General features: G+C 66.2%; 55 protein-coding genes and 1 tRNA gene (2 of these 56 running past the window's edge). 41 read left to right on the top strand and 15 right to left on the bottom strand.

The genetic code is table 11. The features are described from left to right. From pqsA to phnB, 7 genes are all read left to right on the top strand, one after another. On the top strand, positions 1–36 hold the 3' end of the coding sequence (pqsA, locus tag HMPREF2581_RS04650) for an anthranilate--CoA ligase (RefSeq protein WP_003140754.1). 1,518 nt of this gene lie to the left of the window's left edge; only the last 36 of its 1,554 coding nucleotides appear in the window; its start codon lies off the left edge, out of view; its stop codon occupies positions 34–36. Continuing rightward, the gene (gene pqsB, locus HMPREF2581_RS04645) at positions 30–881 is read left to right on the top strand and encodes a 2-heptyl-4(1H)-quinolone synthase subunit PqsB (RefSeq protein WP_003140753.1); all 852 of its coding nucleotides are present in this window, start codon (positions 30–32) and stop codon (positions 879–881) included. Before pqsA ends, pqsB begins: the two co-directional genes overlap by 7 nt. Next, complete coding sequence (pqsC, locus tag HMPREF2581_RS04640) at positions 874–1,920, top strand: 2-heptyl-4(1H)-quinolone synthase subunit PqsC (RefSeq protein WP_003108612.1); 1,047 nt, start codon at positions 874–876, stop codon at positions 1,918–1,920. Before pqsB ends, pqsC begins: the two co-directional genes overlap by 8 nt. Before the next feature lie 42 nt (positions 1,921–1,962). Further along, positions 1,963–2,976 carry an anthraniloyl-CoA anthraniloyltransferase gene (pqsD, locus tag HMPREF2581_RS04635; RefSeq protein ID WP_003086245.1) on the top strand — a complete coding sequence of 338 codons (1,014 nt, stop codon included), beginning with the start codon at positions 1,963–1,965 and terminating at the stop codon, positions 2,974–2,976. Further along, entirely contained in the window at positions 2,970–3,875 is a 906-nt protein-coding gene (gene pqsE, locus HMPREF2581_RS04630) for a 2-aminobenzoylacetyl-CoA thioesterase PqsE (RefSeq protein ID WP_003086247.1), read from the top strand. The genes pqsD and pqsE overlap by 7 nt, the downstream gene beginning before the upstream one ends. A 116-nt stretch (positions 3,876–3,991) precedes the next feature. After that, positions 3,992–5,584, top strand: a complete 1,593-nt coding sequence (locus HMPREF2581_RS04625; protein ID WP_003140752.1) for an anthranilate synthase component 1 — start codon at positions 3,992–3,994, stop codon at positions 5,582–5,584. Continuing rightward, positions 5,562–6,164, top strand: coding sequence for an anthranilate synthase component II (phnB, locus tag HMPREF2581_RS04620; RefSeq protein ID WP_003086250.1), 603 nt, complete (start codon positions 5,562–5,564; stop codon positions 6,162–6,164). Before HMPREF2581_RS04625 ends, phnB begins: the two co-directional genes overlap by 23 nt. Here the strand turns inward: phnB and mvfR are convergent. Then, positions 6,117–7,115, bottom strand: a complete 999-nt coding sequence (mvfR, locus tag HMPREF2581_RS04615; RefSeq protein WP_003086252.1) for a multiple virulence factor transcriptional regulator MvfR — start codon at positions 7,113–7,115, stop codon at positions 6,117–6,119. The genes phnB and mvfR overlap by 48 nt on opposite strands. Before the next feature lie 748 nt (positions 7,116–7,863). Between mvfR and nadA the strand changes: the two genes are divergently transcribed. Beyond that, the gene (gene nadA / locus HMPREF2581_RS04610) at positions 7,864–8,922 is read left to right on the top strand and encodes a quinolinate synthase NadA (protein ID WP_003112547.1); all 1,059 of its coding nucleotides are present in this window, start codon (positions 7,864–7,866) and stop codon (positions 8,920–8,922) included. A 108-nt stretch (positions 8,923–9,030) separates the two neighbouring features. On the opposite strand, the gene HMPREF2581_RS04605 is transcribed toward nadA, so the two are convergent. Continuing rightward, a complete protein-coding gene (locus HMPREF2581_RS04605) occupies positions 9,031–10,464 on the bottom strand; it encodes a tetratricopeptide repeat protein (RefSeq protein WP_003086256.1) in 1,434 nt (477 codons plus the stop codon). Between the two features lie 162 nt (positions 10,465–10,626). On the opposite strand from HMPREF2581_RS04605, the gene HMPREF2581_RS04600 reads away from it, so the two are divergent. After that, positions 10,627–10,878: a sulfurtransferase TusA family protein gene (locus HMPREF2581_RS04600; protein WP_003086258.1), complete on the top strand. Its 252-nt coding sequence runs from the start codon at positions 10,627–10,629 to the stop codon at positions 10,876–10,878. 33 nt (positions 10,879–10,911) lie between these two features. Beyond that, positions 10,912–11,985, top strand: a complete 1,074-nt coding sequence (locus HMPREF2581_RS04595; RefSeq protein ID WP_003108615.1) for an AI-2E family transporter — start codon at positions 10,912–10,914, stop codon at positions 11,983–11,985. 60 nt (positions 11,986–12,045) lie between these two features. Here the strand turns inward: HMPREF2581_RS04595 and HMPREF2581_RS04590 are convergent, their stop codons facing one another. Together HMPREF2581_RS04590 and HMPREF2581_RS04585 are read right to left on the bottom strand one after the other, a co-directional pair. Then, on the bottom strand, positions 12,046–12,519 hold the full coding sequence (locus tag HMPREF2581_RS04590; RefSeq protein WP_003086262.1) for a peroxiredoxin: 474 nt from the start codon (positions 12,517–12,519) through the stop codon (positions 12,046–12,048). Positions 12,520–12,530: 11 nt separating this feature from the next. Continuing rightward, positions 12,531–13,088: a glycine cleavage system transcriptional repressor gene (locus HMPREF2581_RS04585; protein ID WP_003086267.1), complete on the bottom strand. Its 558-nt coding sequence runs from the start codon at positions 13,086–13,088 to the stop codon at positions 12,531–12,533. Positions 13,089–13,271: 183 nt separating this feature from the next. Here HMPREF2581_RS04585 and dapA point away from each other — a divergent pair, with 183 nt between their 5' ends. The 6 genes from dapA to wapB all read left to right on the top strand — a co-directional run bounded on the left by dapA (position 13,272) and on the right by wapB (position 18,309). Continuing rightward, the gene (gene dapA, locus HMPREF2581_RS04580; protein WP_003086270.1) at positions 13,272–14,150 is read left to right on the top strand and encodes a 4-hydroxy-tetrahydrodipicolinate synthase; all 879 of its coding nucleotides are present in this window, start codon (positions 13,272–13,274) and stop codon (positions 14,148–14,150) included. A gap of 17 nt (positions 14,151–14,167) precedes the next feature. Beyond that, positions 14,168–15,358 carry an outer membrane protein assembly factor BamC gene (gene bamC, locus HMPREF2581_RS04575; RefSeq protein WP_003086271.1) on the top strand — a complete coding sequence of 397 codons (1,191 nt, stop codon included), beginning with the start codon at positions 14,168–14,170 and terminating at the stop codon, positions 15,356–15,358. Then, positions 15,297–16,055 carry an MBL fold metallo-hydrolase gene (locus HMPREF2581_RS04570; protein ID WP_003112544.1) on the top strand — a complete coding sequence of 253 codons (759 nt, stop codon included), beginning with the start codon at positions 15,297–15,299 and terminating at the stop codon, positions 16,053–16,055. The genes bamC and HMPREF2581_RS04570 overlap by 62 nt, the downstream gene beginning before the upstream one ends. A 28-nt stretch (positions 16,056–16,083) precedes the next feature. Further along, positions 16,084–16,794, top strand: a complete 711-nt coding sequence (gene purC, locus HMPREF2581_RS04565) for a phosphoribosylaminoimidazolesuccinocarboxamide synthase (protein ID WP_003108622.1) — start codon at positions 16,084–16,086, stop codon at positions 16,792–16,794. Positions 16,795–16,887: 93 nt separating this feature from the next. After that, positions 16,888–16,977, top strand: a tRNA-Ser gene (locus HMPREF2581_RS04560). Positions 16,978–17,316: 339 nt separating this feature from the next. Beyond that, on the top strand, positions 17,317–18,309 hold the full coding sequence (gene wapB / locus HMPREF2581_RS04555) for a 1,2-glucosyltransferase WapB (RefSeq protein WP_003140646.1): 993 nt from the start codon (positions 17,317–17,319) through the stop codon (positions 18,307–18,309). A 39-nt stretch (positions 18,310–18,348) separates the two neighbouring features. Here wapB and HMPREF2581_RS04550 read toward each other — a convergent pair whose 3' ends face one another. After that, positions 18,349–19,149, bottom strand: coding sequence for an IclR family transcriptional regulator (locus tag HMPREF2581_RS04550; RefSeq protein ID WP_003112543.1), 801 nt, complete (start codon positions 19,147–19,149; stop codon positions 18,349–18,351). Positions 19,150–19,306: 157 nt separating this feature from the next. On the opposite strand from HMPREF2581_RS04550, the gene HMPREF2581_RS04545 reads away from it, so the two are divergent. From HMPREF2581_RS04545 to HMPREF2581_RS33280, 13 genes are all read left to right on the top strand, one after another. After that, on the top strand, positions 19,307–19,693 hold the full coding sequence (locus tag HMPREF2581_RS04545) for a Zn-ribbon domain-containing OB-fold protein (protein ID WP_011666727.1): 387 nt from the start codon (positions 19,307–19,309) through the stop codon (positions 19,691–19,693). Then, entirely contained in the window at positions 19,690–20,841 is a 1,152-nt protein-coding gene (locus HMPREF2581_RS04540; RefSeq protein ID WP_003112542.1) for a thiolase, read from the top strand. The genes HMPREF2581_RS04545 and HMPREF2581_RS04540 overlap by 4 nt, the downstream gene beginning before the upstream one ends. Before the next feature lie 109 nt (positions 20,842–20,950). Beyond that, entirely contained in the window at positions 20,951–23,098 is a 2,148-nt protein-coding gene (locus tag HMPREF2581_RS04535; protein ID WP_003140644.1) for an acetate--CoA ligase family protein, read from the top strand. Next, a complete protein-coding gene (locus HMPREF2581_RS04530; RefSeq protein ID WP_003140643.1) occupies positions 23,082–23,948 on the top strand; it encodes a MaoC/PaaZ C-terminal domain-containing protein in 867 nt (288 codons plus the stop codon). Before HMPREF2581_RS04535 ends, HMPREF2581_RS04530 begins: the two co-directional genes overlap by 17 nt. Before the next feature lie 81 nt (positions 23,949–24,029). After that, positions 24,030–25,385 carry an MFS transporter gene (locus HMPREF2581_RS04525; RefSeq protein ID WP_003112539.1) on the top strand — a complete coding sequence of 452 codons (1,356 nt, stop codon included), beginning with the start codon at positions 24,030–24,032 and terminating at the stop codon, positions 25,383–25,385. A gap of 23 nt (positions 25,386–25,408) precedes the next feature. Then, positions 25,409–25,816 carry a PaaI family thioesterase gene (locus HMPREF2581_RS04520; protein ID WP_003108633.1) on the top strand — a complete coding sequence of 136 codons (408 nt, stop codon included), beginning with the start codon at positions 25,409–25,411 and terminating at the stop codon, positions 25,814–25,816. A gap of 140 nt (positions 25,817–25,956) precedes the next feature. Continuing rightward, on the top strand, positions 25,957–27,021 hold the full coding sequence (locus HMPREF2581_RS04515; protein WP_070867300.1) for an acyl-CoA dehydrogenase family protein: 1,065 nt from the start codon (positions 25,957–25,959) through the stop codon (positions 27,019–27,021). After that, positions 27,021–27,782 (top strand): enoyl-CoA hydratase/isomerase family protein, encoded by a 762-nt coding sequence (locus tag HMPREF2581_RS04510; protein ID WP_003086299.1) that lies wholly within the window; start codon positions 27,021–27,023, stop codon positions 27,780–27,782. The genes HMPREF2581_RS04515 and HMPREF2581_RS04510 overlap by 1 nt, the downstream gene beginning before the upstream one ends. A 1-nt stretch (position 27,783) precedes the next feature. Then, on the top strand, positions 27,784–28,929 hold the full coding sequence (locus tag HMPREF2581_RS04505) for an acyl-CoA dehydrogenase family protein (RefSeq protein WP_003140641.1): 1,146 nt from the start codon (positions 27,784–27,786) through the stop codon (positions 28,927–28,929). Between the two features lie 40 nt (positions 28,930–28,969). Beyond that, positions 28,970–29,887 (top strand): SDR family NAD(P)-dependent oxidoreductase, encoded by a 918-nt coding sequence (locus HMPREF2581_RS04500; protein ID WP_003116998.1) that lies wholly within the window; start codon positions 28,970–28,972, stop codon positions 29,885–29,887. Between the two features lie 15 nt (positions 29,888–29,902). Continuing rightward, the gene (locus tag HMPREF2581_RS04495) at positions 29,903–30,889 is read left to right on the top strand and encodes an NADH:ubiquinone reductase (RefSeq protein ID WP_003140640.1); all 987 of its coding nucleotides are present in this window, start codon (positions 29,903–29,905) and stop codon (positions 30,887–30,889) included. A 78-nt stretch (positions 30,890–30,967) separates the two neighbouring features. Beyond that, positions 30,968–32,218, top strand: a complete 1,251-nt coding sequence (locus HMPREF2581_RS04490; protein WP_003140639.1) for an OprD family porin — start codon at positions 30,968–30,970, stop codon at positions 32,216–32,218. 98 nt (positions 32,219–32,316) lie between these two features. Continuing rightward, positions 32,317–32,592, top strand: coding sequence for a zinc ribbon domain-containing protein (locus HMPREF2581_RS33280; protein WP_023098713.1), 276 nt, complete (start codon positions 32,317–32,319; stop codon positions 32,590–32,592). 2 nt (positions 32,593–32,594) lie between these two features. Here the strand turns inward: HMPREF2581_RS33280 and HMPREF2581_RS04485 are convergent, their stop codons facing one another. Further along, positions 32,595–33,071: a GreA/GreB family elongation factor gene (locus HMPREF2581_RS04485; RefSeq protein ID WP_003140638.1), complete on the bottom strand. Its 477-nt coding sequence runs from the start codon at positions 33,069–33,071 to the stop codon at positions 32,595–32,597. 174 nt (positions 33,072–33,245) lie between these two features. Here HMPREF2581_RS04485 and HMPREF2581_RS04480 point away from each other — a divergent pair, with 174 nt between their 5' ends. The 5 genes from HMPREF2581_RS04480 (at position 33,246) to rmuC (ending at position 39,543) form a co-directional block, all read left to right on the top strand. Continuing rightward, complete coding sequence (locus tag HMPREF2581_RS04480; RefSeq protein ID WP_016254122.1) at positions 33,246–34,739, top strand: L-piperidine-6-carboxylate dehydrogenase; 1,494 nt, start codon at positions 33,246–33,248, stop codon at positions 34,737–34,739. A gap of 55 nt (positions 34,740–34,794) precedes the next feature. Next, the gene (locus tag HMPREF2581_RS04475) at positions 34,795–36,081 is read left to right on the top strand and encodes an L-pipecolate oxidase (RefSeq protein WP_003086327.1); all 1,287 of its coding nucleotides are present in this window, start codon (positions 34,795–34,797) and stop codon (positions 36,079–36,081) included. Positions 36,082–36,153: 72 nt separating this feature from the next. Next, complete coding sequence (locus tag HMPREF2581_RS04470) at positions 36,154–36,522, top strand: antitoxin Xre/MbcA/ParS toxin-binding domain-containing protein (RefSeq protein ID WP_003086329.1); 369 nt, start codon at positions 36,154–36,156, stop codon at positions 36,520–36,522. A gap of 134 nt (positions 36,523–36,656) precedes the next feature. Further along, positions 36,657–37,412, top strand: a complete 756-nt coding sequence (locus HMPREF2581_RS04465) for an RES family NAD+ phosphorylase (protein WP_003140635.1) — start codon at positions 36,657–36,659, stop codon at positions 37,410–37,412. 769 nt (positions 37,413–38,181) lie between these two features. Further along, positions 38,182–39,543 carry a DNA recombination protein RmuC gene (gene rmuC, locus HMPREF2581_RS04460; protein WP_003081943.1) on the top strand — a complete coding sequence of 454 codons (1,362 nt, stop codon included), beginning with the start codon at positions 38,182–38,184 and terminating at the stop codon, positions 39,541–39,543. Between the two features lie 154 nt (positions 39,544–39,697). On the opposite strand, the gene quiP is transcribed toward rmuC, so the two are convergent. The 4 genes from quiP to HMPREF2581_RS04440 all read right to left on the bottom strand — a co-directional run bounded on the left by quiP (position 39,698) and on the right by HMPREF2581_RS04440 (position 43,874). Then, positions 39,698–42,241: an acyl-homoserine-lactone acylase QuiP gene (gene quiP, locus HMPREF2581_RS04455; RefSeq protein ID WP_003140632.1), complete on the bottom strand. Its 2,544-nt coding sequence runs from the start codon at positions 42,239–42,241 to the stop codon at positions 39,698–39,700. A gap of 122 nt (positions 42,242–42,363) precedes the next feature. Beyond that, entirely contained in the window at positions 42,364–43,005 is a 642-nt protein-coding gene (locus tag HMPREF2581_RS04450) for a glutathione binding-like protein (RefSeq protein ID WP_003081964.1), read from the bottom strand. 166 nt (positions 43,006–43,171) lie between these two features. Further along, the gene (locus HMPREF2581_RS04445; RefSeq protein WP_003081984.1) at positions 43,172–43,372 is read right to left on the bottom strand and encodes an SEC-C metal-binding domain-containing protein; all 201 of its coding nucleotides are present in this window, start codon (positions 43,370–43,372) and stop codon (positions 43,172–43,174) included. A 7-nt stretch (positions 43,373–43,379) separates the two neighbouring features. Beyond that, on the bottom strand, positions 43,380–43,874 hold the full coding sequence (locus HMPREF2581_RS04440; RefSeq protein ID WP_003123186.1) for an LEA/WHy family protein: 495 nt from the start codon (positions 43,872–43,874) through the stop codon (positions 43,380–43,382). A 314-nt stretch (positions 43,875–44,188) separates the two neighbouring features. Between HMPREF2581_RS04440 and HMPREF2581_RS04435 the strand changes: the two genes are divergently transcribed. Continuing rightward, entirely contained in the window at positions 44,189–44,749 is a 561-nt protein-coding gene (locus tag HMPREF2581_RS04435; RefSeq protein ID WP_003123185.1) for a hypothetical protein, read from the top strand. A 117-nt stretch (positions 44,750–44,866) separates the two neighbouring features. Here the strand turns inward: HMPREF2581_RS04435 and HMPREF2581_RS04430 are convergent, their stop codons facing one another. The 4 genes from HMPREF2581_RS04430 to HMPREF2581_RS04415 all read right to left on the bottom strand — a co-directional run bounded on the left by HMPREF2581_RS04430 (position 44,867) and on the right by HMPREF2581_RS04415 (position 46,860). Beyond that, complete coding sequence (locus HMPREF2581_RS04430) at positions 44,867–45,487, bottom strand: trimeric intracellular cation channel family protein (protein WP_003081997.1); 621 nt, start codon at positions 45,485–45,487, stop codon at positions 44,867–44,869. Positions 45,488–45,569: 82 nt separating this feature from the next. After that, on the bottom strand, positions 45,570–45,887 hold the full coding sequence (locus HMPREF2581_RS04425; RefSeq protein ID WP_003140628.1) for a hypothetical protein: 318 nt from the start codon (positions 45,885–45,887) through the stop codon (positions 45,570–45,572). Further along, positions 45,887–46,360, bottom strand: a complete 474-nt coding sequence (locus tag HMPREF2581_RS04420) for a YchJ family protein (protein WP_003123184.1) — start codon at positions 46,358–46,360, stop codon at positions 45,887–45,889. Before HMPREF2581_RS04420 ends, HMPREF2581_RS04425 begins: the two co-directional genes overlap by 1 nt. Before the next feature lie 2 nt (positions 46,361–46,362). Beyond that, positions 46,363–46,860 (bottom strand): DUF6231 family protein, encoded by a 498-nt coding sequence (locus tag HMPREF2581_RS04415; protein WP_003086343.1) that lies wholly within the window; start codon positions 46,858–46,860, stop codon positions 46,363–46,365. 130 nt (positions 46,861–46,990) lie between these two features. Here HMPREF2581_RS04415 and HMPREF2581_RS04410 point away from each other — a divergent pair, with 130 nt between their 5' ends. The 3 genes from HMPREF2581_RS04410 to HMPREF2581_RS04400 all read left to right on the top strand — a co-directional run bounded on the left by HMPREF2581_RS04410 (position 46,991) and on the right by HMPREF2581_RS04400 (position 48,840). Beyond that, on the top strand, positions 46,991–47,623 hold the full coding sequence (locus HMPREF2581_RS04410) for an OmpA family protein (protein WP_003082015.1): 633 nt from the start codon (positions 46,991–46,993) through the stop codon (positions 47,621–47,623). Positions 47,624–47,738: 115 nt separating this feature from the next. Next, positions 47,739–48,038, top strand: coding sequence for a DUF1145 domain-containing protein (locus HMPREF2581_RS04405; RefSeq protein ID WP_003140625.1), 300 nt, complete (start codon positions 47,739–47,741; stop codon positions 48,036–48,038). After that, positions 48,031–48,840 (top strand): hypothetical protein, encoded by an 810-nt coding sequence (locus HMPREF2581_RS04400; RefSeq protein ID WP_003140624.1) that lies wholly within the window; start codon positions 48,031–48,033, stop codon positions 48,838–48,840. The genes HMPREF2581_RS04405 and HMPREF2581_RS04400 overlap by 8 nt, the downstream gene beginning before the upstream one ends. A gap of 38 nt (positions 48,841–48,878) precedes the next feature. On the opposite strand, the gene HMPREF2581_RS04395 is transcribed toward HMPREF2581_RS04400, so the two are convergent. Beyond that, a complete protein-coding gene (locus tag HMPREF2581_RS04395) occupies positions 48,879–49,343 on the bottom strand; it encodes a CopD family protein (protein ID WP_003082024.1) in 465 nt (154 codons plus the stop codon). A gap of 129 nt (positions 49,344–49,472) precedes the next feature. On the opposite strand from HMPREF2581_RS04395, the gene dinG reads away from it, so the two are divergent. From dinG to HMPREF2581_RS04380, 3 genes are all read left to right on the top strand, one after another. After that, positions 49,473–51,617 carry an ATP-dependent DNA helicase DinG gene (gene dinG, locus HMPREF2581_RS04390; protein ID WP_003086351.1) on the top strand — a complete coding sequence of 715 codons (2,145 nt, stop codon included), beginning with the start codon at positions 49,473–49,475 and terminating at the stop codon, positions 51,615–51,617. A gap of 78 nt (positions 51,618–51,695) precedes the next feature. Further along, entirely contained in the window at positions 51,696–53,969 is a 2,274-nt protein-coding gene (locus tag HMPREF2581_RS04385) for a hypothetical protein (RefSeq protein WP_003140621.1), read from the top strand. A 109-nt stretch (positions 53,970–54,078) separates the two neighbouring features. Continuing rightward, positions 54,079–54,979 carry the 5' portion of a serine hydrolase domain-containing protein gene (locus HMPREF2581_RS04380; RefSeq protein ID WP_016254124.1) on the top strand. 245 nt of this gene lie beyond the right edge of the window, so only the first 901 of its 1,146 coding nucleotides appear in the window; its start codon is at positions 54,079–54,081; its stop codon lies off the right edge, out of view.

Below are 54,979 nucleotides of genomic sequence, written 5' to 3'. Positions count from 1 at the left end.
TATCACGACAACCTTCCGGAGGAACGGGCATGTTGATTCAGGCTGTGGGGGTGAACCTGCCCCCATCCTATGTGTGTCTGGAGGGGCCGCTGGGAGGCGAACGCCCTCGCGCCCAGGGCGACGAGATGCTGATGCAGCGCTTGCTGCCGGCGGTTCGCGAAGCCCTGGACGAGGCGGCGGTCAAGCCCGAGGAGATCGACCTGATCGTCGGCCTCGCCCTGTCTCCCGACCATCTGATCGAGAACCGCGACATCATGGCGCCGAAGATCGGCCATCCGTTGCAGAAGATCCTCGGCGCGAATCGCGCCCATGTCTTCGACCTCACCGACTCGAGCCTGGCTCGCGCCCTCTACGTGGTCGATACCCTCGCCAGCGACCAGGGCTATCGCAACGTCCTGGTCGTGCGCGGCGAATCCAGCCAGGGATTGGAAGTGGACAGCGAGTCTGGCTTCGCCCTTGCCGACGGCGCCCTGGCGCTGCTCTGCCGGCCGACCGGCAAGGCCGCGTTCCGTCGCGGTGCGCTGGGCGGTGATCCGGCGCAGGAATGGCTGCCGCTGAGCATTCCGCTGAATACCGATATTCGCCAGGTAGGCGACGTCAAGGGACACCTCAACCTGCCGGCCCAACCTGGATTGCCCGAAGCGGTACGCGCCGGATTCACCCGTTTGGCCGGGGACTTCCCGCAACTGAACTGGGTGCGCGAGGAATGGTTCGGCCAGGGACGGCCCGATGGTCGTTGCCTGGGGCCGTTCGAACTGGCGTCGCAACTGCGCGCGGCCCAGCGCGACCGTCTGGATGAACTGCTGCTGATCAGCTTCGATCCGTTCGGCATGGTGGTGGAGGGCGTGACCCTGGAACTGGCGGGAGAAGCTCATGCATAAGGTCAAACTGGCAGCGATCACCTGTGAACTTCCGGCTCGCAGCTACGAAAACGACGATCCGGTGTTCGCTGCGGTACCGGACCTCAGCGAGTCTTGGTGGCAATTCTGGGGCGTCAATCGGCGGGGCTATTTCGACCCGCGGAACGGCGAGAACGAGTTCAGCCTGGTGGTCCGGGCCGCCGAGCGCCTGCTGCGCAGCAGCGATACTGCGCCGGATAGCGTGGACATGCTGATCTGTTCGGCTTCCTCGCCGATCATGACCGACGCCGGCGATGTCCTGCCGGACCTGCGCGGGCGTCTCTATCCGCGCATGGCCAACGTGCTGTCCAAGCAGCTCGGCCTGAGCCGGGCGCTGCCATTGGATTCGCAGATGGAGTGCGCCAGCTTCCTGCTCAACCTGCGCCTGGCAGCGAGCATGATCCGCCAGGGCAAGGCCGAGAAAGTGCTGGTGGTGTGCAGCGAGTACATCTCCAACCTGCTCGACTTCACCTCGCGTACCTCGACCCTGTTCGCCGATGGCTGCGCGGTGGCCCTGCTGACCCGCGGCGACGACGACAGCTGCGATCTGCTGGCTTCGGCCGAACACAGCGACGCCACGTTCTATGAAGTGGCCACCGGTCGCTGGCGCCTGCCGGAAAACCCGACCGGCGAGGCCAAGCCGCGGCTGTATTTCTCGTTGTTCAGCGACGGCCAGAACAAGATGGCCAGCTTCGTCCCGACCAACGTGCCGATCGCGATGCGCCGGGCGTTGGAAAAGGCCGGCCTGGGCAGCGATGACATCGATTATTTCGTCTTCCACCAGCCAGCGCCGTTCCTGGTCAAGGCCTGGGCCGAGGGCATCGGTGCCCGTCCGGAGCAGTACCAGCTGACGATGGGCGATACCGGCGTGATGATCTCCGTTTCCATCCCGTACACCCTGATGACCGGCCTGCGCGAGGGCAAGATCCGCCCCGGCGATCGTATCGTCATGGCCGGCGCAGCCACCGGCTGGGGTTTCGCCGCCCAGGTCTGGCAATTGGGCGAGGTGCTGGTGTGCTGAGGCATCGCCATGTTGAACCACGGTGTCCGAGGAGGGCTGTACATGGGTAATCCGATCCTGGCCGGGCTGGGTTTCAGCCTGCCGAAACGCCAGGTCAGCAATCATGACCTGGTAGGGCGCATCAACACGTCGGATGAGTTCATCGTTGAACGCACCGGCGTACGCACCCGCTATCACGTCGAGCCGGAACAGGCGGTCAGCGCGCTGATGGTACCGGCGGCGCGCCAGGCCATCGAGGCTGCCGGGCTGCTGCCGGAGGACATCGACCTGTTGCTGGTGAACACCCTGTCGCCGGACCACCACGACCCGTCCCAGGCCTGCCTGATCCAGCCGCTGCTGGGCCTGCGGCACATCCCGGTGCTGGATATCCGGGCACAGTGCAGCGGGTTGCTGTACGGCTTGCAGATGGCTCGCGGGCAGATCCTCGCCGGGCTGGCACGGCATGTCCTGGTGGTCTGCGGCGAGGTGCTGTCCAAGCGCATGGACTGTTCGGACCGCGGCCGCAACCTGTCGATCCTGCTCGGCGACGGTGCCGGCGCGGTGGTGGTCAGCGCCGGCGAGAGTCTCGAAGACGGACTGCTGGACCTGCGCCTGGGCGCCGACGGCAACTACTTCGACCTGCTGATGACCGCGGCGCCGGGTAGTGCCTCGCCGACCTTCCTCGATGAGAACGTCCTGCGCGAGGGCGGGGGCGAGTTCCTCATGCGCGGCCGGCCGATGTTCGAGCATGCCAGCCAGACCCTGGTACGGATCGCCGGCGAAATGCTCGTGGCCCATGAGCTGACCTTGGACGACATCGACCATGTGATCTGCCATCAACCGAACCTGCGCATCCTCGATGCGGTGCAGGAGCAACTGGGCATTCCCCAGCACAAGTTCGCGGTGACCGTGGATCGTCTGGGCAACATGGCTTCGGCCTCGACCCCGGTCACGCTGGCGATGTTCTGGCCGGACATCCAGCCCGGACAGCGGGTGCTGGTCCTGACCTACGGTTCCGGCGCGACCTGGGGCGCGGCGCTGTACCGTAAACCTGAGGAGGTGAACCGGCCATGTTGAGGCTTTCGGCTCCCGGTCAACTGGATGATGACCTGTGCCTGTTGGGGGACGTCCAGGTGCCGGTGTTTCTGCTGCGTCTCGGTGAGGCGAGCTGGGCGCTGGTTGAAGGAGGGATCAGCCGGGATGCCGAATTGGTTTGGGCGGACCTGTGCCGCTGGGTCGCCGATCCGTCCCAGGTGCACTACTGGCTGATCACCCACAAGCACTACGACCACTGCGGCCTGCTGCCCTACCTGTGTCCGCGGCTGCCGAACGTACAGGTCCTGGCGTCCGAGCGGACCTGCCAGGCCTGGAAGTCGGAAAGCGCGGTGCGGGTGGTCGAGCGCTTGAACCGGCAACTGTTGCGTGCGGAGCAGCGGTTGCCCGAGGCCTGTGCCTGGGACGCTCTGCCGGTTCGCGCGGTGGCCGACGGCGAGTGGCTGGAGCTGGGACCGCGGCATCGCCTGCAGGTCATAGAGGCCCACGGCCACAGCGACGATCACGTGGTTTTCTACGACGTGCGACGCCGACGCCTGTTCTGCGGCGATGCCCTGGGCGAGTTCGACGAGGCAGAGGGGGTGTGGCGGCCGCTGGTGTTCGACGACATGGAGGCTTACCTGGAGTCCCTGGAACGTCTGCAGCGTCTGCCGACCCTGCTGCAACTGATCCCGGGACACGGCGGCCTGCTGCGGGGGCGGCTGGCCGCGGATGGGGCCGAGTCGGCCTATACCGAGTGTCTGCGCCTGTGCCGGCGGTTGCTCTGGCGCCAGTCCATGGGCGAGTCCCTCGACGAACTGAGCGAGGAGCTGCACCGCGCCTGGGGTGGGCAGAGCGTCGACTTCCTGCCCGGCGAACTGCACCTGGGGAGCATGCGCCGGATGCTGGAGATTCTCTCCCGCCAGGCGCTGCCTCTGGACTGAGGCGGGACATCCATTGCGGCGATCGCCGCCGACGGCAGCGGTCGCAATTGGGGGAAAAGGGGGTTATCGATGATGAACATGCCGTTGCGCGCTAGCGTCGCGCAGGCCAGTCGCCCATGGGCGCGGGGAGATGGCTCGTGAGCGGGGTTGGCTATCGACTGGAAGAAAGTCTGGAGTACCGCACGCTGGTGCCGGAGGCGCTGTCGATCTGGCGCATGGCCGGCGCCAACCGGATGCTGTTCGACTGCTTCGACGTGGACAGCAAGGCTGCGCGGCGTAGCGTGGCGATCCTTTCCAGCTGCCTGCGCATCGAGTGCTGGGGGCGCGATGTAGTGCTGCGGGCGTTGAACGCCAATGGACGCGCCTTGCTGGCACCGTTGAGCGAGGCCTGTCCGGCCCAGGTCACCTGCTTGCGTGACGGCGACACCCTGCACTGGCGCTTCCCCCAGGAAGAGTCGCAGGCGGACGAGTGGCGACGCCTGCATGGCCTGTCCAGCCTGGAGGCGCTGCGCCGCGTGCTCGGAACGCTGGGCGACGCGGAGGAGCCTGCGCTGCTGGGCGGCCTGTTCAGTTTCGACCTGGCCGAGCAGTTCGAACCCTTGCCGGCGCCGGCCGAACCTGCGCGGCATTGCCCGGACTACCTGTTCCTGGTGCCGGAGTTGCTGCTGGATATCGATCACCTGGCGCGCCGGACTTCGCTGCAGGCGTTCGTCCACGATCCGGCCGGGCACGACAGGTTGGCCGCCAGCCTGCGCCAGTGTGCCGACGAATTCCATGGCGCCGTGGAGGAGGCTTCCGAGTCGCCGGTGGCAGGCGTACGGGCCGGCAACTACCAGGTCGACCTGGACGATGCGAGCTTTGCTCGCCAGGTGGAGCGCCTGCAGGCCCACGTGAGGGCCGGCGACGTGTTCCAGATCGTACCGTCGCGCAGCTTCAGCATGCCGTGCGCGGACCCCTGGCGGGCCTATCGCCAGTTGTGCCTGCGCAACCCCAGCCCGTACCGCTTCTTCCTCGATGCGGGGGACTTCTGCCTGTTCGGCGCTTCGCCGGAGTCGGCATTGAAGTACGACGCGGAGAGTCGCGAGGTGGAACTCTACCCCATTGCCGGCACTCGCCCGCGCGGACGCGATGCCCGGGGCGCCATCGATGCGGAACTGGACAATCGCCTGGAAGCGGAGTTGCGCCTGGACGCCAAGGAGATCGCCGAGCACATGATGCTGGTCGACCTGGCGCGCAACGATCTGGCGCGGGTCTGCCGCAGCGGTACGCGGCAGGTGCGCGACATGCTCAAGGTGGATCGCTACAGCCACGTGATGCACCTGGTCTCGCGCGTGGCTGGCGAACTGCATGGCGAACTGGATGCGCTGCATGCCTACCGTGCCTGCCTGAACATGGGCACCCTGGTCGGTGCGCCGAAGGTCCGTGCCATGCAGTTGCTGCGGCAGTACGAGGATGGCTATCGCGGCAGCTACGGTGGCGCGATCGGCATTCTCGACAGCGCCGGCAACCTCGATACCAGCATCGTCATCCGCTCCGCCGAGGTCCGCGAAGGTATCGCGCGGGTCCGGGCAGGCGCCGGCGTGGTGCTGGATTCGGATCCACGGCTGGAGGCCGAGGAAACCCGCAACAAGGCGCTGGCGGTGCTGACCGCCGTGGCCGCTGCCGAACGCGAAAGGGGAGAGCGCGATGCGCATCACGCTGTTGGATAACTTCGATTCCTTCACCTACAACCTGGTTGAGCAGTTCTGCCTGCTCGGCGCGGAGGTCCGGGTGATGCGCAACGATACGCCGTTGCCGACGATCCAGGCGGCATTGCTGGCCGACGGTTGCGAACTGCTGGTGCTGTCGCCGGGGCCCGGTCGGCCGGAAGACGCCGGCTGCATGCTGGAATTGCTCGCCTGGGCCCGCGGGCGCTTGCCGGTGCTCGGCGTCTGCCTCGGCCACCAGGCGCTGGCGCTGGCCGCCGGTGGCGCGGTGGGCGAGGCGAGGAAACCGCTGCATGGCAAGAGCACGTCCCTGCGTTTCGATCAGCATCACCCGCTGTTCGACGGCATCGCTGACCTGCGCGTCGCGCGCTACCACTCGCTGGTGGTCAGTCGCCTGCCGGAAGGTTTCGACTGCCTGGCCGATGCCGATGGTGAGATCATGGCGATGGCCGATCCGCGCAATCGACAGCTGGGCTTGCAGTTCCATCCCGAGTCGATTCTCACCACCCACGGCCAGCGTCTGCTGGAGAACGCTCTACTCTGGTGCGGCGCGCTGGCGGTACGCGAGCGCCTTCGGGCCTGAGCGGCGCTGCACCGTTTCGACGATGCTCGGTTGCCAGGCCGGCGCATCGTCGAAACGCTGGCGGCCCAGTTCGCGCAGGCGCTGGCGGGCGCTTTCGAGAAAGCGCAGGAAGCTGCGCTCGGATTCCAGCGCGGTGTTGTAGTAGCAATACACCTTGGTGTCGATGCCGCCCGGTTCGTAGAGTTCGCTGAGGACTGCCAGGGTACCGTTGCGCAGGCGTTCCTCGACGAAATAATGCGGCGCGATGCCCCATCCGACGCCGGCTTCCACCAGACGCAGCATGTCGTCGAAGTTTTCCACGAAGAGCACCTTGTCGCTGACCGGCCGCAGCAGGTTCGAATGCTGCCCGGAGCGGCTGCCGAGGCTGATCTGCCGGTAATTGGCCAGGCTCGCGATGCTGTGCAGGGAGGCATTGCACAACGGGTGCTGCGGATGGGCGACGACGAACGCCTTGGTGTAGCCGAGCACGCACTGGTTGAAGCGGGAGATCTTCAGTTCCTCGTCGATGGTGATGGCGATATCGATTTCCGCGTTGTCCTGCTTGATCGTCGCCAGGCTATCGGCGGGCGAGGTGCGTATCAGGCTGACCATGTTGAAATCGTCGAGCAGTACGCTGCTCACCGTATCGCAGAACGACGGCGGGATGGCGGTGTCCAGCAGCACCCGGAGATTGCGCGGACCCTTGTTGAGATTGAAGGCGATGTCGCCGATCAGCTGCTGGTAGTTCAGCAGGCTGCGCATGTAAGGGATCAGGCGAAGCGCCTGCTCGGTGGGTTCGACCTTGTAGCCGTCCCGACGGACCAGCTCCACGCACAGGTCGATTTCCAGGTTGCTGACCGCCGAGCTGACCGCGGTGTGCGACTTGCGCAGGATCCGCGCAGCGGAGGAAATCGAACCGGAGGCGATGACCTGGAGGAACATGTTCACGTGATTCAGGTTATGAATAGGCATCCCTTATTCCTTTTATTGGGTGGCGCGTGCCGCTTCCCTTGATCGGGTCAGGTTGCCGCTACTGTGGAAGAAGCGTCGAGGACTCGATAGATAGCGCCCGAGTGTTTCAACTTGTCTTCTGGATGACGTTTTCATCGGGGAAACCTCCCGTCGGTCAGTGAAGCGCAAGGGCTGGCGTGCGAGGGTGGAATCGGCCGCCGGCTCGCTTTCTGCGCGGCGGGCGCACGGCACGGGGAGTCGTCGTTTTGGAGGTGAGGGATGACGGCTCTGTTTCAGGATATTTTTATAATTATGTGAAAGAAGAGCTTATTTCAACGAAATATGTTTCATATTGCTCGTAAATTCGACGAAAAGAAAATCCGGATATTTACCGGTTATTTAACGCTAATACCAAGTGCCTAATACCAAAGTATTAACGCTGGTATGCCGGCATGTCGTGTTCGGTCGTGGAGCGAGCCGAGCTAGGGACGGTTCTAAGAAACGAAAAAATTATGTCGCGTAGGTCTAACGACCGAAACCTATGTCTTTTGTTAGCGTAGCCACCGGCCAGGCCGGTACGGACGCCGGGATGGCCCTGGCGCGACCTATGCGGTTAGAATCCGCGGCCTTGCAGGCGGATACCCCGAGCTTCGCTCGAGGGTGTCGCGGTGCCGTGCCCGAAACCTGCAATCGTCAGCTCCCGGCGGTCCAGCCTGCCGCCGGGTATAAAATCGAGAGACGCGCTGTTGCGCCTTCAGGTGTAGCGACTATGACGCACATTTCCGAACGACTCCTGGTCCAGGCCCACCTGGCCGCCAAGCAACCCCGCGTGTTGAGCGAGCAGGAGAGCGCCGAGCATCGCGCGGCGATCGCGGCCGAACTGAAGGCGCAGAACGCGGTACTGGTGGCGCATTACTACTGCGATCCGGTGATCCAGGCGTTGGCCGAGGAGACCGGCGGTTGCGTATCCGATTCGCTGGAGATGGCCCGTTTCGGCAACCAGCATCCGGCGCAGACGGTGGTCGTGGCTGGGGTGCGCTTCATGGGCGAGACGGCGAAGATCCTCAACCCTGAGAAGCGCGTGCTGATGCCGACCCTCGAAGCGACCTGCTCGCTCGACCTGGGCTGCCCGGTGGATGAATTCTCGGCATTCTGCGACCAGCATCCGGAACGGACCGTGGTGGTCTATGCGAACACCTCCGCGGCGGTGAAGGCACGCGCCGACTGGGTCGTGACCTCCAGTTGCGCGGTGGAGATCGTCGAACACCTGATGGACAACGGCGAGCCTATCCTCTGGGCACCGGACCAGCACCTGGGACGCTACATCCAGCGCGAGACGGGGGCCGACATGCTGCTCTGGGACGGCGCCTGCATCGTCCACGAGGAGTTCAAGGCCAAGCAGTTGGAAGACATGAAGGCGCTCTACCCTGACGCCGCCATCCTGGTCCACCCCGAATCGCCGGAAAGCGTGGTCGCGCTGGCCGATGCCGTGGGCTCGACCAGCCAGTTGATCAAGGCCGCGCAGACCCTGCCGAACAAGACCTTCATCGTCGCCACCGATCGCGGCATCTTCTACAAGATGCAGCAGCTGTGCCCGGACAAGGATTTCATCGAGGCCCCCACCGCCGGCAACGGCGCCGCCTGCCGCAGTTGCGCGCACTGCCCGTGGATGGCGATGAACACGCTCGAGCGGACCCTGGCCTGCCTGCGCGAGGGCAGCGGGGAAATCTTCGTCGACCCGGCGTTGATCCCGCGGGCGGTCCGTCCGCTCAAGCGCATGCTCGACTTCACCCAGGCCGCGCGCCTGCGCCAGGCCGGGAACGCCTGAACCTGGCGAGGGCGTCCCGCTGCGTAGGGCGAGTAAGCGCGGTGCGGTTGTTCGCCCAACCCCCTGTTTCGACGAGCATCGCCGGGCGTTTTTCCTCGGATACGCCGTTCAGCGGAACATTTCCTTGACCATCTTTTCCTGCTGGCGAATTTCCTGCTGGCGGGCGTCGAGTCGCGCAGCCAGTTGGAAGTTGCCGCCAGCGCGGCGCTTGGCGAAATCGAGCTGCTCGATGGCGGCCTGGTAGTCGCCGGTCAGAGACAGGTACTCGGCCCGGGCCTGGTGCACGCCGATGGCGTTGTTGGTCAGGCTGCGCACCTCGGCCAGGCGGTTCCAGACATCCGGGTCCAGCGGCCGCGCCTTGCTCAGGTCGTCGAGGATCTTCTCCGATTCCTGCGGCTTGCTCATCTTCAGCATCAGGTCGGCGCGCACCTGTTTCAGCGGGTAGCTGCTGGGGAACTGGGCGAGCATCTTCTTCAACCGCTGGTCGGCATCCGGCAGGCGGTTGGCGGTGATGTCCAACTCGACCTGGGCCAGGTTGTAGGCCACGTCGTTGGGTGCCTTCGCCAGCAATTGCCTGAGGTTGTCACGGGCATCGTTGAGCTGGCCGATGCGCGTCTGCGAGATGGCCAGTCCGTAGCGCGCGGCATCCAGCTTGGGATTGTCGTTGAGCATGGCGCGGAAGCGCTTGCCGGCCATCCCCGGGGTTTCCTCGAAGAGCAACTGAGTGCGCGCGCGCATCTGCTGGTAGCGCAGGCTGTCTTCCTTGCCGCCCTGGGGATACTGTTCGGCGCGGTTGCGGGTGTCGGCGATACGCGATTCGGTGACCGGGTGGGTGAGGAGGAACTCCGGCGGCTTGCCGTCGTAGCGATACTGCCGCGCCAGGCGCTCGAACATGTTCGGCATCGAGCGCGGATCGTAACCGGCGCGAACCATGTTGGTGACGCCGACGCGGTCGGCTTCCTGCTCGTTCTGCCGGGAAAAGCGCAACTGGTTCTGGATCGCCGCCGCCTGGGTCCCGGCGATCGCCGCGATACCCGCATCCCCTGCGCCGGCGGCCGCGGCGACGATGCCGGCGAGCATCGCTGCCATCACCGGCAGTTGCATGCGCTGCTGTGCCTCGATGCCGCGGGCGAAGTGGCGCTGGATCAGGTGGCCGAGCTCGTGGGCCAGCACCGCGGCATACTCGCCTTCGGTCTGGGCGTTGAGCAGTAGCCCGCCGTTGACCCCGATCACGCCGCCGGGCGCGGCGAAGGCGTTGATCTGTGCGTCGCGGATGAGGATGAAGGCCAGCCGGTGGTCCTGCAGGTCGCTGGTTTCGGCCAGCCGGTAGACGCTGCTTTCGACGAAGTCCTTGAGCTGCGGGTCGGAGATCGCATCGACCTGGTTGCGCAGCATGCTCAGCCAGGCGCGGCCCAGCTGGAACTCCTGCTCCGGCGAAACGATCGAGGAAGATGCGTCGCCCAGGGAGGGCAGATCGTCCGACATGACCGGTGAAGCGAGCATGCAGGCGAGCGTCAACAGGGCAGGGCGCAGTACATTCATGCAGGAGGCTCAGGTTGGCAAAGGCCTTACTTTAGCCGTTGGTTATCGGCACTGCCTAGGTATCTGCCCGAGACCCGAAGCTGTTGGACTTCGAGCGCCGTTTCAACTGGCCAGCGGCGGATAGGCTTGGGTATGCTTGTCGGCCCTTCGGGAGAGGCTGTCATGACGGATAACGATTCATCCCCCCTGGTATGTGACGCGGAGCTGGATGCCAGTGGTCTCAATTGTCCGCTGCCCCTGCTAAAGGCCAAGCTGGAGCTGAACCGCCTGCCCAGCGGCGGGGTGCTCAAGGTGATCGCCACCGATGCCGGGTCGCAGCGAGACTTCCGGGCCTTCGCCCAGCTCGCCGGCCATGAACTGCTGCGCGAAGAGGCCGCCGAAGGCGTCTATCGATACTGGCTGCGCAAGCGTTAGCGGAGCTTTCGCCGTTCCGATTCAGGATTTCCGATGATCAAGGTGTTACGCGACTGGATGCAGCGCTACTTCTCCGACGAGGAGGCCGTGGTGCTGGCGATCATGCTGGTGCTCGGCTTCAGCGTCATCCTCGCCTTCGGCGGGATGCTCGCGCCGGTACTGGCGGCGATGGTGATCGCCTTCCTGATCCAGGGCGTGGTCGGCATGCTGGAACGCTTCCGGGTGCCGCACCTGTTCGCCGTGTGGCTGGTCTACAGCTTGTTCCTCGGCTTGCTGGCGCTGTTCCTGGTGGTCCTGCTGCCGCTGCTCTGGCAGCAATTGTTCACCCTGTTCAACGAACTGCCGCGGATGCTCGGCGAATGGCAGAGCGTGCTGCTGATGCTGCCCGAGCGCTATCCCAGCCTGATCAGCGAGGAGCAGGTGCTCAAGGCCATCGAGACCGCGCGCGGCGAATTCGGCCAGATCGGCCAGTGGGCGCTGACCTCGTCGCTGGCCAGCCTGCCGGTGGTGGTGAACGTCATGATCTACCTGGTGCTGGTGCCGATCCTGGTGTTCTTCTTCCTCAAGGACAAGAAGCGCTTCCATACCTGGTTCCACCGCTACCTGCCGCGCGAGCGCGGGCTGATGAAACAGGTCTGGGCCGAGATGAACCAGCAGATCGCCAATTACATTCGCGGCAAGGTCATCGAGATCGTCATTACCGGCGCGGTGACCTACATCGCCTTCGCCTACCTGGGGCTCAACTACGCAGCGCTGCTGGCCCTGCTGGTCGGCCTGTCGGTGGTGGTGCCGTACATCGGCGCGGTGGTGGTGAGCGTACCGGTGGCGATGATCGCCTTCTTCCAGTGGGGCTGGAGCGACCAGTTCATCTACCTGATGGTGGCCCACGCGATCATCCAGGCGCTGGATGGCAACGTGCTGGTGCCGCTGCTGTTCTCCGAGGCGGTGAACCTGCACCCGGTGGCGATCATCTGCGCGGTGTTGCTGTTCGGCGGGCTCTGGGGCTTCTGGGGCGTGTTCTTCGCGATCCCCCTGGCGACCCTGGTGAAAGCGGTGCTGGATGCCTGGCCCAAGGACCTTCCCGAGACTCCGGCAGCCACGCGATAGCATCGGCCGCATGAAAAATGCAAAAGGCCGCGGATGCGGCCTTTTTTTTCGGGGCGGGGCTCAGGCGCCGTTGAGCGCCTGGGCGGCGGCGAGAACCGCGTCGACATGCCCGGGCACCTTCACGCCGCGCCACTCCTGGCGCAGTACGCCGTCCCTGTCGATCAGGAAGGTGCTGCGGTCGACGCCCATGTATTCCTTGCCGTAGAGCTTCTTCAGCTTGATCACGTCGAACAGCTGGCAGACCGCTTCATCCTTGTCGCTGATCAGCTCGAAGGGGAATTCCTGTTTGCACTTGAAGTTCTCGTGGGACTTCAGGCCGTCGCGGGAGATGCCGAAGACCTCGGTATTGGCCTTCTGGAACGCCGCGTACTGGTCGCGGAAGCCCTGGCCCTCGGTGGTGCAACCGGGGGTGCTGTCCTTCGGGTAGAAATACAGGACGACCTGCTTGCCCTTCAGCGCGGACAGGGTCACCTCCTTGCCGCTGGTTGCGGGGGCGGTGAAGTCGGGTACGGGTTTGTCGATTGCGACCGGCATGGCTCGGCTCCTCAGGGGTGTTGGGGGCGCCAGGGTTCGATCAGGGCATCCAGGTTCAGGGCGTCGGCGAAGTCCAGGAACTGGTCGCGCAGCCAGCTGATCTGGGTGCCGGCGGGCAGCGTCACGGTAATCGTGGCGTTGAGCATGGTGGTGTTGGTGTGCGGCGCCTGGTAGGTGTCGCAGGTCAGGTTCTCCAGCTCGATGTTGTGGTCGATGAAGAACTGGCAGAGTTCGTTGAGGATGTCCGGGCGATACACCGCGCTGACATAGGCCACGTAAGGCAACGCCTGGGCGCGGGTCACGTGGGCGTTGCTGCGGGTCATGCTGAGGGTGATGTCGCCGCGCTTGGTGAGGGCCGGCAGGCTGCCCTCGAGGCGGGCGAGGGCATCCCAGCTTCCGGAGATCTGCAGCACCAGGGCGCTGAACTCTCCGTGGCGGGTCAGGCGGCTGCTGACCACGGCGCAGCGGCTCTCGACGCAGGCGCGGCAGAGCAGGGTGGTCAGCTCCATCGGATTGGGGCCGAGGGCGCTGATCAGAAGGAATTGTTCGCGGGGTTGGCTGGTGGACATTCAACTTTCCTGGAATACGCTGGCGGCACGGGCCGTACCTAAAGCGGGAAGGGTAGCGAAAAGCGCCGCCGAGGGAAACGTCTGCCGCCTGTCAGCGGCTTCCGACGAGGTGGCGCTCGTCTTGTGCAAGGCCTGCCGCCGACAGTACCATTACCGCTTTAATTTCGCGGCAGGAGCGGTTGCATGATTGCGGGCAGTATGGTGGCACTGGTCACCCCCTTCGATGCTCAGGGTCGACTGGACTGGGACAGCCTCGCCAAGCTGGTGGACTTCCACTTGCAGGAAGGCACCAACGCCATCGTCGCCGTCGGCACCACCGGTGAATCGGCCACGCTGGACGTGGAAGAGCACATCCAGGTGATCCGTCGCGTGGTCGACCAGGTCAAGGGCCGCATCCCGGTGATCGCCGGCACCGGCGCCAACTCCACCCGCGAGGCGGTGGCGCTGACCGAGGCCGCGAAAAGCGGCGGCGCCGACGCCTGCCTGCTGGTGACGCCGTACTACAACAAGCCGACCCAGGAAGGCATGTACCAGCACTTCCGCCATATCGCCGAAGCCGTTGCGATCCCGCAGATCCTCTACAACGTGCCCGGGCGTACCTCCTGTGACATGCTTCCGGAGACCGTCGAGCGCCTGTCCAAGGTGCCGAACATCATCGGCATCAAGGAGGCCACCGGCGACCTGCAACGCGCCAAGGAAGTCATCGAGCGCGTCGGCAAGGACTTCCTCGTCTATTCCGGCGACGACGCCACTGCCGTCGAGCTGATGCTGCTGGGTGGCAAGGGCAACATCTCGGTGACCGCCAACGTCGCGCCGCGCGCCATGAGCGACCTGTGCGCCGCCGCCATGCGCGGCGACGCCGCTGCCGCGCGCGCCATCAACGACCGCCTGATGCCGCTGCACAAGGCGTTGTTCATCGAATCCAACCCCATTCCGGTGAAGTGGGCCCTGCATGAGATGGGTCTGATCCCCGAGGGCATCCGCCTGCCCCTGACCTGGCTCAGCCCGCGTTGCCACGAGCCGCTGCGTCAGGCCATGCGCCAGACCGGCGTATTGGCTTGATCAAGGAGCTCCACGCAATGAAGCGACTGGCTGGACTGACCGCCCTCGCCCTGGTTATCGGCAACACTTCCGGCTGCGGCTGGCTGTGGGGGCCGGAGGGCTATTTCCGCGACCGCGGCGACGACTACCTCGGCGCCCGCGAGACGCCTCCCATGCAATTGCCCGAAGGGGTGCACAGCAAGCCGCTCGATCCGCTGCTGCCGATTCCGCTGAACGTCGCCACCACCCACGAAAAAGAGGGTGAGTACGAGGTTCCGCGTCCGCAGCCGCTGGCCAACGCCGGCGACATCAGCGACTACAGCCTGCAGCGCAGCGGCGATAGCCGCTGGGTCGTGGCCCAGCGTCCGCCGGCGGAAGTCTGGCCGGTGGCCCGGCAGTTCTTCGAGGAGAACGGTTTCCGCATCGCCGACGAGCGCCCGCAGACCGGCGAGTTCAGTTCCGACTGGCAATCGCTGTCGCAGCTTTCCGCGCCGCTGGCACGCCGCCTTAGCAGCCGCGTGAGCGGTGTCGAGCCGGACGGCCAGGCACGGGTTCGGGTGCGTATCGAGCCCGGCGTGCAAAGCAATACCAGCGAGGTCTACGTGCTCAGCCAGACCCGCGCCGCCGGTGACACCAGCAGCCCGAGCTGGCCGAGCAAGTCGGTGGCGCCGAGCCTCGACGCGGCGCTGCTCGACGAGATGGTCGCGAGCATGGCGCGCAGCGCCGAGCAGGGCGGCTCGGTCTCCCTGCTGGCAGCCAACTCGATCTACGACACGCCCGGCACCTTCGAGTTGAGCAAGGACGGCAGCGGCAACCCGGTGCTGACCTTGCAATCCGACTTCGACCGCTCCTGGGTCAGTGTCGGGCGTGCCCTGGATAACGCCGATATCCGCGTCGACGACCTCAACCGCAGCCTTGGCGTGTACTACGTGAACATCGCCGAAGGGGCGAAGAAGCCCGACGAAGACAAGCCCGGGTTCTTCAGTCGCCTGTTCGGCGGCGGCGAGAAGACCAAGGAAGAGGAAGACGCCAAGGCGCAGCGCTACCAGGTCCGCCTGACCACCGTCAGCGACGCCGTGCAGGTCACCGTCGACAAGGACATCAACACCTCTGCGCCGGCCGATGTCGCGCAAAACGTACTGGAAAAACTCCAGGAGAGCATGCGCAATGCGGTTCGCGGTTCTGGGCAGCGGAAGCCGGGGCAATTCGGCCTTGGTGAGCAGTTCTGACACCCGGATACTGATCGATTGCGGCTTCCCGCTGCGTGAAATCATCAAGCGTCTGGCGCGCCTGGGGCTGAGTCCCGCGCAGCTGGACGCGATCCTGGTCACGCACGAACACGCCGATCACATCCATGGCGTCGAACTGCTGGCGCGGCATTACCAAATCCCGGTCTATCTCAGTGCGGGTACCCTGAGCGGCATGCGCCGCCCGGTGCACCCCGTCGAGCTGTTGAGGGCCGGCCAGCGCCTGGCGATCCGCGGGCTGGAAGTGCAGGTGGTTGGCGTCTCGCACGACGCCCGCGAGCCTACCCAGTTCGTGCTGTCCGACGGACAGCGGCGCTTCGGCATGCTCACCGATCTGGGAGTGGCCACGGCCGAGGTGCTGGAGTGCTATCGTGCGGTGGATGCTCTGGTGGTCGAGGCCAACCACGACAGCACGATGCTTGCCGGTGGCCCGTATCCCTATTTTCTCAAGGCCCGCGTAGGCGGTTCGCGAGGGCACTTGAACAACCATCAGTCCGCAGAACTGGTGAAGCAGCTGGATTGGGGTCGCATGCAGCACCTGGTGCTGGCCCATCTCAGCGAAAAGAACAACTCGCCGCAGCTGGCCCGGCAAACCTTCGTCGACACCCTCGGGTGCGATCCGGGCTGGCTGCAGGTGGCCGATCAGCATTCAGGCCTGGATTGGCGCGAGATCGCCTAGGCCCTATTACCCGTAAGCGGAGCCCATCATGGAAAAACGCGAAGAACTCTACCGCGGCAAAGCCAAGTCGGTTTACCAGACCGACGATGCCGATCGTCTCATCCTGCTGTTCCGCAACGACACCTCCGCCTTCGACGGCAAGCGCATCGAACAGCTCGATCGCAAGGGCGCGGTGAACAACAAGTTCAACGCCTTCATCATGCAGAAGCTGGAAGCTGCCGGCATTCCGACCCAGTTCGACAAGCTGCTGTCGGATACCGAGTGCCTGGTGAAGAAGCTCGACATGATCCCGGTCGAGTGCGTGGTGCGCAATTTTGCCGCCGGCAGCCTGGTGCGTCGCCTCGGCGTGGAAGAGGGCATCGCCCTGACTCCTCCCACCTTCGAGTTGTTCCTGAAGAACGACGCCCTGGGCGATCCGTTCATCAACGAATCCCACGTCCAGGCCTTCGGCTGGGCCACTCCCGAGCAGCTGGCGCAGATGAAGACCTATTCCTTCAAGGTCAATGAAGTGCTGAACAAGCTGTTCGACGACGCCGGTCTGCTGCTGGTGGACTTCAAGCTGGAGTTCGGCCTGTTCCATGGCCAGATTGTCCTCGGCGATGAGTTTAGCCCGGACGGCTGCCGTCTGTGGGACAAGGAAACCCGCAAGAAGATGGACAAGGACCGCTTCCGCCAGGGCCTCGGCGATGTGATCGAAGCCTACGAAGAGGTAGCCAAGCGCCTGGGCGTGCCGCTTTAACCTCCTAACGCGCGCAACCATCTGAAAGAACGCGAAAAAATCTTCAAGAAAGCTTCGCGTTCTTCGTACAAGCTGGTATCATGCGCGCCGCACGGAGAGATGCCGGAGTGGTCGAACGGGACGGATTCGAAATCCGTTGAGTCAGCAATGGCTCCTAGGGTTCAAATCCCTATCTCTCCGCCATTACATATGAGCAAAGCTCCTGGAATGCCTGGCGTTCCGGGGGCTTTGTCTTTTCTGGCGAGCGTTCGGGCATCCCCTCTGCGGGGCGGGCGAAAAAGCCGTGCCATGGTTTCGGGTGCCGGCCAGGTCGTGCAGCTTTCCTAGGAATGCTGCGGGCCCTTCCTTCTTCTCTGGGTGGTCGTCCCGCTCTGCCTGGGTTTCGTGGGTGCGCTGAGCGCGCATTTCTCCACCGCTTCCGATTTTCTGTCCTTCGAGCGCCGGGTCGGGCGACCTGCCGGTTTCGATGGTCGGTGCGGTTCTTCTTAGTATAGTATCCCGGCGCTTGAAGGCGCCGCGGATGTGTGGCCGAGCTGCATGGCACGGTTTCCTTCCGACGGGCAGCCAGGTTATCGGTTTGTGCCGAGTCCCGGATCCGGGGCTGGGGAGGAAGAAATGCGTCCGCTCGTTTCCGTCGTTTGCGCCTGTTTCAATATCTCGAAGTATCTGGACGAGGCGATCGCCAGCATCTACGCGCAGGGCTATCCCAATCTCGAGTTGATCGTGGTGGATGACGGATCCACGGACGACACCTATGAGCGTCTCGCCATGCTCCGCGAGCGTCACGGCTTCCAGCTCTACCGCCAGGCTAACCGAGGGGTGAGCGACGCGCTCAATCACGGTTTGCGTCATGCGCGGGGCGAGTTCGTGATGACTCCCGACCTGGACGACATTCTCCTGCCTGGAGCGCTCGACACGCGCGTCGACTACTTGCTTGCGCACCCCGAGGTCGGGTGCGTGGGCGGTTTCAATATCTGTATCGACAGTGCTGGTAACGAAGTGGCGCGAGACGGTTTCAGCGAGGGGTGTGTGGAGCGTTGGGGGTTCGATGCAGCATTGGCCGAGACCCTGGTGGTCATGCCGCTGACGGCGCTCTACCGCATGGAAGCGATGAAGCGGGCGGATTTCTTCGACCCGTCGATTCGCGTGCAGGATTTCCAGATCACCCTAAGGATCGCGGCGCAGGGCTATGAAATTCATCGACTGCCGGCCTACATGGGGCGTTATCGCCGGCATGGAAGCGGTCTGTCCGGCAGGTACAAGCTCAATTACGAGGCGGATATGCAAGCCATTGAGCCTTATCGGGCTCACCCGAATTATCGCCGGGCCCGGCAACTGATCCTGAACAAGGCGCTGAAGAAGGCTGTTGTCCAGGATGGGCGATATGCCTGGCAGTTGTTCCGCTCGGTGCCGCTGAGGGCGTGGGACCGGGTGACGCTGAAGCGATTCTGGCGCTTTCTCCGTTATCTGCCGGTCCTCGGGTTGAAAGGTGGTACCGGCGTCGAGGGTCGATGACGGCTGGCCGGCTAATCTTTCAATGGGTTGAATGCCATTTCAGGATTTCTCCTTCAGTGCCTCGCCCTGGGGAAATAGCGCGCGGCTCACGAAGCGCGCGGTATCCCGCAGGCTGGTGCCGATCCGTTCCAGGTCGTCGGGCTGGTGCTGGGCGCTGATGCCGATCGCGGAGATGGCGAAGCGCGGTTGTCCGTCGCGGTCGGTGATGGCGCTGGCGACCATGCTCACGCCGCGGTAGAGGTGTTCCTGGTCGATAGCCCAGCCGCGCTCGACGGCCTCGGTCGCTTCGGCCTGGTAGCGCTCGAAGCTCGGCGGATTTTCCCAGCGCACGCGGGTCAGTCGGCGGCGCAGTTCGTCCTCCGGCAGTTCGCGCAGGCCGGCAATGCAACGCCCGGCGGCGCCGACCAGTTCCGGCAGGCGCGTGCCGACGGCGACGTTGACGTGGGCGACGGGCGGTGCGGCAAGGGCGATGACGCGGATGTGCGCATCGTCGGTGACTTGCCACAGGGCGATGAGGATGTGGTGGGCAAGGCTCAGTCGCTCCAGCTCTGGCTGGATCAGGTCGGCATAGCTGCGTCCGACGAATCCTACGGCCAGTTCCGACAGGCCAAGGCCCAGTTGGTAGGTCTTGCCCGCATCGTCGAAGGAGGTCAGCCGTTCGTTGCTCAGGGTGCGCAGGATATTGAAGGCGCTGCTCGGGCTGATGCCGGTGGCGCGAGCGATGGCGGCCACGCCTTGCGGTCCGTCGGCGTGGGCTAGGTGGCGAAGTATCTGAATGGCGTTCACTACCGCGCCGACATCTTTGCTGCTGGTGCCTTTGGTTGTGGCGTCCTTGGTCATTTTTCCTCTTTTCATTCAGTATTGTGATTGACATTCACGATAGTGAATATATTCTGGCCTTCCGGAACGTACAACCGGGGACGGAAGCAGTATCCGGTTCGGCGTCCAGCGCGATGCACTTTGCAGCAAAGGTCGACAAGAACAAAGGAGAAACCTCGTGGCAGATCTTCCCGATGGCAGTACTCCGGGACCTGAGGCGCAGTACCTTGCGTTTCTCGCCCAGGGCCGTTTCATGTTGCAGCGCAGCCGTTCCAGCGGTCGCCATGTGTTCTACCCGCGCCAGTTGGTGCCGGGTAGCGGCGAGACTGATCTCGAGTGGGTTCCCGCCAGCGGCCTGGGTACGCTCTACGCGATCACTGTCAATCGCTCCCGCGGCGGCAATCACAATGTCGCGCTGGTCGACCTGGACGAGGGCGTGCGCATGATGTCGCGGATCGACGGGCACGAGAGCCTGCCGATCGGCACCCGTGTGCAGGCGCGCATCGTCGAGCAGGACGGTGCCAATGTCGTGGTGTTCGTTCCCCACCAGGAGGGACGACCATGAGCGCGGCCATCCGTGGCAAGACCGCCATCGTCGGCATCGGTAGCGCAGGCGTCGGCGAGGCGCCGGGCTACAGCGCCATCGAACTGCTCGGCCAGGCGTCGCTCAAGGCCATTGCCGATGCCGGCCTGAAGCTTTCCGACATCGACGCGATCTTCGCCGCCACCAGCTCCCATGCCTTTCCCACCTTGTCGGTCGCCGAATACCTCGGCATCCGCCCGAAATTCGTGGATGGCACCAATATCGGCGGCTCCAGTTTCGAGCTGCACCTGCTGCAGGCCACTTTGGCACTGGAGGCCGGTCTCTGCGACGCTGCGCTGATCTGCTACGGCTCCAACCAGCGAACCGCCGGCGGCCGCCTGGTATCGATGAGCGAGCCACAATGGCACGAGACGCCCTACAAGCCGCGCCACCCGATCACCGCCTATGCCCTGGCGGCCAGCCGGCACATGCACCAGTACGGCACCACACGCGAGCAGCTCGCCGAGGTGGCGGTCTCTGCCCGGCAATGGGCCAACCTGAATCCCGAGGCGTTCGCCCGCGGGCCGTTGAGCGTCGATGACGTCCTTGCCGCGCGGATGGTCAGCGACCCGCTGAGTGCCGCCGACTGCTGCCTGGTCACCGACGGCGGTGGCGCCTGCGTGGTGGTGCGCGCCGAGCGCGCCCGCGACTTGCCCAATGCGCCGGTGTACTTCCTTGGCGCGGCCGGAGCGCAGTGGCATCGCTCGATCGTGTCGATGCCCGACCTCACCGTGACGGCGGCCTCGGAAAGCGCTCCGCGAGCCATGCAGATGGCCGGTGTGCGGCACGCCGACATCGACCTGGTGATGCTCTACGACGCCTTTACCATCAACACCCTGCTGTTCCTCGAGGACCTGGGTTTCTGCGCCAAGGGCGAGGGCGGCCCATTCGTCCAGGGCGGACGCATCGCGCCCGGCGGCGAGCTGGCGGTGAACACCAACGGTGGCGGGCTGTCCTGCGTGCATCCGGGGATGTACGGGATGTTCCTGATCATCGAGGCGGTGACCCAGCTCCGCCGCCAGGCCGGCGAGCGGCAGTTGGCCAAGGCCGACGTGGCGTTGCTGCACGGCAACGGCGGCACGCTGTCCAGCCAGGTAACCGCGTTGCTCGGCACCGGCGACACGCTCTAGACCCCTGGCCGACAGGCCTTCCGGGCGCTGCCGTGGCGGCGTCCCGCGGGCGCGCTCGCCCGCGAGAAGGTTGTCGTGCCGGCCACAGACAAACGGATCAGGTGAACCCATGTCAGCGAACCACTCGCAACAGCTCATCGACGCTCCCCGTTTCGCCAGTCTTACTCCATTGATCGAACCACGCTCGGTCGCGGTGATCGGCGCTTCCAGCGACCCGACCCGCATCGGTGGCCGTCCCATCGCCTACATGCTGCGCCATGGCTATGCCGGGCAAATCCTCCCGGTCAATCCGAATCGTGCTGAAATCCAGGGGCTGCCGGCCTTCGCCAGCGTTGCGGAGCTGCCGCAGGCACCGGACGTGGCCATTGTCGCGGTGCCTGCGCCTCAGGTGCTGGAGACCGTCCGGGCGCTGGGCCGCCAGGGGGCGCGCAGTGCCATCGTGTTCTCTTCCGGATTCAGCGAGGTCGGCGAGGCCGGCGCGGCGATGCAGGATGCGGTGGTAGCCGCTGCCCGCGAGCACGGTATGCGCCTGCTCGGTCCGAATGCGCTCGGCGCGTTCAACAGTAACCTGGGTTATTACGCGTTCTTCTCCACCAGCCTGGAACGTGGCGTACCGCTGCCCGGCCGGGTAGGCATCGCCACCCAGTCCGGTGCCTACGGCGCGCACCTGCTCGGCATGGCGCGCCAGCGGCGCCTGGGAACCCCTATCTGCGTGGCCACCGGTAACGAGGCCGACGTCACCCTGGGCGACAGCATCGGTTGGCTGGTGGAGTCGCCGGAGATCGACGTGGTGATGGCCTACGCCGAATCCATCCGCAACGTCGACAGCTTCCTCGCCGCCCTGGAGGCCGCGCATCGCGCCGGCAAGCCGGTGATCCTGCACAAGGTCGGGCGCAGCGCCCTGGGTAGCCGCGCGGCGCTGTCCCACACCGCTTCGCTGGCCGGCGACGACAAGGTGCTGGACGCCGTGCTGGGCGACTATGCGGTGATCCGCGCCAGGACCACCGAGGAACTGATGGACATCGCCTACCTCGCCACCCGGCGTATCTATCCGGTGGGCAACAGCCTCGGCATGATCACCGTCAGCGGCGGCGCCGGGATCATCGTCAGCGATGTCGCCGAGGAAGTCGGCCTGCCGATGCCGCCGATGCCGGACATGGCCCAGGAGCGGCTGAAGGCACGGCTGTCCTTCGCTTCGCCGATCAACCCGGTGGACTGCACCGCGCAGGCCCTGAACGACCTGACGCTGGTGCGCGACTTTACCGAGTCGATGGTGGTCGACGGTGGCTACCGTTCGCTGCTCGCCTTCTTCACCCAGGCCGGCACCGCCGCCTCCATCGGCGCGCGTCTGGCCGAGCAGTTCCGGCGGATCAAGGAGGCTTATCCCGAGCGTCTGTTCGTGGTCTCGGTGATGGGCGAGGGGGAGGAGCTGGCACCCTACGAGGAGGCCGGCTTCGCACTGTTCGAAGACCCCACCCGGGCGGTAGTGGCGATCCAGGCCATGGGGCGGCTCGGCGAAGCCTTCGCCCGGCCGTTGCGCCTGCGCCGGCCTGCCGGCGGGCTACAGTTGCCCGCCTCCACGCCCGGCGAAGCCGAGGCCAAGCGCCTGCTGGCGCGCGCCGGTATCGAGTCCGCCGCCGAGGCGGTGCTGGGCAGTGCCGAAGAGGCGGTTGCCTTCGCCGAGGGCATCGGATACCCGGTGGTGCTGAAGCTCGCCTCGGCGGACATCCAGCACAAGTCGGAAATCGGCGGCGTGCTGCTTGGCGTAAGCGATGCGGACGCGGTACGCGCCGGTTTCCAACTGCTCCTGCGCCGGGCCGCCGAGAAGGCGCCGCAGGCGCGTCTCGATGGCGTCCTGGTGGCGCGTCAGCTGCAGGGTGGGGTGGAGTGCTTCATGGGGATCCAGCGCGATCCGCTGTTCGGCCCGGTGGCGCTGTTCGGCCTGGGCGGGATCTTCGTCGAGGTGCTGCAGGACGTGGTGTTCCGCCGCTGCCCGTTCGAGGTCGACGAAGCCGAGGCGATGATCCGTAGCATCAGAGGCGCGCCGCTCCTGCTCGGCGCGCGTGGCCGGCCGCGGGCCGACGTCGCGGCGCTGGCACGGCTGCTGTCGAATCTCTCGCGGTTCGCCTGGGAGGCGGGAGAGCGCTTGCGCTCGGTGGACCTCAACCCGGTCATCGCCTTGCCGGAGGGCCAGGGCGCCTGGGCGGTGGATGCGGTGCTGGAAGTCGAGGAGGTGGCCGATGGCGCTCGATCCTGAGGTGCTCCTGAACTACCCGATCCCCGAAGTACGCCAGCGCTACAGCCGGCGCGACAGCGCCTTCTATGCATTGACCCTCGGTCTGGGCGGCGACCCGCTGGACGAGCGCCAACTGGTCTACGTCGATCCGTGCCGCGATCTCCAGGCATTGCCGTGCATGGCCCTGGTGCTCGGTCATCCGGGCTTCTGGCTGGGCAATCCGGCGACTGGCGTGGACGCGCTGCGCCTGGTTCACGGCGAGCAGCGCCTGGAGTGGCGGCGGCCGTTGCCGGCGGAAGGCGAGGTGATCGGTCGGACCCGGGTCACCGGTCTGGTAGACAAGGGCGCCGACAAGGGCGCGCTGCTCTACAGCGAGAAGGTGCTCAGCGATGCGCTCAGCGGCGAGGTGCTGGCTGTCGCCCGCAGCACCACCTTCCTTCGCGGCGACGGCGGCTTCGGTGGTTCCCGGCAGGTGCCGGAAACGCCGCATCGCTTGCCTGAACGGTCACCCGACCTGCGACTCGACCTGCCGACCCGTCCGGAGCAGGCCCTGTACTACCGCCTCAACGGCGACGACAACCCGCTCCACGCGGAGCCCGCGGCAGCGCTGCGGGCCGGCTTCCCGCGGCCGATCCTGCATGGCCTGTGCACCCTCGGCGTGGCATTCCACGCGGTGTTGCGCGGGCTCGCCGACTACCGCGCGGAGCAACTGGGACATCTGCAGGTGCGTTTCTCGGCTCCGGTGTTTCCCGGCGAGACCTTGCGTACCGAGATGTGGAGCGACGGCTCGTTCCGCACTCGCGTCGTCGAGCGCGATGTGGTGGTGCTGGACAACGGCCGGGTAGGTCCGCCGCCAGAGCGGCCGGACTGAAGCGAAGGGCGGTGGCGCGAGGGAACGACCGTCGGGCTGCCGTGAAGATCAACCGAAATCCTGCTTGCGAGAACAAGAATAATGAATGCAACCGCGCTTTCCCCGAACCCGGCGCCGGCCATTTCCCGGCGCACCATGCTGATCGCCTTCGTCTTCTGCTTCCTCGGCCTGCTCGCCGACGGCGTCGACCTGATGTTCCTGGCCTACAGCCTCAACAGCCTGAAGGCCGAATTCGGCCTGAGCAACTTCGAAGCCGGCTCCCTCGGCAGCCTGACTCTCGCCGGCATGGCCGTCGGCGGTATCTATGGCGGCTGGTGCTGCGACCGCTTCGGCCGGGTGCGAGTGGTGACCTGGACCATCGTGCTGTTCTCCATCGGTACCGCGTTGCTGGGGCTGACCCAGAACTACTGGCAGTTCGCGCTGATCCGCTTCGTCGCCTCGCTCGGCCTCGGCTCGCTGTTCGTCGCCTGCAACATCCTGATGTCCGAGTGCGTCGGAACCAGGTACCGCACCACCATCCTCGCCGCCATGCAGGCCGGCTGGACCGTGGGCTACCTGGTGGCGACCCTGCTGGCGGGGCAGATCATCCCCGAGTTCGGCTGGCGCACCTTGTTCTTCACCGCCGTGGCGCCGGCGTTGGTCTGCCTGGCCCTGCGGCCCTGGGTGCCGGAGTCGCCGTCCTGGCTCGCGGCCCAGGCCGGGCGCCAGCGTCCCGGCGCGGCTCCGCAGAGCCACGCCGAGGCTGGCGGCGCCGGCCCGCTGGGACGGATGCTGGGCGATCCGGAAACGCGCGGCATGTTCCTGCTCTGGAGCCTCACCTCCTGCTTCCTGCTGTTCGGCTACTACGGCACCAACAACTGGATGCCGTCCTACCTGGAGAGCGAGTTGGGGATGAACTTCAAGTCGATGACCGGCTACATGGTCGGCACCTACAGCGCGATGATCCTCGGCAAGGTCGCCGCCGGTGTCTGCGCCGATCTCTTCGGCCGGCGCCTGACCTTCGCCGCCGGGGCCATCGGCAGCGCCGCCTTCATGCCGTTGATCGTGTTCTACCACTCGCCCTCCAACATCCTCTGGATCCTCATCACCTTCGGCTTCATCTACGGCGTTCCGGTCGGGGTGCTGGCAACCTACATGACCGAGAGCTTCTCCACCCGCGTCCGCGGCTCGGCGGTGGGCACCGCCTACAACCTGGGGCGTATCGGCGCGGCGGTGGCGCCCGCCGGCATCGGCCTGCTGGCCACCCACGTGTCGATCGGCGCGGGTTTCCTGGTGATGGGCATCACCTACGTGCTCACCGGGCTGATCCCGGCGCTGTTCATTGCGGACCGGCTCTACGACCCGAACCGCGAGTCCCGCGATGCCGAGAGCGCTTCCCGACGGCAAGCGCCGGGCAGTGCCGTGGATACCGCCGAGCGGCGCGCGGCCAAGGCCTGATCCTGCGGAAGGAGTGCACATCCATGAGTTCTTTTCCACGACAGCCAGCGGCGGAGCAGCGGCCCGCCAGCTTCCAGGAGTTCATCGGCCTCGAGCGCTGGACCGATGCCGACGGGATGGCGCGGGTGCGCTTGGGGCATCGCCCGGAACTGATGAACTACCTGCAACAGTTCCACGGCGGGGTGTTGATGTCGGTGCTGGACGCCGCCATGGCCCAGGCGATCCGTGCCTGCCTGCCGGACTGCTCGATGGTGACCATCGACATGGCTACCCACTTCATGGGGAGCGCCCGCGGCGAGCTTCGTGCGGTTGGCAGGGTAGTGCGACGGACCCGCACGATCTGCTTCTGCACGGCGGAAATCTGCAACGAGGACGGCGAGGTCATCGCCATGGCCTCGGGCAGCTTCAGGTACCGCGCGGCTAAGCCGTAGCGGAGTTCCGGCGGCGCGGCAGCGGAGCCATCCGTCGCGCGTCCGGACCACGGCCTGCGCGGTCGCTCCGCGCGGACAAGCCGGCGCCGCCCGTGCAGATGACGGACGGGCGGACGGCGTATCGACAGGAGGGCGAACAGATGAGTGAGCAAGATGAGTGGGCCGGCGAGCGCGAGCAGCGTCTGCGGATGATCCGCGACAGCGCGGCTTCGCTGGTGCCGCGCGACGGCGACCTGAGCCGCGTGCGCCGCGGTCGTTTCACCGGTAGCGGGGTGGACCGCCAGGCCTGGCGCGAGGTCTGCGCCATGGGCTGGCCGGCGCTGCGCCTGGATGAAGCGTTGGGCGGCAGCGGCCTGGGCATGAGCGAATACGCGGCGTTGCTGGAGGCGCTGGGGCGCGGCCTGCTGCCCGAGCCGCTGATCGAGGCCGGGCTGGTGGCGCCGCTGCTGCCGGAAGACGAGCGCGTTGCGTTGCTGGCCGCTGAGCGGCTGGTCCTGCCGGCGGGCATCGCCTACCGCGATGGGCGGCGGCGCCCTCGTATGCAGGAAGGGCGGCTGCACGGCGAAGTCGCTCACGTACATCTGGCTGGCGCCGCCGATGCCTGGCTGGTGGCCTGCGAGCAGGGCCTGGCGCTGGTCGAGCGCGATGCCGATGGCGTGGAACTGCTCTGCGAGGCGACCCAGGATGGCGCTCACCTGGCGCGCCTGCGTTTCCGCGATGCGCCGGCACGGTGGTTGTCCGGCGAGGTAACGGAACAGGTTCTGGACGAGGCAGGGCTGGCCTGCGCGGCCTATCTGGTCGGACTGATGGATGGCGCCTTCGAGCGAACCCTGGAGTACCTCAAGGTACGTCGCCAGTTCGGCCGCGAGATCGGCAGTTTCCAGGCGCTGCAGCACCGCATGGTCGACCTGAGGATCCAGATCGAACTGTCGCGCTCCATGGTCGAGCAGGCTGCCGCCGCGATCGATGCCGGGGCGTCGGAAAGCGAGCGCCAGCGGCAGGTCTCCAGCGCTCGGGTACGGGCCTCGGAAGCGGCTCTGCTGGTGACCCGCCAGGCCATCCAGTTGCACGGCGGCATTGGCTACACCGACGAGGCGGACATCGGCCTGTTCCTGCGCCGCGCCATGGTACTGCTCAATGCCCACGGCTCACTGGCGTTCCACAAGGCGCGCTACGCCGCGCTGCTACAGCGGGAGGTGGCCTGATGAGCGGTTTGTTGCAGGAAACGCGCGGCACGGTGCGCCTGCTGCGCTTCGACAACCCGGCCCGGCGCAACGCACTGTCGCCGGCGCTGCGCATGGAATTGCTGCGGGCCCTGGAGGCGGCCGAATGCGACCCATCGATCCGCAGCGTGCTGCTGACCGGTGGCGAAGAGGTGTTCTGCGCCGGCGGCGACCTGGGCGACATGCGGGTGACCGAGTTGGCCGCCGGCAGGGCGCGAATGCAGGACAACGCGCGGCTGGTGCGGCAGATGGTGCGCATGGGCAAGCCGCTGATCGCCGCGGTCGAGGGCTGGGCGGTGGGAGCCGGGCTGTCCGTGGCGCTGGCCTGCGACAGCATCGTTTGCGGCGCCGGCGCCCGCTTCGCCGCCGGCTTCGGCAAGGTCGGGCTGCTCGCCGACCTTGGCCAGTTGCATACCTTGCCGGCGCGCATCGGTTGGGGGCGGGCACGGCAGATCCTGATGTTCGGCCAGGTGGTAGAGGCCGAGGAGGCACTGCGCATCGGCCTGGCCGACCGCCTCTGCGCCGCTGGCGGCGCCTTGGCGATGGCGCTGGAACTGGCCGGGCGGGTGGAGCAGCAGGCGCCGTTGCCCCTGGCGATGACCAAGGCGTTGCTCGCCGAGGGCCTTGACCTATTGCTGGAGCGGGAGGGCGAGTTGCAGAGCCAGTTGTTTCTCAGCGCCGACCACGCCGAGGGCAAGGCGGCCTTTCTCGCCAAGCGTCCCCCCGTATTCAGAGGAAACTGAGATGACCGACTACGACAATCTCGACGACAACGCCTTTCGCCTGATGGTCCGTGAGTGGATCGCCGCCAACTATCCGCAGCGCATCCGCAATCCGCCCCGTCGCCTGGGGCGCGAGGAAACCCGCGAGTGGTACCTGCTGTTGTCGCGCCAGGGCTGGCTGTGTCCCGGCTGGCCCAGGGAGTACGGCGGCATGGGGCTGAGCGCCGGCAAGCAACTGATCATGATGGAGGAAATGGAGGAGTACGGCTGCGCGCGCCTGCCCGACAGCGGCGTGACCATGCTCGGCCCATTGTTGATCCGCTATGGCGACGAGGCGCAACGGGCGCGCTTTCTGCCGCGCATTCTCAGCGGCGAAGACATCTGGTGCCAGGGCTACAGCGAGCCCAACGCCGGCTCCGACCTGGCCAGCCTGCGCACCGAGGCGCGCCTGGAAAACGGCGAGTGGGTGATCAACGGACAGAAGACCTGGACCACCATGGGCTCTGAGGCCAATTGGATCTTCCTGCTGGTCCGCACCGAGCGCAGCGCCAAGGCGCAGCACGGCATCAGCTTCCTGCTGGTGCCGATGGACAGCCCGGGCATCGAGGTGCGGCCGATCCTCAACCTGGAGCTGCACGGCGAGTTCTGCGAAGTGTTTTTCAACGACGTGCGGGTGCCCTACGACAGCCTGGTCGGCGAAATCAACCAGGGCTGGAGCATGGCCAAGGCGCTGCTCGGTTTCGAGCGGATCTTCCTCGGTTCGCCCAAGCAGTCCACCTTCGCCCTCCAGCGCCTGGAGCGCCTGGCCCGGCACCTGGGACTGTGGCACGACCCTCTGTTCGCGCGCCGTTTCGCCGCGCTGAGCATGGACCTGGACAGCCACAAGGCGCTCTACGAGCGTTTCGCCGAACGCCTGCGGCGTGGGGAGAGGCTCGGCCCGGAGGTATCCATGCTGAAGATCTTCCAGTCCGAACTGTTCCAGCGCATCAGCGAGCTGGGCCTGGAGGTCGCCGGGGAGGACTCGGCCCTGCTACAGCCCTTCGCCGAAGACCCCGAGCTGCATCCGGCGGGGATCTTCATCCAGTCGCGGCCGACCACCATCTACGGCGGCAGCAACGAAATCCAGCGCAACATCCTGGCCAAGAGCGTCCTCGGCCTGCCGGGCTGAGCGCAACCGAACGACATCCACGGGACGAAGAGGATTACCCATGAGTAGCAGACTCAATGAAGGCAAGGTCGCGATCGTTACCGGCGCGGGCGGCGGCATCGGCCGCGAGATCGCCCTGGCCCTGGCCGATTCCGGGGCACGGGTGGTGATCAACGATATCGGCGTATCGCTACAGGGCGAGGGCGGGTCGGCCTCGCCGGCCGAAGAGACCCTTGGCCTGATCCGCCAGCGAGGCGGCGAAGGCCTGATCAACACCGACAGCGTCGCCGACTGGGACAGCGCGCGGCGTATCGTCGAATGCGCCATGGACGGTTTCGGGCGTCTGGATATCGTGGTGAACAACGCTGGCATCCTGCGCGATGCGATCTTCCACAAGATGAGCGCCGACGACTGGCTGTCGGTGATCAATGTCCATCTCAACGGCAGCTTCTTCGTCAGCCGGGCCGCCGCCGAACGCTTCCGTACCCAGCAGGCCGGCGCCTTCGTACACATGACCAGCACTTCCGGGCTGATCGGCAACTTCGGCCAGGCCAATTATTCCGCGGCCAAGCTGGGCATCGTCGCCTTGAGCAAATCCATCGCCCTCGACATGCAGCGCTACAACGTGCGTTCGAATTGCATCGCGCCGTTCGCCTGGAGCCGGATGACCGACTCGATTCCGGCCGAAACCCCGGAGCAGAAGGCCCGCGTCGACAAGCTGCAGCGCATGACCCCCGAGAAGAACGCGCCGCTGGCCGTCTACCTGGCGTCCGACGCCGCCCGCGAGGTCACCGGCCAGGTGTTCGCCGCGCGTCACCACGAACTCTTCCTGATGAGTCAGAGCCGGCCGCTGCGCAGTGTGCATAGCGAGCGCGGCTGGACCCCGGAGAGCATCGCCGAGCACGGCATGCCGGCGTTGCGCGGCAGCTTCATGGACCTGGCGCGCAGCCCGGACGTGTTCTCCTGGGACCCGATCTGACCGAGGAGGCAATCCATGGGCGTGTTCAGGACCCGTTTCACCGAGACCTTCGGCGTCGAACACCCGATCATGCAGGGCGGTATGCAGTGGGTCGGCCGTGCCGAGATGGCTGCGGCGGTGGCCAACGCCGGTGGCCTGGCGACGCTGTCGGCGTTGACCCAGCCGAGCCCGGAGGCACTGGCTGCGGAGATTGCACGCTGCCGCGAGCTGACCGATCGGCCGTTCGGGGTCAACCTGACCTTGCTGCCGACGCAGAAGCCGGTGCCCTATGCCGAATATCGTGCAGCCATCATCGAGGCGGGAATCCCCGTCGTCGAAACCGCCGGCAACGACCCCGGCGAGCACATCGCCGAATTCCGTCGACACGGCGTCAAGGTGATCCACAAGTGCACCGCCGTGCGCCATGCGCTCAAGGCCGAGCGACTCGGTGTGGACGCCGTCTCCATCGACGGCTTCGAGTGTGCCGGCCACCCGGGCGAGGACGACATCCCCGGCCTGGTGTTGCTGCCGGCCGCGGCCAACCGGCTACGCGTGCCGATCATCGCCTCCGGCGGTTTCGCCGATGGACGTGGCCTGGTCGCGGCGCTGGCGCTGGGTGCCGACGCGATCAACATGGGCACGCGCTTCCTGGCCACTCGCGAATGTCCGATACACCCTGCGGTGAAGGCGGCGATCCGTGCGGCCGACGAGCGTTCCACCGACCTGATCATGCGTTCCCTGCGCAATACCGCGCGGGTGGCGCGCAACGCGATCAGCCAGGAAGTACTGGCGATCGAGGCACGCGGCGGCGCCGGCTACGCCGATATCGCCGCGCTGGTCAGCGGCCAGCGCGGTCGCCAGGTGTACCAGCAGGGCGATACCGACCTGGGGATCTGGTCGGCCGGCATGGTCCAGGGCCTGATCGACGACGAACCGGCCTGCGCCGAGTTGCTCAGGGACATCGTCGAGCAGGCGCGCCAACTGGTGCGTCAACGCCTGGAGGGCATGCTCGCCGGGGTCTGATCCGCTCCGCCACGGCGGTCGCGGCAGGGAGTGGCCGCGGCGCCGTGTCTATCCACTGACGACGAAGAGACAACAACAATGAAAATTCTTCCCGTTCCGATGCTGGCCGCGGGGCTGGTGTTGCTGCCGTCGTTCGCCCAGGCGGAGTTTTTCGCCGACGGCAAGGCCGGCCTCGAACTGCGCAATTTCTATTTCAATCGCGACTATCGCCAGCCCGGCGCCAGCCAGTCCTATTCGGAGGAGTGGGCGCAGGGTTTCCTGTTGCGCTACGAGTCCGGCTACACCGAGGGGCTCTTCGGCCTGGGCGTCGATGCGCTGGGCCTGCTGGGCGTCAGGCTGGACTCCTCGCCAGAGCGATCCGGTAGTGGTCTGTTGCCGTATTCGACGAGCCACCGGCGCGCCGCCCACGACTATTCCAGCCTGGGCCTGACCGCCAAGCTACGGGTCTCGCACAGTACGCTGAAGATCGGCAGCCTGATGCCCAGGCTGCCGGTGGTGCAGTTCAACGACACGCGCCTGCACCCGCAAACCTTCCAGGGTGGACTGCTGGAAGTGAACGAGATCGACGGGCTGGCGCTGCAGTTCGGCCAGTTGCGCCAGGTCAAGCAGCGCGACTCGACCAACGCCGAAGACCTCGGCATCACCCGCGGCAACAAGCGCAACGTACTGGCGGGCCGGCACCCCGGCAGCGACCGCTTCGACTTCGCCGGCGGTACCTACCGCTGGAGCGAGCGCCTGAGCAGCAGCTACCACTACGCCAACCTGGAGGATTTCTACCGCCAGCATTATCTCGGCGTGCAGCACCTCTTGCCGCTCGCCGATGACCAGTCGCTGAAGTCCGACATCCGCTGGGCGCGTTCCACCGACGAGGGCGGCAGCCGCGTCGACAATCGCGCGCTGAATGCGCTGTTCACCTATCGCCTGGGCGGCCACGCCTTCGGCCTCGGCTACCAGCGCATGTCCGGCGACAGCGGCTTCGCCTACCTGGCCGGGACCGATCCGTATCTGGTCAACTTCGTGCAGATCGGCGATTTCGCCAACAAGGACGAGCGCTCCTGGCAGTTGCGCTACGACTACGACTTCGCCGCCATCGGCCTGCCCGGCCTGACATTCATGAGCCGCTACCTGCGTGGCGAACACATCGACCTTCTGGACGGCGGTGGGCGCGGCAAGGAATGGGAGCGGGACACCGATATCGCCTACCTGGTGCAATCGGGGCCGTTGAAGAACCTGGGGATCAAGTTGCGCAACGGCACCTTCCGCAGCGATTTCGGCAACGACATCGACGAGACCCGGCTGATCGTCAGCTACGCGTTGCCGCTGTGGTGAAGCGGACTTGAGTTTCCCGATGTTTCCGCGCCATTGACCCTGTAGTGGCTACAGCCTTTTCACTGGAAGCCGTCAGATCCAGACGAGAGGGTTGTGCCATGGGGTTCTTCGAACGGTTGTTGATGGGTGGGCGTCATCATGGACAGGGCGGTGGTCATCACGGCGGCGGTCATCACCGCGGTCAGGGCGGCTATCCGCCGGCGCCAGTCGCGGTGGGAATGGCCTGTCCCGCCTGCCGCACCGCGAATGCGGCGACGGCACGATTCTGCCAGGGCTGCGGCGGCGCCCTGGCGCCGCTGCGCTGTATCGCCTGCAGCGCCGATCTCGCGGCGGGCGCGAAGTTCTGCGGCGCCTGCGGTGCGCCGCAGCAGTAGCCTCAGTCGACGGCGAGGATTTCCACCGCAAGGGGGGAGTCCTTCGCCCCGGTCTCGTCGCCCGGGTGCCTGCCGACCAGGCTCTGACCCAGTGGCGAGCGAGGCGTGATGACCAACACCTCGCGACCTTCGCAATCGATCTTCAGCCCGGCCGCCTCGGGGCCGAGGAACACTGTTCGCCGGCTGCCGTCGGCGTTCAGCAGGGTGACCAGCGCGGTGAGCTGGATGCCCTGTTCCTCGTCGAAATCGCGCAGCACCAGATTGCGGTACAGGCCCAGCGCCTGGCGGATCTCCTCGACCCGGCGCGACTGCCCGGCGGCCAGGTAGGCCGCCTCCAGGCCGAGGGTGTCGTACTTGTTCTCGGCGACGTTCTCTTCGTGGGTTGCCGTCTCATGGGCGGTCTGCGCGGCGCGGACGGCGACTTCCAGGTCCGCGGCGAGCTTTTCCGTGATCAGGCGCAACAGCTTTTTCTTGTCCATGTCGGGTAGGCGAGGGCTGGCCGGCGAAGGCGTGCATGGTACGGGAAAGACGGCGGATCGCGACAGCTCGGAGCCAGTATGAAAACTCGGAATGACGTGGCGAATAAAGGTCGTTTGTCGCTCCCGGGCAAACCGACTAAAACGAGCGGAAACGAACAGCCAGGAGAACCTCACATGATCGACGGATTGCTGCGCAGTCTCGGCCTCGACCCCAATGCTTTTCGCGATGGCGAGCTTGCCGTGCATACCCCCATCGACGGCAGTCGCCTGGCTGCGGTGCCACTGGAGGGGCGCGCCGCCGTTGCCGCCAAGGTCGAGCGCGCCGAACAGGCGTTCCGTGCCTGGCGCCAGGTGCCGGCGCCGCGCCGTGGTGAACTGGTGCGGCTGTTCGGCGAGGAATTGCGTCGGCACAAGGCCGAACTCGGCGAACTGGTGTCCTGGGAGGCGGGCAAGATCACCCAGGAAGGCCTCGGCGAAGTCCAGGAAATGATCGATATCTGCGACTTCGCGGTGGGCCTCTCGCGCCAGTTGTACGGTCTTACCATCGCATCCGAGCGTCCCGGCCACCACATGCGCGAGACCTGGCACCCGCTGGGCGTGGTAGGCGTGATCAGCGCGTTCAACTTCCCAGTCGCGGTGTGGTCGTGGAATACCGCGCTGGCGCTGGTCTGCGGCAATTCCGTGGTCTGGAAGCCTTCGGAGAAGACCCCCCTCACCGCACTGGCCTGCCAGGCGCTGTTCGAGCGTGCCGCGCGGGCCTTCGGCGGCGATGCGCCGGCGCACCTGAGCCAATTGCTGATCGGCGACCGCGAGGCCGGCGAAGCGCTGGTGGACGACCGTCGCGTCGCCCTGGTCAGCGCCACCGGCAGCACTCGCATGGGGCGCGAAGTGGCGCCGCGGGTGGCGGCGCGTTTCGCTCGCTGCATCCTCGAACTGGGCGGCAACAACGCGATGATCCTGGCGCCAAGCGCCGACCTCGACCTGGCGGTGCGCGGCATCCTGTTCGGTGCGGTGGGCACCGCCGGGCAGCGCTGCACCACCTTGCGCCGGTTAATTGCCCATGAGTCGGTGAAGGACGAGATAGTCGAGCGCCTCAAGGCAGCCTATTCCAGGGTCCGTATCGGTCATCCGCTGGAGGGCAACCTGGTCGGGCCGCTGATCGACGAACGCAGCTACCTGGCCATGCAGGACGCCCTGGCGCGAGCCCGCGAGGAGGGGGGACGGGTGTTCGGCGGCGAGCGGCAATTGCAGGAGCGCTATCCGGATGCCTACTACGTGTCGCCGGCCATCGTCGAGATGCCGGGACAGACCGAAGTGGTGCGCACGGAGACCTTCGCCCCGATCCTGTACGTGGTCGGCTACCGCGATTTCGACGAGGCCCTGCGCCTGAACAACGAGGTTCCCCAGGGACTGTCGTCGTGCATCTTCACCACCGACCTGCGCGAGGCGGAACTGTTCCAGGGCGCGGCGGGCAGTGACTGCGGGATCGCCAACGTCAACATCGGCACCAGCGGGGCGGAAATCGGCGGGGCGTTCGGCGGCGAGAAAGAGACCGGCGGCGGTCGCGAGTCCGGCTCGGACGCCTGGAAGGCCTACATGCGACGGCAGACCAACACCGTCAACTATTCCCGCGAGCTGCCGCTGGCACAGGGCATCACCTTCGATTGAACGGGGCGCGGCGGGCTCCCGCCGCATGGCAATGAGGCTGGCAGCGGAGTCGCGCATGGGCGGTTTGCAGCAACGGTGTCTGTGGGAAGTGGTTACGCCTCGCCTGTCCGGAGCGGCGAGCCTGAACGGCGAGCAGCGCGCCGACGTATGTGTGATCGGCGCCGGTTTCACCGGGCTTTCGGCTGCGCTCCACCTGCTGGAGGCGGGCCGTTCGGTGTGCGTGCTGGAAGCGTACGAGGTCGGCCACGGCGGGTCGGGACGTAATGTCGGATTGATCAACGCCGGCACCTGGATTCCCCCGGACGAGGTGGTCGCCACCCTCGGCGCCGAGCAGGGAGAAAAGCTCAACGCCGTGCTGGGGCGGGCGCCGGCGCTGGTGATGGAGACCATCGAACGCCTCGGCATCGATTGCCAGTTGCGCCGCGAGGGCACCCTGCACATGTCGCACAACGCCAGCGGCGTGGCCGATCTGCAACGCCGTCACGCGCAGTGGACGCGCCGCGGTGCTCCGCTGGAGTTGCTGACCGGCGCGGCTTGCCACGAGGCCTGCGGCACCCGGCGAATCAGCGCGGCGTTGCTCGACCGACGCGCCGGCACTCTCAATCCCATGGCCTATTCGCGCGGACTGGCCACCGCCGTCGTACAGCGGGGCGGGCAACTCTACCAGCGCTCGCCGGTGCTCGCCCTGGAGCGGCAGGGCGCGCTGTGGGCGGTGCGCAGCGCCGCGGGGGCGGTACTGGCGGAACAGGTGGTGATCGCTTCCAACGCCTATACCGAGGGCGAGTGGACCAACCTGAGGCGGCACTTCTTTCCCGGCTACTACTACCAGGTGGCTTCGGCGCCGCTGCACGGCGCCGCGGCCGAGCGCATCCTGCCTCACGGCCAGGGTTCCTGGGACACCAGGACGGTGCTCAGCAGCATCCGTCGCGATGCCCAGGGTCGCCTATTGCTGGGAAGCCTCGGCAATGGCGCGAACAAGCCCGCCTGGTTCCTGCGGCAATGGGCCGATCGAATCCAGAGCCATTACTTTCCCGACCTGGGCCAGGTCAACTGGGAGTACAGCTGGACGGGTTGCATCGCCTTCACCCCCGATCATCTGATGCGCCTGTTCGAGCCTGCGCAAGGCTTGCTGGCGGTGACCGGCTACAACGGACGCGGCGTGACCACCGGTACGGTAGTGGGCAAGGCGTTCGCCGACTACTTGCTGAGCGGCGAGCGAGCGACATTGCCGTTGCCGTTCAGTGACATGAAGCCCGTCCCCGCGGCCAGGCTGCGCAGTTGCGCCTACGAGATGGGTTTTTCTCTCTATCACGCCGGTCAATGCTTGCGCGTGGTTCTCTAGGTTCGACCGAATCAAGGTGTGTTTTCAGCAAAATAATGATAGTTTGTTGTAAACACACATGAGGAGGTCGTCATGAGCGCTCTCATCAAGGAACGTCCCAGCGCCGATGCTGTCCTGGCCAAGGCCGTCCTGGCCGCGCGCGAGCAATTGGGGCTGACGCAGCTCGAACTGGCCGGCATCGTCGGCGTCGATCGCAGCGCCATCAGCCGCTGGAAGACCCAGGGCCTGCGGGTGGACAGCAAGACCGGCGAGCTGGCTCTGCTGCTGGTGCGGGTCTATCGCGCACTGTATGCCCTGTTCGGCGGGCAGCAGGAGGACATGCGCCACTTCCTGCGCACTCCCAACCATCACCTGGCGGGCGAGCCGCTGGCACTGATGGGACAGGTGCAGGGCCTGGTTCATGTGCTGGAATACCTCGATGCGATCCGCGGCAAGGTCTGATGCCCGGCGCGCCTGTACGGGGGCCTACGCCTGTCACGGAAAAGGCTGGCAGCCAGAGGCGACACGCCTGGCTGAATGGAGACTGCGGTGCCGCTACGCTGGCATCCGACACCACAGGAAGCGAGGGGCGGAAGGTGAGCGAGATCTGGCGACAGTGCAAGGGTGAGCGGCATGTCCGACCGCTCCAGGGGCGGCTGGTGCGGTTGGTGGAGAGCCAGGAGCAGGTGGCGACCCTGCAATTGGTCGACACCCTGGAAGAACAGGCGTTGCTCGAGGAACTGCTCGAGTCGAGCAAGCCGCCGGTGCCGGCGGATGCCGAGCCATTGCATTACCTGTTGAAGACCCCGTTCCGTTATCCGCCCTTGCGTTGGGGGTCGCGGTTTGGCCGTCGTCACGAGCCAAGCCTGTTCTACGCCGCGTTGAAGCTGGAAACGGCCATGGCCGAAAGCGCGTATTACCGTTGTGTCCTGTGGAGTGGCATGGCGGTGCCGCCACCGAGCGGGAGGATTCTGTCCGAGCACGCTTCGTTCGAGGCGGGCTGGAAGGTGGAGCGGGGAATCCGTCTGCAGGCGCCGCCTTTCTCCGATCACGAGGCTGCGCTGACCGACATCGCCGACTACCGCGCTCCCCAGGAACTGGGAAGTGCCATGCGCAGCGCCGGGGTGCAGGCATTCGAATACCGTTCGGCGCGTTGCCCGGAGCGCGGCTGCAATGTCGCCCTGTTCACGCCCGCGGCCTTCACCGAAAAGCGTCCTCGCAACCTGACGCCCTGGCTGTGCGAAACCACGGCCGGTTACGTGGCCTTCAAGCCGGCGCATGTGCCGGGGGCGCCGAAAATCTTCTCCTGGGAGCTGTTCCTGGTGGACGGAAAGTTGCCGCATCCGGCGTGAGTGGAGGGGGGCACGGTTGCCAGCGATCCGGGGGCACCGTCTGAAGGCCGCCACCTGCCTGTTGGGCAGGGCTGGCCTGCATGCCCCGAGGGAAAGAGTGGCTGAGGATTTCGAACGGCATTGCCCTGCAATGGGGCGGCAAGAGGCTTCGGCGAAAATTTGTGCACAAATGGAAAGCAGCTTGTCAAGGGTTGAGAGCGTTAGGCTCTAAACGCTTGATTTTTCATGTTTGAAACGTAACTTATTGAAAAATAACGATAAAAATAGTTGGTGAAAAAATCGTCAATCTGTCCCATAGCCCCACTCCATCGGGGGTTCGGCAGTTTTTTAGGGGCTTTTCCACTGGGTTATCCACAGGATCTGTGGATTTCCCAAGCGCTTGCTCGACAGCACATCGCACGCTCCAAGGCAAGCCCTGTAGCCGCGACAAAAATGCCGTGGAAGCAGAAATATCCCGGCGGCGAAGGGCGCAGGGCGATGGCTTCCGTTACGGAAGTATCTGAAATGTCCTGCGCATGGGGTTATGCACAGCTCGGAAGCGGAGTGCTCGTTCGGCGCGGCGCTATTCGCTCGACGGTCTTTTCCCAAGAACCTAGAATCCGCTGCACGCGCGCCTGCCAGGCGGGTGTTGCGTCGTTTTCCGCTGGAGTGCCCCATGCCCGTCGATCTACCGAACCTGTTGCTTGGCCTGCTGGCTGCCGCGATTCCCCTGGCCGGCCTGGCATGGCAGCTACAGAGAAGGGCCAGCCTGGCGGAGCGCGAGATAGCCTTGCTCGGCGAGCGACTGGCGACCGCGCAACTGGCCCAGGACGGGCTGAATGCGCAGTTGGAGACCAGCAGGGAGGCTTACCAGCAACTCGGCGAGCGCCATGCCAGGCTCTCCGGTGAGGTCGCCGCGCTGCGTCGGGAAGCCGAGTTGATGGGGGAGGAGCGGCAACGGGCGTCCCAGGCGGAGGCACGTTGGGCCAGCGAGCGCCAGGGCCGGGAAGAGGAAGTGCGTCGCCTGGCTTCCGAACGGGCTGCGCTGGCTGCGGAACTGCGCGAGCAGCAGGAAAGCCACCAGCAGCGCCTGACCGACCTGCAGTCGGCCCGCGACGAGTTGCGGGCACAGTTCGCCGAACTGGCGGGAAAGATCTTCGACGAACGCGAACAGCGTTTCGCCGAAACCAGTCAGCAGCGCCTGGGGCAGATGCTCGATCCGCTCAAGGAGCGCATCCAGGCGTTCGAGAAGCGGGTGGAGGAAAGCTACCAGCAGGAAGCGCGCGAGCGTTTCTCCCTGAGCAAGGAACTGGAGCGTCTGCAGCAGCTCAACCTGCGCCTGGGCGAGGAAGCGACCAACCTGACCCGCGCGCTCAAGGGCCAGAAGACCCAGGGCAACTGGGGCGAACTGGTGCTGGAGCGGGTGCTCGAGCATGCGGGCCTGGAAAAAGGCCGGGAATACGAGACCCAGGTCAGCCTGAAGGGCGCCGAGGGCGAACGCTTCCAGCCGGACGTGCTGATCCGCCTGCCCGGCGACAAGCAGGTGGTGGTGGATGCCAAGGTCAGTCTCACGGCCTACCAGCAGTACATCGCCGCTGACGACGATCTGCTGCGCCAGCAGGCGCTGAAGCAGCACGTAACGTCGTTGCGCAACCATGTGAAAGGCCTCTCCGGCAAGGACTATCGACGCCTGGAAGGGTTGCACAGCCTCGACTTCGTCCTGCTGTTCATGCCGATCGAGGCGGCTTTTTCGACGGCCCTGCAGGCCGAGCCGAACCTGTTCCAGGACGCCTTCGCGCAGAATATCGTGATCGTCAGCCCGACCACCCTGCTGGCCACCCTGCGGGTAATCGACAGCCTCTGGCGCCAGGAGCGGCAGAACCAGAATGCGCGGGAAATCGCCGAACGTGCCGGTTCGCTGTATGACAAGTTCGTGCTCTTCGTCCAGGACCTCGATGAGGTCGGTTCGCGCCTGCAGCAACTGGACAAGGCCTATGCCGCGGCGCGCAACAAGCTCACCGAGGGACGTGGCAACCTGATCAGTCGCAGCGAGCAACTCAAGCTGCTCGGTGCCCGCGCCAGCAAGAGCCTGCCGACGGACTGGCTGGACCGGGCGCTGGTGGCGCCCGTGGAAGAGGCCGGAGAGGAGTGAGATCAGTTCGATCCCGTGCCCGGGCTTTCGAGAAAACGGAGGCTTTCCGGGAGGGGGATAAAAGAAGGGCGTCCGGAAGGACGCCCTGAAGATGATCATGGAGTAAGTCGGCTGTTCAGAGCCACGGCGCGGAGGAAAGTTCCGCGCCGTCCGTTCAGCGAGCGGGAGTGAGCGTCAGCCGCTTGTTGCCGTAAACGCGATCGAGGTTCTGTGGCTGGAACGGGAAGCTAACGTAGCGCCCCTTGAGCCAGGCGTCGATACCGTCGGCGTAGTGCGGGCTGGCCGGATTGCCGGATTGGCCGCTGCTGTTCACGCCGATCATCGGTTCGCTCTGGCCGAAGTCGACGATTAGCCGCATCGCCGGGATCAGCCAAGTGTCGAAGTCCTGGCCCCAGCCGTAGGCCGATACGTCCAGCGTGGTGTGGTCGCCGCCGGCCGGATAGGGCCCGCGATCGAGATAGCCCTTGATCGCGCCGAGTCCGGCGCGCTCGCCGGCGCCCAGGTAGGGGGCCATTTTCGAGCTGTCGCTCCGCCATTCGTAGGTGTGCAGCTTGCCCCATTGCCAGGCCTTGCGCTCGCTCCCCAGTCGCTGTTCGCAGAACTCCACGGCGGCGGCGAGGCTGCGCGCGAGGATTGCCGGCTTGTCCTCCTTCTGCGGAGTGCGGGTATCGTCCCAGAACGGACTGTCGTCGCGCCCGAGCAGGTGGTCGGCTTGCGCCGAGTAGGAGAGGTTGGCGGTCTCGACGAAGGCTTTCCAGGCAGGGCCGTCCTCCGGTCCTAGCTCGTCGAGGAATATCTGCCTGGCGCTCTCGTGGAGGAAGGCGCCGTACAGCGCGGCGTCGCTGGAGCTGGCTGTCAGCTTGCCGTCGAACGCCATCAGCCGGTCGTAGGCCTCCCGCGCCCGGCTGCGTTGCGCCTCCGGCAAGGCGTCGATGGCCTGGCGCAGCGGCGCCGCCATGCCGGGATTGTCGAACATGGCTTGCAGCTTGGCGACGAACAGCGAGGTCTGGTCGTACTGCATGCGGATCATGCTCTGGGTGTCGTGGCTCTTGCTGGCACCGGCGAGCTGGGCGATGCGCTCGGCGCGCTCCGGGTAGTACCAGGAGTTGGACAACTGAGCGCCGTAGCCGGGTTGCACGGTGCGGTGGTTGGCGGTACCCAGCCAGCCCTGCTGCGGGTCCTGGTCGGAGGGGTGGAGGATCGGGTCGGCATAGCCATCCCAGTCGTAGCGGCCGTCCCAGCCAGGGGAGGGCAGCAGGCCGCGACCCTCCTTGCGGTTCGGATAGCGTCCGGTGACCTGCCAGCCGATGTGCTTTTCGTCGGCGAACACGATGTTCAGCGGCATCGCGCGAATCTCGCGGGTGGCGTCGAAGGCCTGCTCGATGGTCTTGGCCCGCGACAGGTCGAAGAAGCCGTCCAGGGTCTTGTCGGCTTCCTGCTGGATGCTCCGGTAGGCCAGTCCGTAGCCGCTCTTCAGCGGCAGCGGCTGGAGGATGTTCTTGCGTTCGCCCAGGGCGCTGTTGAGCAGCGGGCCATGGCGGGTTTCGTGGATGACCTCGCGGATCGGCCGCTGGCCCTTGATGAAGAAGGTTTCCTGGCGTTCGCGGGTTGGCTGCCACTTGCCGTCGGCCAGGTAATAGAGCCGGTTGCCCTGGCGTCGCAACTGTTCCAGGTAGAGATCCTGGTTGTCGCCCAGGACCATGGTCATGCCCCAGGCCAGCTTGCCGTTGAAGCCCGCCACCACGCCCGGCAGACCGGCGATGGAAACGCCCGCGGCCTGGTACTTGGGCGAGCGGATCTGTACGTAGTTCCACACCGACGGCATGCTCAGTGGCAGATGGGTGTCGTTGGCCATCAGGCTCTTGCCGCTGCGGCTGCGTTGTGGCGCGATAGCCCAGTTGTTCGAGGCGGCAACCCCGAGCATGCTCAGCGCTGCGACCTGCCGCGCCGCGCCCTCGACGCCCGCGAGGCCGGGAACCTGCCCGTCCAGGCGCAGGCCCTTGAGCTTTTCCGCCTCGTCGAACGGCAGGTTTTCGTCGGGATAGGTCGGCGTTAGCCAGGCCAGCTTGTCGCTGCCGACCTTCTGCGCGAGCGTCAGCGAGGCGATTTCTTCCTGTAGGTTCACCGCCAGGCCGAAGTTGAGCAGGGCGAAGACCAGGGCCGAGTCCTCGGGCTTCCAGTATTCCGGACGGTAGCCGGACTGGGCCAGGTCCATCGGCAGCTTGTCGCGATAGCGATACAGGTAGGCGTTGACCCCGCGCGCGTAGACCTCGAAGAAGCGTTGCAGGCGCGGCGAGGCGTTCCTGTACTGGATCTCCGCGGCCTGGCGCAGGTTCACGGTACGCATGAAACGGTCGATCTCCAGCGCGCCGGGGCCGACCATCTCGGCCAGCCGTCCCTGGGCCAGCAGGCGCAGGCTGACCATCTGGCTCAGGCGGTCGGAGGCGTGTACGTAGCCCAGGGCGAACAACGCGTCATGGAAGGTGCCGGTTTCGATCAGTGGCATGCCCAGCGCGTTGCGCCGGATCGATACGTTTTGCGCCAGGCCCTTGATCGGTTGCACGCCGGAGGTCGGCGGCAGGCTGTCGGCGTAGCGATCGTCGAGCCAGGACTGGCAACCGGCCAGGCCCAGGAGGGTGCCGAAGGCCGCGGCGGCGCCGCAACGGGGAAGAAAACGCATGAAGGCTGGCGAGGCCATGGGGTGGGGGCTCCTGCGGGAGTGGTCGCGTCGAGAGGCGCTACGTTAGTGAGGAGCGCAGGGCTGCGCAAGCTCCGCCTGCGATCGTCCGCGAGGACGTCCGCAGGCCGGCTCGGGACCCGCTACTGCGGCGGATTGATGCGCTCCACCAAAGCATAGGCGCGTTGCGTCGCCGGACGCTGGCGAATGCTCTCGAACCAGCGCTGCAGGTGTGGGAAGTCGGCGAGATCCTGCTCCTGCCACTGATGTGGGACGATCCACGGATAGATGGCCATGTCGGCGATGCTGTAGTCGTCGCCAGCGACGAAGGCGCGGTCCGCCAGGCGCTGGTCGAGAACGCCGTACAGGCGCGCGGTTTCCTTGACGTAACGGTCGATGGCGTAGGGAATCTTCTCCGGGGCGAAGCGGTTGAAATGGTGGTTCTGCCCGGCCATCGGCCCCAGCCCGCCCATCTGCCAGAACAGCCACTGCAGGGTTTCCTGGCGCGCGCGCAGGTCCTTGGCGAGGAACCGTCCGGTCTTTTCCGCGAGATAGAGCAGGATGGCGCCGGACTCGAACAGCGACAGGGGAGCGCCGCCGTCGGCTGGTTGGCGATCGACGATGGCGGGAATCTTGTTGTTCGGCGACACCTTCAGGAAATCCGCCTGGAACTGGTCGCCCTGGCTGATATTGATCGGATGGATGGCGTAGGGCAGGCCGGTTTCTTCCAGGAAAAGAGTAATCTTGTGGCCGTTCGGGGTGGTCCAGTAGTACAGGTCGATCATCGGTGCGTCTCCGGCTCGTCGATGGGCTACGAACGGAAGACTCTACGCCAGGAACCTAGGTTCGATGCAAACCGCTGTCGCGCATGACGCCCCGGCGGGGCTGGTGGCGCGCCAACGAAAAGGCCCGCTGCTCAGCGGGCCTTCGGATGCCGGCGCGTGCGAAGGGTCAGGCGCCGTGGCACTTCTTGAATTTCTTCTCGCTGCCGCAGGGGCAGGGATCGTTGCGGCCTACGGCCTTGAGCGGATTGCGCACCGGCTCGTGGCTGTGGTTGCAGTGCGGACCATGGACATGACCATGGCCATGATCGTGATGATGATCGTGGTCGTGGTTGCAGTTCGGGCCGTGTACGTGGGGTTCCTGACTCATGGTGGACCTATTCTGGGATGAAATCGCCGGGAATTATCTCGCCATTTCGTCTCAGGTGCACGCTGCGGCCGAACATCAGTCCGGTCTTCACTTCGCCCTGCAGGCGGTAGCGGATCGGCTCCTCGGGACGCTCAAGGAGCTTGACGATGTATTTCATGTGGCGCCAGAGATTGGTTCGCACCGGCACGTCGAATACCTCGTGGCCGTGGGCGGGAACCGTGAACCACTGGCCGGACTCGCCTTCTGCGAGCTGGATGTCGTTCAGTTGCACGGCGTACTGCAGGCCGCGTACCGGCAGGCTGAAATCGTTGGGGTTGTCGATGCGGAAGCGCATCACGAACTCCTGTTCCAGCAAGCGTGCCTTGACCACTTCCACCTTCAGCAGCTTGACGTCGGGGTCTTCGAAGCTGCCGGTCATCCAGCTGCAGCCCGAGAGATTGGAGAGAACTCCCCACGCCATTATTAGGCTGATAATTCTTATCATTTGCGCCTGGTAATTCATGCTATTCCCCCCGAGACGCCCCAGTTTAACAAGCAGTGATTGTGCTGCAACTTATTGTTGTATAGAGGAAAGATGTTTCAGGTACAGGCCTGTGTCCATATGTTTCCCGTAGCGCAGTCGGGGGAGCATGGAGAAGCGCGTACGCCCGTGCAAGTCTTCCCGTCGGCTGGCGTGACCGGCTCGGCTAACCTGAACGGACCCGCCGGCCAATTTGCCGGACCCAGTCACTCCACGCGTGGCTGTCGATGGGTACAATCGTTCGACGAAACGCCAGGGCCGCCATGCCGAGCGGCCCTTCACTCGGAGAGATGCCAATGAGCCGCTTTGAAATCGCCTTTTCCGGCCAGTTGGTCGCCGGCGCCCGGCCCGAGGTGGTCAAGGCCAACCTGGCCAAGCTGTTCCAGGCCGACGCGCAGCGTATCGAACTGCTGTTCTCCGGCCGCCGGGTGGTGATCAAGAACAACCTCGATGCCGCCTCCGCGGAAAAATACCGCAGCGTGCTGGAGCGAGCGGGAGCGATCGCCGTGGTCGCCGAGATGGAGATCGAGGAGGTGGTCATGGCGCCGCCGCCTGCGCAGCAGGCCGCCGTGGAAGCCCCACAGGCCCGCGTCGCTGCGCGGGACAGCGCGCCCTCCGGGCGTTTGCAGGTAGCGCCGCGGGACGGCTACATGGCGGCGTTCGCCGAGGTCGATGCGCCGGATTTCGGCCTGGCTCCGGTAGGCGCCGACCTACAGGACGCCAAGGCCGAAGCCGAGGCGCCGAAGCTCGATCTGAGCCGCTTCAGCGTCGCCCCGGTCGGTAGCGACATGGGCCAGGCACGCCCCGAGCCAGCGGCTCCGGCTCCGGACACCAGCCACCTGCGCCTGCAGGACTGAGGCGGGCAGCGGCCTGCGACAAGCGTGGGCGTGGGGCGGATAACCGCGTCGCGGGCCGTGGCATCGGGGACAGGCGCGGGGTTGGAGGAACGCGTCGACCAGGGGCAGGCGCTTGCCTCAGTGGTCGAAATCGTCCTGGTAGACGAACTTGGGCATTTCCCAGTGGAAGCGGATGGCCAGCAGGCGGAACAGGAAGCCGCTGAACAGGGTGATCAGCATCGCCTGCTCGGAGGGCAGTTCCAGCTCCACGCAGATCAGGTAGCACCAGGCGCTGGCGAAGGACACGCTGGCATAGAGTTCGCGGCGGAAGATCAAGGGTACGTCGTTGCACAGGATGTCGCGGAGAATGCCGCCGAACACCCCGGTGATCACCCCGCTGATCGCCGCGATCAGCAGGCTGTGGCCCATTTCCAGGCTGACCTGGCAGCCGATCAGGGTGAAGGCCACCAGGCCGACCGCGTCGAGTACCAGGAACAGCGAGCGCAGGTGGCGCATCAGCGGCGCGATGAACACCGTGACCAGCGCGGCGACTGCGGTCAGCGCCAGGTATTCCGGGTGACGGACCCAGGTCAGCGGGTAATGGCCCAGCAGCATGTCGCGTACCGAGCCGCCGCCCAGGGCGGTGACGCAGGCGATCAGCACCACGCCGAACAGGTCCATGCTGCGCCGGCCGGCCGACAGCGCGCCGGTCATGGCTTCGGCGGTGATGGCGATGATGTAGAGCACGGTCAGCAGCATGGGGATGGGGCCCGGATGAAAAGGCTGCGCATTCTACCCGAGCGCTCGTCAACGCCCAAACCGCGCCGCCTGGCGCTGTATCTCAGGCGTGCATGCGCAACCAGAAGCGTTCCTGGCAGGCGTTGACGAAGTGCTTGTGGCGTGGGCTGATTTCCTGCCCGGCGAAATCCAGCACTTCGTAGCCGATCCAGCATTCCTCGCAGGCCCCGCTGCTTGGCAGGAGGTCGCGCTCGCAGTGCTGGCGCAGGCGCACGCCGTTGTCGAAACGGTAGAGCGCTTCGCAGCTGTGGATCTCGACGCCGTCCTCGCAGCGCTGTTGCTCTTCGATCTGCGCATCGCTTATCGAGACTGGCGAGGGCAGGGCATGGATGGCGCGGATATAGCTGGCGAGCGAATGCATCAGGTGATCCATGGACCGCAGCATTTCTTCAGCTTGCCGCCGGCGCCGCAGGGGCAGGGGTCGTTGCGGCCGAGTTTCAGGGCCACGGTCGGATCGAGGAAGTACCAGCGACCGTTGCGCTGGACGAAGCCGGAACATTCGCGATGGGCATGTTCCCCCTCGGCGTCGTGCCAGCGCGCGACGAAGGTGACTCGCGCATGCTCCGGCTGGCCGCCGAGCACCTCGTGGTTTTCCACCTCCAGGCCGAGCCAGGTGCTGCCGTGGCTCCAGGCGCGGATGCCGTCGAGATCGAGGCCGGCCTGTTGCGCCGGCAGCGTGGTGTCGCGCAGGTAGTCCACCAGTCCGAGGGCATAGGCGCTGTAGCGCGAGCGCATCAGGGCTTCCGCGGTGGGCGCGGGATGTCCCTGGTGATAGCGGCCGCAGCAATCGTCGAGCGGGTCGCCGCTGCCGCAGGGGCAGGTGGGTTGGGTCATGGTTACCACCAGTACTTGCCGAAGTTTTCCGGGTTGGCCCAGAACTTGGCGTTCAGCCAATCGGGGACCTGCTTGTACTCGTACAGGTCGTAGGTGTACAGGGTCAGCGTCTGGCCTTCGCGCTGGAAGCGTTCGCTGTTCTGCATGGCGAGGGCGAAGAAGTCGGTTTCCTGCCAGTCGCTGGCCTCGAGGTCGACCAGTACGGCCACCCGGCTGGCGTTCAGGTTGCGCACGCCCGCGAGCAACTGCAGACCGGTGCGCTGCGGCAGGTGTTCCAGGCAATCGACGAACAGCGCCAGGTCGAAGCGCTGACCGGCCAGTTCGGCGGGCAATGCCGCCGCCGGGCTGTGCGCCAGTTGGCACTGGGGATGGTTGTGGATGAAGGCCTCCACCGCCGGCAGCCGGCTGGCGCCGACCAGCAGCAAGCGCTTCGGCGCGTAGCGGGCGAGCAACGCGGCCAGGGCCTGCTGCGGGGTGCGGGGAGAAATCGGTTCGCTCATGGGAAAACACTCTCCTGGGATTCGCCAAGACTAGCCTGAAGCGCCTGCATGGCCTAGTGCTGGCGCTTTTTTCGGCTGGGGTCTTTACTCCCTATTTGTCGGTTACAACCGATCCACGAGGAGAGTTCCAATGAGCATCACGAGGACCGCTTTACCCCTGATTCTGGTCAGCGGCTTGCTGACCGGTTGCGCAGGGTTGCAGAAAAGCGACTGGCCGACCTGTGCGGCGGTCGGTGGTGTTACCGGCGCCGGCCTGGGCGCGATCGAAAGCAGCAGCTGGGCCGGCTGGGGCGCCCTGATCGGCGGTGGCGTCGGTGCCGCCTATTGCTGGGTGCACGGTGCCGGCGAACAGGTCGCGCCGCCGCCTCCGCAGCCGGTCGAGGAAGTCGCGCCGCCGCCTCCTGTCGTCAAGGAAGAAACCATTGTCGTGCGCGACCTGCACTTCGCCTTCGATTCGTCGAAGGTGGACGCCGCCGACAGCGAGAAGCTCAACGGCATCGCCGAACGCCTGAAAGGCGAGGCGGCCAGTACGCGCCTGAGTATCACCGGGCATACCGACAGCGTCGGTTCCGATGCCTACAACCAGAAGCTGTCGGAACGGCGCGCGAATGCCGTGGCGAACTATCTGATCGATGCCGGGGTGCCTTCGAGCATCATCGTCGGCGTGCAGGGATTGGGCGAAAGCCAGCCGGTCGCCGACAACAAGACTCGCGAAGGGCGGGCCGAGAATCGCCGGGTGGAAATCCTCATCAAGCGCGAATGACGCTGGCGGCACGGAGCAGAACGGGGGCGTCGAAGCCCCCGTTTTCGTTCATGGCTGGCGCCGCGGCGGGCTGGCGAGTATGTTCCCCCGCACACGATGTCTTGGGGGGAGTTCCATGAAAGCGTTTCTCGGGCTGGGCAAGCTCGTGACCCTGGTGTTCTGGGGCGCGGTGCTGGTCAATCTGCTGCATCCGTTCGCCTATCCGCTGAACTGGCTGTTGTCGATAGCCGGCGGCCTGATCCTGTTGATCCACCTGATCGAGATTCTCGTCCTCGGACGACGCCTGAAAGCGCGTGCGCATCCCTGGCTGGACCGTCTCCAGGTCTTGCTGTTCGGGGTCTTCCACATGCTTGCGTTGCCGGCGCTGAGCCCGGCCAGCGAGTTGCCGCGGGACAAGGAGGACGATCATGCGTAAGGCCATGCTCGGATTGTTCCTGGTCGTTCCCCTGGCCTGGGCTGGCGCCGCGTTTTCGGCCGAGGCGCCGACGGCACGCCAGCAGGGTATCGGCGGAACCGTGAAGGTTCAGGCGAACTCGGTGATGCGCCTGCCCAAGCGGGCCCAGGAGCTGCGCCTGCGCAGAGTGGAGATCGGCGAGGATGCCGCCCTGCTGATTCCGCTGGAGGTCAGCGTCCTGCGCATCGAGGAACTGCACATGGCGAAGAACGCCCGGATCGGCGTGGCGCCGGGCGAGGAGCGAATCAGCATCGAAGTCGTCAGCGGCCGCCTGGCCGACGGCAGCATCATTTCCGCGCCCGGCGCGACCGGCACCTTCCGGCAAAGCGCCGGTAACGGCCGCGACCTGACCTTGCGCCTGCAGGCGGTGGAGGTGGAAAGCCTGCTGCTGGACGCCCGCGGTGGCGTCGGCGCGCCGGGTTACGATGGCCTGGACGGGGCTTCCGGCAAGGCCTCCGGCTGCTTCTGGGGCAGCGCGCTGAAAGGTGGCGACGGCCAATCCGGAAGCGACGGCGGTCCGGGCGGGGCGGGCGGTCGGATTCGTCTGGAAGTGCCGGGCGATTTTCCTCTGGAGCGCTTGCAAACCCGTCTGCAAGGCGGTGTCGGCGGCGCCGGAGGCAAGGCCGGCAAACCGGGTGCGGCGGATAACGCCACCGGTTGCTGGATCTACTCGGTGGATGCCGGTCGTGCGGGGCGCAGCGGAGAGGACGGCGCGAACGGCACCAACGGCAGCGACGGCAGCCTCGACGTCGTGCGCTTCTGAGGAGCGGCCGGCAGCACGGCTGCCGGCGCATCGCCGGTTCAGAGGCTCGGGCGTGCCGCTACCAGGGCTATCAGCAACAGGCCGAGGAGCAGGTTGAAGCCAACGGTGCGGCGGATCTTCCCCAGCGCCTGCCCGCCTGCCGGCCAGTCCTGGGCCTGCACCGCGCGGCGCAGTTCCGGCACTTGCAGCGCCTGCACCCGCAGGAAGAGAGCCAGCATGGCGACGTAGAGCCCCATCATTACCTGTACGTAGCGCGGCGCGCCGGCGAAACCGTTGAAACTCAGGTGCAGCATGCCGACGCCGCTGATCGGCAGCAGGATCACCGCCGCCCAGACCCAATGGAAGAAACGGCGGAACACCTCCAGCCACAGGCCCAGGCGGGCTGGGGCCTCCAGCGCGGCGACGGCCGCCGGACGAAGAATCGTCCAGGCGAAGAACATGCCTCCGACCCAGACCAGGGCGGCCAGGACATGCAGGGCGTAGACGAGGGCGTAGGGGGTCATTCGGCGATCTCCGCTGGCGGTTGTGACGAAGCGCGTTATCATAGCCGCCCTGTTGAACCACTGAAAATTTATCCAGCTATGGCGCGCCGGCGGATTCGCCTTCCGCTGCGCGCCGGGCCCAGGAATTCCATGCTCAGCGCCGAACTCAAGTCCCAGATCCAGGGTGCCTACACCCGCTTTCTCGAAGCCAAGGAGCTGAAGCCTCGCTATGGCCAGCGCCTGATGATCGCCGAAGTGGCCAAGGCCCTCGGCGCGATCAAGGAGGACGAGGAGGGGCACCGCGAGGGCGAGCCGGCGGTGGTCGCGGTGGAGGCCGGAACCGGTACCGGCAAGACCGTGGCCTACAGCCTGGCGGCGATCGCCTGCGCCAAGGCCAGTGGCAAGCGCCTGGTGATAGCCACCGCGACCGTCGCCCTGCAGGAGCAGATCGTCCACAAGGATCTTCCCGACCTGCTGCGCAACAGCGGGCTGGCCTTCAGCTTCGCCCTGGCCAAGGGCCGCGGGCGCTACCTGTGCCTGTCCAAGCTCGACGTGCTGCTGCAGGAAGGCCAGGCGCAAAGCGCGACGGCGCAACTGTTCGCCGACGACGGTTTCAACATCGACGTCGACGAGACCAGCAGCAAGCTGTTCAACCAGATGATCGAACGCCTGGCCGGCAACCGCTGGGACGGCGACCGCGACAGCTGGCCGGAGGCGATCGACGACGCGCATTGGGCGCAGCTCACCACCGATCACAGCCAGTGCACCAACCGACATTGCCCGAACTTCCAGCAGTGCGCCTTCTACAAGGCGCGCGAAGGGATGACCAAGGTCGATGTGATCGTCACCAACCACGACCTGGTCCTGGCTGACCTGGCCCTGGGCGGCGGCGCCATCCTGCCCGATCCGCGCGAGACTCTCTACGTGTTCGACGAGGGCCATCACCTGCCGGACAAGGCGATTGGCCATTTCGCCCATTTCACCCGCCTGCGCGCTACCGCCGACTGGCTGGAGCAGATCGCCAAGAACCTCACCAAGCTGCTCGCCCAGCACCCGCTGCCGGGTGACCTCGGCCGCCTGATCGAACAGGTGCCGGAGCTGGCCCGGGAGATCAAGACCCAGCAGCAGTTCATGTTCACCGCCTGCGAAGAGATCGGCGATTTCCGCGCCGGCGAGGACATGGAAGGTCGCGAGCGGCCGCGTCACCGTTTCGTCGGCGGGGTGGTCCCCGAGCATATCCGCGAGATGGGCATCGAGCTGAAGAAAGGCTTCTCCAAGCTGACCGACCTGTTCACCCGCCTCACCGATATCCTCAAGGAGGCGATGGACGGCGAAGGCGCCGGCGGCATCGCCAGCCACCAGGCGGAGGAGTGGTACCCGCTGTTCGGTAGTCTTTTGGCGCGCGCCCAGGGCAACTGGGAACTGTGGACCGCCTTCACCTGCGAGGACCCGCAGGACAGCCCGCCGATGGCGCGCTGGCTGACCCTCGCCGAGAGCGGCAGCTTCTACGACATCGAAGCCAACGCCAGCCCGATCCTCGCCGCCGAGACCCTGCGCCGCAACCTGTGGAACGTCGCCTATGGCGTGCTGGTGACCTCGGCGACCCTGACCGCGTTGGGCACCTTCGACCGCTATCGCATGCGCGCCGGCCTGCCGCGCAACGCGGTCACCGCGGTGGTGCCGAGCCCCTTCCATCATGCCGAGGCCGGGGTATTGCGGGTCCCCGACCTCAAGGCGGATCCGCGCAACGCCGCCGAGCACACCGCGGCGATCATTCGCGAGCTGCCGGAACTGGTGAAGGGCGCGCGCGGCAGCCTGGTGCTGTTCTCCTCGCGCAAGCAGATGCAGGAGGTCTTCGACGGTCTCGACCGCGACTGGCGCAAGCGGGTGTTCATCCAGGGCAACCTGTCCAAGCAGGAAACCCTGAACAAGCACAAGTCGCGAGTCGACGACGGTGAGGACAGCGTGCTCTTCGGCCTCGCCAGCTTCGCCGAAGGCGTGGACCTGCCGGGGGCCTATTGCGAACACGTGGTGATCGCCAAGATTCCCTTCGCGGTACCCGACGACCCGGTGGAGGCGGCGCTGGCCGAGTGGATCGAGGCGCGCGGCGGCAATCCGTTCATGGAGATCGCCGTGCCAGACGCCTCGCTGCGGTTGGTCCAGGCCTGCGGGCGGCTGCTGCGCACCGAGCAGGACCGCGGCACCATCACCCTGCTGGATCGCCGCGTGGTCACCCAGCGCTACGGCAAGGCTATCCTCAATGCATTGCCGCCGTTCCGGCGGGAAATCGCCTGACGCGCTGATCTGCGCGGAGGGCTCCAGCCTTCACGTCCGAGCCGCATCGGGAAATTCCCGGCATTTGTCCATGCCGGGATGGAGTTAAGGAAAACAGGCTTCATGATCCGTTCGCGTTGGCATCTTCCCCTGCTTCTCGGCCTGCTCGCGGTGGCCGCGCCGCTGGCGGCGAACGACACCCAGCAGGTGCTGTTCAACTTCGTCAAGCCGATGGCCGTGGTCGGCATCACCCTGGAGGATGCCGACCTGCCCAGCGTGACGGCGGAGGCCACCCCGGAGGGCGACATTCTCCGTCGCGTCACCTTCAGCCCGGCGCAACGGCCCACCTTGCGCATGAGTCCGGCGCAGGGCCGTTGGGACTGGTCCGCAGCGGACTACGTGAGCCTGCGCATCCAGAACGCCATGAGCTGGGACATGACCCTGGAGGTCGCGATCGAGGGCGAGCAGGGCGCGCCGGGGTTGCAGGCATCCATAGAGCTTCCGGCAGGCCCGCCGCAGACCCTGCTGGTGCCGTTGCGGGCGGTTTCGCCAGAGGCTCTGGGCATGCGTGCGGGGCCGCCGATGCCGCAGATGGTCGAAGGCCAGCGGATGCTGCTGGCGCCACGCGTGGAGGGCTCGCTGGACCGCGCCAGGGTCGGGGCGCTGAGCCTGTCCCTGCGCTCGCCGCAAGCTCCCCAGAGCATCCTGCTCGGACGTTTCGGCATACGCGCAGGGAGGGCGGTGGAGCGGAGCATCCTGACCGGCCTGATCGATCGTTATGGCCAGTACAGCCGCGCCGACTGGCCGGAAAAGATTCGTTCCGACGAACAGTTGCGCAGCGCCTATGCGGCCGAGGCCGCACAGCTCCGCGACGGGGAACGGCAGACACCGGCGCGCGACCGTTTCGGCGGCCTGCTGGGTGGGCCGGTGTTCGAAGCCAGCGGCTTCTTCCGCACGGAAAAACGTGGCGGGCGCTGGTGGCTGGTTACTCCGGAAGGACATCCGTTCTGGTCGCTGGGCGTTAATGCGGTGACCGCCGACGGCGGCCGGACCTACGTCGAAGGACGCGAGCCGATGTTCGCCGAACTGCCGGCGGAGGGTGAGCCGCTGGCCGCATTCTTCGGTGAGGGCGACGACCGCCGCGGCGTCGCCGCGCAGGCCGGGCGGCGTTTCGGGCATGGCCGCTGGTTCGATTTCCTCGGTGCCAATCGCCAGCGCATCGCTCCCCAGGCGAGCGCCGACCAGCTCGCCGGCGAATGGCGCCAGCGCACTCTGGAGCGCCTCTCGGCATGGGGTTTCAACAGCCTCGGCAACTGGAGCGATCCGGCGCTCGCCGCACAGGCGCGGATGCCCTACAGCCTGCCGCTGTCGATCGCCGGCGACTACGCCACGGTCAGCAGCGGTTTCGACTGGTGGGGAGCCATGCCCGATCCCTTCGACCCGCGCTTCGCCATGGCCGCCGAGCGCGTCATCGCCATCGCTGCTCGCGACCACCGCGACGATCCCTGGCTGTTCGGCTACTACGCCGACAACGAACTGGCCTGGGCCGGGCGCGACGGCTCGGCCCAGGCGCGCTACGGCCTCGCTTTCGGAGCCTTGAGGCTGTCCATGGACAGTCCGGCGAAGCGCGCCTTCGTCAAGCAATTGAAAGCCAAGTACCTGCGCCATGAGGCATTGGCCCAGGCCTGGGGCATCGAGCTGGCCGCCTGGGAGGCCCTGGAGGCGCCGGGCTACGCGGCTCCGCTGCCGGGCGAGGGGCATCCGGCCATCGCCGAGGACTACAGCGCCTTCCTCCGGCTGTATGCCGACGCTTACTTCAAGACCCTGCGCGACGCCCTGCAATGGCACGCACCGAACCACCTCCTGCTCGGCGGCCGCTTCGCCGTCAGCACTCCCGAGGCGATCACCTCCTGCGCCCGGTATTGCGACCTGCTCAGTTTCAACCTCTATACGCCGTTGCCCGGGCAGGGCCTGGACGACTCCCTGCTGGCGCGGCTGGACAAGCCGGTGCTGATCAGCGAGTTCCACTTCGGCTCGCGGGATCGCGGTCCGTTCTGGGGTGGCGTCAGCGAGGCGGCCAATGAGCGGGCGCGCGGCGACTCCTACCGAACGTTCCTGGAGGCGGCGCTGAAGAGTCCGTATATCGTCGGCGCCCACTGGTTCCAGTACCTCGACCAACCGGCCAGCGGGCGCCTGCTGGACGGCGAGAACGGTCATATTGGCCTGGTCGGGATCACGGGCTTGCCGTTCGCCGGTTTCGTCGACACGGTGCGCCGAAGCAACCTTGCCGCCTTGTCGCGACTGTCGGCGATGGCCAGCTCCATGCCTGCCGTCGAGCCTCCGCCGCCGCGCGAGGATTCAGCCGGTTCATGAGCGCGCATTCACCGCCGCCCGCTTGCGGCGAACCCCTCTTATGTCAGGGTTCACAAGGCCGCCGAGGGCTGGAAGAATGCTCCGACCACTTTCCCACCGGAACTTGCCCATGACGCCCCAAGGCCACTGTGACAGCCGTTTTGCCCCGCTTGCCGAGGCCTTCGCCCGGCTTTTCGACAATCCGCAGGAGCGCGGCGCGGCGTTGTGCCTGGAGGTCGGTGGCGAGACGGTGGTCGACCTCTGGGGCGGCGTCGCGGACAAGGACGGCGAGCAGCCCTGGCAGCGCGACACCATCCTCAATCTGTTCTCCTGCACCAAGACCTTCACCGCCGTTGCCGTGCTGCAACTGGTGGCCGAGGGCAAGCTCGAACTGGACGCGCCGGTGGCACGCTACTGGCCCGAGTTCGCCGCGGCCGGCAAGGCAGCGATCAGCGTGCGCCAGTTGCTCTGCCATCGCGCCGGCCTGCCGGCGCTGCGCAAGCAGATGCCGCCCGAGGCACTCTACGACTGGCAGGCGATGACCGCGGCACTGGCCGCCGAGGAGCCCTGGTGGACGCCCGGCGAAGCGCACGGCTATGCACCGATTACCTACGGCTGGCTGCTCGGCGAGGTGATCCGCCGGGTCGACGGCCGCGAGCCGGGCGAGGCCATCGTGGCGCGTACCGCGACACCGCTGGGCCTGGATTTCCATATCGGCCTGGACGACAGCCAGTTCGACCGCGTCGCCCACATGGCGCGGAGCAAGGGCAGCCTCGGCGACGCTGCCGCCCAGCGCATGCTGAAGACCATGATGAGCGAGCCATTGGCGCTGACCACCCGTGCCTTCACCAATCCGCCGTCGATCCTCACCAGCACCAACAAGCCGGAATGGCGACGCATGCAGCAGCCGGCCGCCAATGGCCATGGCAACGCGCGCGCGCTCGCCGGCTTCTATAGCGGCCTGTTGCAGGGACGTTTGCTGGAGGATGAACTGCTGGGCCAGTTGGCCCACGAACACGCGGTAGGCGAGG

Origin of the sequence: Pseudomonas sp. HMSC057H01 (assembly GCF_001836405.1) — a bacterium.
GTDB lineage: Bacteria > Pseudomonadota > Gammaproteobacteria > Pseudomonadales > Pseudomonadaceae > Pseudomonas > Pseudomonas aeruginosa.
Note: the sequence above shows the minus strand (reverse complement) of the source record. Positions and strands in the feature narration are given on the sequence as shown.

Bases quoted from the DNA above. Each gene is read 5' to 3' on its own strand.
- pqsB (WP_003140753.1), top strand. From the start codon at position 30: ATGTTGATTCAGGCTGTGGGGGTGAACCTGCCCCCATCCTATGTGTGT.
- pqsC (WP_003108612.1), top strand. From the start codon at position 874: ATGCATAAGGTCAAACTGGCAGCGATCACCTGTGAACTTCCGGCTCGC.
- pqsD (WP_003086245.1), top strand. From the start codon at position 1,963: ATGGGTAATCCGATCCTGGCCGGGCTGGGTTTCAGCCTGCCGAAACGC.
- pqsE (WP_003086247.1), top strand. From the start codon at position 2,970: ATGTTGAGGCTTTCGGCTCCCGGTCAACTGGATGATGACCTGTGCCTG.
- HMPREF2581_RS04625 (WP_003140752.1), top strand. From the start codon at position 3,992: ATGGGCGCGGGGAGATGGCTCGTGAGCGGGGTTGGCTATCGACTGGAA.
- phnB (WP_003086250.1), top strand. From the start codon at position 5,562: ATGCGCATCACGCTGTTGGATAACTTCGATTCCTTCACCTACAACCTG.
- mvfR (WP_003086252.1), bottom strand. From the start codon at position 7,115: ATGCCTATTCATAACCTGAATCACGTGAACATGTTCCTCCAGGTCATC.
- nadA (WP_003112547.1), top strand. From the start codon at position 7,864: ATGACGCACATTTCCGAACGACTCCTGGTCCAGGCCCACCTGGCCGCC.
- HMPREF2581_RS04605 (WP_003086256.1), bottom strand. From the start codon at position 10,464: ATGAATGTACTGCGCCCTGCCCTGTTGACGCTCGCCTGCATGCTCGCT.
- HMPREF2581_RS04600 (WP_003086258.1), top strand. From the start codon at position 10,627: ATGACGGATAACGATTCATCCCCCCTGGTATGTGACGCGGAGCTGGAT.
- HMPREF2581_RS04595 (WP_003108615.1), top strand. From the start codon at position 10,912: ATGATCAAGGTGTTACGCGACTGGATGCAGCGCTACTTCTCCGACGAG.
- HMPREF2581_RS04590 (WP_003086262.1), bottom strand. From the start codon at position 12,519: ATGCCGGTCGCAATCGACAAACCCGTACCCGACTTCACCGCCCCCGCA.
- HMPREF2581_RS04585 (WP_003086267.1), bottom strand. From the start codon at position 13,088: ATGTCCACCAGCCAACCCCGCGAACAATTCCTTCTGATCAGCGCCCTC.
- dapA (WP_003086270.1), top strand. From the start codon at position 13,272: ATGATTGCGGGCAGTATGGTGGCACTGGTCACCCCCTTCGATGCTCAG.
- bamC (WP_003086271.1), top strand. From the start codon at position 14,168: ATGAAGCGACTGGCTGGACTGACCGCCCTCGCCCTGGTTATCGGCAAC.
- HMPREF2581_RS04570 (WP_003112544.1), top strand. From the start codon at position 15,297: ATGCGGTTCGCGGTTCTGGGCAGCGGAAGCCGGGGCAATTCGGCCTTG.
- purC (WP_003108622.1), top strand. From the start codon at position 16,084: ATGGAAAAACGCGAAGAACTCTACCGCGGCAAAGCCAAGTCGGTTTAC.
- HMPREF2581_RS04550 (WP_003112543.1), bottom strand. From the start codon at position 19,149: ATGACCAAGGACGCCACAACCAAAGGCACCAGCAGCAAAGATGTCGGC.
- HMPREF2581_RS04540 (WP_003112542.1), top strand. From the start codon at position 19,690: ATGAGCGCGGCCATCCGTGGCAAGACCGCCATCGTCGGCATCGGTAGC.
- HMPREF2581_RS04535 (WP_003140644.1), top strand. From the start codon at position 20,951: ATGTCAGCGAACCACTCGCAACAGCTCATCGACGCTCCCCGTTTCGCC.
- HMPREF2581_RS04530 (WP_003140643.1), top strand. From the start codon at position 23,082: ATGGCGCTCGATCCTGAGGTGCTCCTGAACTACCCGATCCCCGAAGTA.
- HMPREF2581_RS04525 (WP_003112539.1), top strand. From the start codon at position 24,030: ATGAATGCAACCGCGCTTTCCCCGAACCCGGCGCCGGCCATTTCCCGG.
- HMPREF2581_RS04520 (WP_003108633.1), top strand. From the start codon at position 25,409: ATGAGTTCTTTTCCACGACAGCCAGCGGCGGAGCAGCGGCCCGCCAGC.
- HMPREF2581_RS04515 (WP_070867300.1), top strand. From the start codon at position 25,957: ATGAGTGAGCAAGATGAGTGGGCCGGCGAGCGCGAGCAGCGTCTGCGG.
- HMPREF2581_RS04510 (WP_003086299.1), top strand. From the start codon at position 27,021: ATGAGCGGTTTGTTGCAGGAAACGCGCGGCACGGTGCGCCTGCTGCGC.
- HMPREF2581_RS04505 (WP_003140641.1), top strand. From the start codon at position 27,784: ATGACCGACTACGACAATCTCGACGACAACGCCTTTCGCCTGATGGTC.
- HMPREF2581_RS04500 (WP_003116998.1), top strand. From the start codon at position 28,970: ATGAGTAGCAGACTCAATGAAGGCAAGGTCGCGATCGTTACCGGCGCG.
- HMPREF2581_RS04495 (WP_003140640.1), top strand. From the start codon at position 29,903: ATGGGCGTGTTCAGGACCCGTTTCACCGAGACCTTCGGCGTCGAACAC.
- HMPREF2581_RS04490 (WP_003140639.1), top strand. From the start codon at position 30,968: ATGAAAATTCTTCCCGTTCCGATGCTGGCCGCGGGGCTGGTGTTGCTG.
- HMPREF2581_RS33280 (WP_023098713.1), top strand. From the start codon at position 32,317: ATGGGGTTCTTCGAACGGTTGTTGATGGGTGGGCGTCATCATGGACAG.
- HMPREF2581_RS04485 (WP_003140638.1), bottom strand. From the start codon at position 33,071: ATGGACAAGAAAAAGCTGTTGCGCCTGATCACGGAAAAGCTCGCCGCG.
- HMPREF2581_RS04480 (WP_016254122.1), top strand. From the start codon at position 33,246: ATGATCGACGGATTGCTGCGCAGTCTCGGCCTCGACCCCAATGCTTTT.
- HMPREF2581_RS04475 (WP_003086327.1), top strand. From the start codon at position 34,795: ATGGGCGGTTTGCAGCAACGGTGTCTGTGGGAAGTGGTTACGCCTCGC.
- HMPREF2581_RS04470 (WP_003086329.1), top strand. From the start codon at position 36,154: ATGAGCGCTCTCATCAAGGAACGTCCCAGCGCCGATGCTGTCCTGGCC.
- quiP (WP_003140632.1), bottom strand. From the start codon at position 42,241: ATGGCCTCGCCAGCCTTCATGCGTTTTCTTCCCCGTTGCGGCGCCGCC.
- HMPREF2581_RS04450 (WP_003081964.1), bottom strand. From the start codon at position 43,005: ATGATCGACCTGTACTACTGGACCACCCCGAACGGCCACAAGATTACT.
- HMPREF2581_RS04445 (WP_003081984.1), bottom strand. From the start codon at position 43,372: ATGAGTCAGGAACCCCACGTACACGGCCCGAACTGCAACCACGACCAC.
- HMPREF2581_RS04440 (WP_003123186.1), bottom strand. From the start codon at position 43,874: ATGAATTACCAGGCGCAAATGATAAGAATTATCAGCCTAATAATGGCG.
- HMPREF2581_RS04435 (WP_003123185.1), top strand. From the start codon at position 44,189: ATGAGCCGCTTTGAAATCGCCTTTTCCGGCCAGTTGGTCGCCGGCGCC.
- HMPREF2581_RS04430 (WP_003081997.1), bottom strand. From the start codon at position 45,487: ATGCTGCTGACCGTGCTCTACATCATCGCCATCACCGCCGAAGCCATG.
- HMPREF2581_RS04425 (WP_003140628.1), bottom strand. From the start codon at position 45,887: ATGCATTCGCTCGCCAGCTATATCCGCGCCATCCATGCCCTGCCCTCG.
- HMPREF2581_RS04420 (WP_003123184.1), bottom strand. From the start codon at position 46,360: ATGACCCAACCCACCTGCCCCTGCGGCAGCGGCGACCCGCTCGACGAT.
- HMPREF2581_RS04415 (WP_003086343.1), bottom strand. From the start codon at position 46,860: ATGAGCGAACCGATTTCTCCCCGCACCCCGCAGCAGGCCCTGGCCGCG.
- HMPREF2581_RS04410 (WP_003082015.1), top strand. From the start codon at position 46,991: ATGAGCATCACGAGGACCGCTTTACCCCTGATTCTGGTCAGCGGCTTG.
- HMPREF2581_RS04405 (WP_003140625.1), top strand. From the start codon at position 47,739: ATGAAAGCGTTTCTCGGGCTGGGCAAGCTCGTGACCCTGGTGTTCTGG.
- HMPREF2581_RS04400 (WP_003140624.1), top strand. From the start codon at position 48,031: ATGCGTAAGGCCATGCTCGGATTGTTCCTGGTCGTTCCCCTGGCCTGG.
- HMPREF2581_RS04395 (WP_003082024.1), bottom strand. From the start codon at position 49,343: ATGACCCCCTACGCCCTCGTCTACGCCCTGCATGTCCTGGCCGCCCTG.
- dinG (WP_003086351.1), top strand. From the start codon at position 49,473: ATGCTCAGCGCCGAACTCAAGTCCCAGATCCAGGGTGCCTACACCCGC.
- HMPREF2581_RS04385 (WP_003140621.1), top strand. From the start codon at position 51,696: ATGGAGTTAAGGAAAACAGGCTTCATGATCCGTTCGCGTTGGCATCTT.